General features: G+C 65.1%; 49 protein-coding genes (2 of these 49 cut by a window edge). 24 read left to right on the top strand and 25 right to left on the bottom strand.

Features of this window, described 5'->3' with window-relative positions; genetic code table 11:
- Both J2R78_RS03710 and J2R78_RS03705 read right to left on the bottom strand, forming a co-directional pair.
- A protein-coding gene (locus J2R78_RS03710; RefSeq protein WP_168857886.1) for a selenium-binding protein SBP56-related protein crosses the window boundary here: on the bottom strand, nt 1–548 show its 5' end (the start). The gene continues 853 nt to the left of window position 1, outside the view; only the first 548 of its 1401 coding nucleotides appear in the window; the start codon lies at nt 546–548; its stop codon lies beyond the left edge, outside the window.
- A gap of 386 nt (nt 549–934) precedes the next feature.
- Nucleotides 935–2131 carry an amidohydrolase family protein gene (locus tag J2R78_RS03705; protein WP_253609734.1) on the bottom strand — a complete coding sequence of 399 codons (1197 nt, stop codon included), beginning with the start codon at nt 2129–2131 and terminating at the stop codon, nt 935–937.
- A 146-nt stretch (nt 2132–2277) separates the two neighbouring features.
- Between J2R78_RS03705 and J2R78_RS03700 the strand changes: the two genes are divergently transcribed.
- Nucleotides 2278–3051, top strand: a complete 774-nt coding sequence (locus J2R78_RS03700) for a ferredoxin--NADP reductase (protein ID WP_141341369.1) — start codon at nt 2278–2280, stop codon at nt 3049–3051.
- 120 nt (nt 3052–3171) lie between these two features.
- Here the strand turns inward: J2R78_RS03700 and soxA are convergent, their stop codons facing one another.
- From soxA to J2R78_RS03655, 9 genes are all read right to left on the bottom strand, one after another.
- Nucleotides 3172–3945 carry a sulfur oxidation c-type cytochrome SoxA gene (gene soxA / locus J2R78_RS03695; protein ID WP_253609733.1) on the bottom strand — a complete coding sequence of 258 codons (774 nt, stop codon included), beginning with the start codon at nt 3943–3945 and terminating at the stop codon, nt 3172–3174.
- Nucleotides 3942–4262, bottom strand: coding sequence for a thiosulfate oxidation carrier complex protein SoxZ (soxZ, locus tag J2R78_RS03690; RefSeq protein WP_076827071.1), 321 nt, complete (start codon nt 4260–4262; stop codon nt 3942–3944). Before soxZ ends, soxA begins: the two co-directional genes overlap by 4 nt.
- Nucleotides 4262–4726, bottom strand: a complete 465-nt coding sequence (locus J2R78_RS03685) for a SoxY-related AACIE arm protein (RefSeq protein WP_253609732.1) — start codon at nt 4724–4726, stop codon at nt 4262–4264. Before J2R78_RS03685 ends, soxZ begins: the two co-directional genes overlap by 1 nt.
- Nucleotides 4727–4739: 13 nt before the next feature.
- Nucleotides 4740–5168, bottom strand: coding sequence for a sulfur oxidation c-type cytochrome SoxX (soxX, locus tag J2R78_RS03680; RefSeq protein ID WP_253610073.1), 429 nt, complete (start codon nt 5166–5168; stop codon nt 4740–4742).
- A 13-nt stretch (nt 5169–5181) separates the two neighbouring features.
- A complete protein-coding gene (locus tag J2R78_RS03675) occupies nt 5182–6453 on the bottom strand; it encodes an NAD(P)/FAD-dependent oxidoreductase (protein ID WP_253609731.1) in 1272 nt (423 codons plus the stop codon).
- A 57-nt stretch (nt 6454–6510) separates the two neighbouring features.
- On the bottom strand, nt 6511–8697 hold the full coding sequence (locus J2R78_RS03670; RefSeq protein ID WP_253609730.1) for a xanthine dehydrogenase family protein molybdopterin-binding subunit: 2187 nt from the start codon (nt 8695–8697) through the stop codon (nt 6511–6513).
- 10 nt (nt 8698–8707) lie between these two features.
- The gene (locus J2R78_RS03665) at nt 8708–9157 is read right to left on the bottom strand and encodes a (2Fe-2S)-binding protein (RefSeq protein WP_016846497.1); all 450 of its coding nucleotides are present in this window, start codon (nt 9155–9157) and stop codon (nt 8708–8710) included.
- A 153-nt stretch (nt 9158–9310) separates the two neighbouring features.
- Entirely contained in the window at nt 9311–10708 is a 1398-nt protein-coding gene (locus tag J2R78_RS03660) for an MFS transporter (protein WP_253609729.1), read from the bottom strand.
- A gap of 100 nt (nt 10709–10808) precedes the next feature.
- The gene (locus tag J2R78_RS03655) at nt 10809–11369 is read right to left on the bottom strand and encodes a TetR family transcriptional regulator (RefSeq protein WP_253609728.1); all 561 of its coding nucleotides are present in this window, start codon (nt 11367–11369) and stop codon (nt 10809–10811) included.
- A gap of 140 nt (nt 11370–11509) precedes the next feature.
- Here J2R78_RS03655 and J2R78_RS03650 point away from each other — a divergent pair, with 140 nt between their 5' ends.
- From J2R78_RS03650 to J2R78_RS03635, 4 genes are all read left to right on the top strand, one after another.
- Complete coding sequence (locus J2R78_RS03650; RefSeq protein ID WP_253609727.1) at nt 11510–11872, top strand: darcynin family protein; 363 nt, start codon at nt 11510–11512, stop codon at nt 11870–11872.
- 611 nt (nt 11873–12483) lie between these two features.
- Entirely contained in the window at nt 12484–14226 is a 1743-nt protein-coding gene (locus J2R78_RS03645) for an iron ABC transporter permease (RefSeq protein WP_253609726.1), read from the top strand.
- A gap of 23 nt (nt 14227–14249) precedes the next feature.
- Nucleotides 14250–15275 (top strand): ABC transporter substrate-binding protein, encoded by a 1026-nt coding sequence (locus J2R78_RS03640; protein ID WP_229162364.1) that lies wholly within the window; start codon nt 14250–14252, stop codon nt 15273–15275.
- 15 nt (nt 15276–15290) lie between these two features.
- Nucleotides 15291–16394 carry an ABC transporter ATP-binding protein gene (locus J2R78_RS03635; RefSeq protein WP_253587484.1) on the top strand — a complete coding sequence of 368 codons (1104 nt, stop codon included), beginning with the start codon at nt 15291–15293 and terminating at the stop codon, nt 16392–16394.
- 209 nt (nt 16395–16603) lie between these two features.
- Here the strand turns inward: J2R78_RS03635 and J2R78_RS03630 are convergent, their stop codons facing one another.
- Nucleotides 16604–17392, bottom strand: a complete 789-nt coding sequence (locus J2R78_RS03630; RefSeq protein WP_253609725.1) for an IclR family transcriptional regulator — start codon at nt 17390–17392, stop codon at nt 16604–16606.
- A gap of 123 nt (nt 17393–17515) precedes the next feature.
- Here J2R78_RS03630 and J2R78_RS03625 point away from each other — a divergent pair, with 123 nt between their 5' ends.
- Nucleotides 17516–19330 (top strand): NAD(P)/FAD-dependent oxidoreductase, encoded by a 1815-nt coding sequence (locus tag J2R78_RS03625; RefSeq protein ID WP_253609724.1) that lies wholly within the window; start codon nt 17516–17518, stop codon nt 19328–19330.
- Between the two features lie 49 nt (nt 19331–19379).
- Nucleotides 19380–21323, top strand: coding sequence for an alkyl/aryl-sulfatase (locus J2R78_RS03620; RefSeq protein WP_253609723.1), 1944 nt, complete (start codon nt 19380–19382; stop codon nt 21321–21323).
- Between the two features lie 250 nt (nt 21324–21573).
- On the opposite strand, the gene J2R78_RS03615 is transcribed toward J2R78_RS03620, so the two are convergent.
- The 6 genes from J2R78_RS03615 to J2R78_RS03590 all read right to left on the bottom strand — a co-directional run bounded on the left by J2R78_RS03615 (nt 21574) and on the right by J2R78_RS03590 (nt 27527).
- Complete coding sequence (locus tag J2R78_RS03615; RefSeq protein WP_253609722.1) at nt 21574–22278, bottom strand: ABC transporter ATP-binding protein; 705 nt, start codon at nt 22276–22278, stop codon at nt 21574–21576.
- The gene (locus J2R78_RS03610) at nt 22271–23020 is read right to left on the bottom strand and encodes an ABC transporter ATP-binding protein (protein ID WP_253609721.1); all 750 of its coding nucleotides are present in this window, start codon (nt 23018–23020) and stop codon (nt 22271–22273) included. Before J2R78_RS03610 ends, J2R78_RS03615 begins: the two co-directional genes overlap by 8 nt.
- Nucleotides 23021–23030: 10 nt before the next feature.
- The gene (locus J2R78_RS03605) at nt 23031–24017 is read right to left on the bottom strand and encodes a branched-chain amino acid ABC transporter permease (protein ID WP_057017537.1); all 987 of its coding nucleotides are present in this window, start codon (nt 24015–24017) and stop codon (nt 23031–23033) included.
- Complete coding sequence (locus J2R78_RS03600) at nt 24017–24886, bottom strand: branched-chain amino acid ABC transporter permease (protein WP_028334343.1); 870 nt, start codon at nt 24884–24886, stop codon at nt 24017–24019. The genes J2R78_RS03605 and J2R78_RS03600 overlap by 1 nt, the downstream gene beginning before the upstream one ends.
- A gap of 16 nt (nt 24887–24902) precedes the next feature.
- On the bottom strand, nt 24903–26156 hold the full coding sequence (locus J2R78_RS03595) for an ABC transporter substrate-binding protein (protein WP_253609720.1): 1254 nt from the start codon (nt 26154–26156) through the stop codon (nt 24903–24905).
- Between the two features lie 303 nt (nt 26157–26459).
- Entirely contained in the window at nt 26460–27527 is a 1068-nt protein-coding gene (locus tag J2R78_RS03590; RefSeq protein WP_057017535.1) for a glycosyltransferase family 4 protein, read from the bottom strand.
- Between the two features lie 313 nt (nt 27528–27840).
- Here J2R78_RS03590 and J2R78_RS03585 point away from each other — a divergent pair, with 313 nt between their 5' ends.
- From J2R78_RS03585 to J2R78_RS03565, 5 genes are all read left to right on the top strand, one after another.
- Nucleotides 27841–29604, top strand: coding sequence for an ABC transporter ATP-binding protein (locus J2R78_RS03585; RefSeq protein WP_076827043.1), 1764 nt, complete (start codon nt 27841–27843; stop codon nt 29602–29604).
- Nucleotides 29605–29688: 84 nt separating this feature from the next.
- A complete protein-coding gene (locus J2R78_RS03580) occupies nt 29689–31890 on the top strand; it encodes an amylo-alpha-1,6-glucosidase (protein WP_253609719.1) in 2202 nt (733 codons plus the stop codon).
- Between the two features lie 47 nt (nt 31891–31937).
- Complete coding sequence (locus J2R78_RS03575) at nt 31938–32537, top strand: PRC-barrel domain-containing protein (RefSeq protein ID WP_253609718.1); 600 nt, start codon at nt 31938–31940, stop codon at nt 32535–32537.
- A gap of 88 nt (nt 32538–32625) precedes the next feature.
- Nucleotides 32626–33864 (top strand): MFS transporter, encoded by a 1239-nt coding sequence (locus tag J2R78_RS03570; RefSeq protein WP_253609717.1) that lies wholly within the window; start codon nt 32626–32628, stop codon nt 33862–33864.
- Nucleotides 33865–34128: 264 nt separating this feature from the next.
- Nucleotides 34129–35760 carry a L,D-transpeptidase gene (locus J2R78_RS03565; protein WP_253609716.1) on the top strand — a complete coding sequence of 544 codons (1632 nt, stop codon included), beginning with the start codon at nt 34129–34131 and terminating at the stop codon, nt 35758–35760.
- 111 nt (nt 35761–35871) lie between these two features.
- Here the strand turns inward: J2R78_RS03565 and J2R78_RS03560 are convergent, their stop codons facing one another.
- Nucleotides 35872–36930 (bottom strand): class I SAM-dependent methyltransferase, encoded by a 1059-nt coding sequence (locus tag J2R78_RS03560; RefSeq protein WP_176936872.1) that lies wholly within the window; start codon nt 36928–36930, stop codon nt 35872–35874.
- 180 nt (nt 36931–37110) lie between these two features.
- Entirely contained in the window at nt 37111–38538 is a 1428-nt protein-coding gene (glgA, locus tag J2R78_RS03555; RefSeq protein ID WP_253609715.1) for a glycogen synthase GlgA, read from the bottom strand.
- Nucleotides 38539–38691: 153 nt separating this feature from the next.
- Between glgA and J2R78_RS03550 the strand changes: the two genes are divergently transcribed.
- The 8 genes from J2R78_RS03550 to J2R78_RS03515 all read left to right on the top strand — a co-directional run bounded on the left by J2R78_RS03550 (nt 38692) and on the right by J2R78_RS03515 (nt 47694).
- Nucleotides 38692–39924 carry a CaiB/BaiF CoA-transferase family protein gene (locus J2R78_RS03550; protein WP_253609714.1) on the top strand — a complete coding sequence of 411 codons (1233 nt, stop codon included), beginning with the start codon at nt 38692–38694 and terminating at the stop codon, nt 39922–39924.
- Nucleotides 39925–40041: 117 nt separating this feature from the next.
- On the top strand, nt 40042–41583 hold the full coding sequence (locus J2R78_RS03545) for an ABC transporter substrate-binding protein (protein WP_253609713.1): 1542 nt from the start codon (nt 40042–40044) through the stop codon (nt 41581–41583).
- Between the two features lie 6 nt (nt 41584–41589).
- Nucleotides 41590–42540 carry an ABC transporter permease gene (locus J2R78_RS03540; RefSeq protein WP_253609712.1) on the top strand — a complete coding sequence of 317 codons (951 nt, stop codon included), beginning with the start codon at nt 41590–41592 and terminating at the stop codon, nt 42538–42540.
- A complete protein-coding gene (locus tag J2R78_RS03535) occupies nt 42527–43399 on the top strand; it encodes an ABC transporter permease (protein ID WP_253609711.1) in 873 nt (290 codons plus the stop codon). Before J2R78_RS03540 ends, J2R78_RS03535 begins: the two co-directional genes overlap by 14 nt.
- On the top strand, nt 43396–44382 hold the full coding sequence (locus J2R78_RS03530; RefSeq protein ID WP_253609710.1) for an ABC transporter ATP-binding protein: 987 nt from the start codon (nt 43396–43398) through the stop codon (nt 44380–44382). Before J2R78_RS03535 ends, J2R78_RS03530 begins: the two co-directional genes overlap by 4 nt.
- Nucleotides 44379–45347 carry an ABC transporter ATP-binding protein gene (locus tag J2R78_RS03525; RefSeq protein ID WP_253609709.1) on the top strand — a complete coding sequence of 323 codons (969 nt, stop codon included), beginning with the start codon at nt 44379–44381 and terminating at the stop codon, nt 45345–45347. Before J2R78_RS03530 ends, J2R78_RS03525 begins: the two co-directional genes overlap by 4 nt.
- Before the next feature lie 84 nt (nt 45348–45431).
- Nucleotides 45432–46502, top strand: coding sequence for an alcohol dehydrogenase (locus tag J2R78_RS03520; protein WP_028334327.1), 1071 nt, complete (start codon nt 45432–45434; stop codon nt 46500–46502).
- Nucleotides 46503–46611: 109 nt separating this feature from the next.
- Complete coding sequence (locus J2R78_RS03515) at nt 46612–47694, top strand: isocitrate/isopropylmalate dehydrogenase family protein (RefSeq protein WP_253609708.1); 1083 nt, start codon at nt 46612–46614, stop codon at nt 47692–47694.
- Nucleotides 47695–47733: 39 nt separating this feature from the next.
- On the opposite strand, the gene J2R78_RS03510 is transcribed toward J2R78_RS03515, so the two are convergent.
- The gene (locus J2R78_RS03510; RefSeq protein WP_253609707.1) at nt 47734–48066 is read right to left on the bottom strand and encodes a hypothetical protein; all 333 of its coding nucleotides are present in this window, start codon (nt 48064–48066) and stop codon (nt 47734–47736) included.
- A 522-nt stretch (nt 48067–48588) separates the two neighbouring features.
- Nucleotides 48589–48984, bottom strand: coding sequence for a helix-turn-helix domain-containing protein (locus J2R78_RS03505; protein ID WP_016844123.1), 396 nt, complete (start codon nt 48982–48984; stop codon nt 48589–48591).
- Nucleotides 48985–49549: 565 nt separating this feature from the next.
- Between J2R78_RS03505 and J2R78_RS03500 the strand changes: the two genes are divergently transcribed.
- A complete protein-coding gene (locus J2R78_RS03500) occupies nt 49550–49864 on the top strand; it encodes a hypothetical protein (protein ID WP_253609706.1) in 315 nt (104 codons plus the stop codon).
- Between the two features lie 51 nt (nt 49865–49915).
- On the opposite strand, the gene J2R78_RS03495 is transcribed toward J2R78_RS03500, so the two are convergent.
- From J2R78_RS03495 to J2R78_RS03485, 3 genes are all read right to left on the bottom strand, one after another.
- On the bottom strand, nt 49916–51235 hold the full coding sequence (locus J2R78_RS03495) for a dicarboxylate/amino acid:cation symporter (RefSeq protein WP_253609705.1): 1320 nt from the start codon (nt 51233–51235) through the stop codon (nt 49916–49918).
- Nucleotides 51236–51322: 87 nt separating this feature from the next.
- Nucleotides 51323–52780 carry a sensor histidine kinase gene (locus tag J2R78_RS03490; RefSeq protein ID WP_253610072.1) on the bottom strand — a complete coding sequence of 486 codons (1458 nt, stop codon included), beginning with the start codon at nt 52778–52780 and terminating at the stop codon, nt 51323–51325.
- 234 nt (nt 52781–53014) lie between these two features.
- Nucleotides 53015–54289: a serine hydrolase gene (locus J2R78_RS03485; protein WP_253609704.1), complete on the bottom strand. Its 1275-nt coding sequence runs from the start codon at nt 54287–54289 to the stop codon at nt 53015–53017.
- A 169-nt stretch (nt 54290–54458) separates the two neighbouring features.
- Between J2R78_RS03485 and J2R78_RS03480 the strand changes: the two genes are divergently transcribed.
- The 3 genes from J2R78_RS03480 to ntrB form a co-directional block, all read left to right on the top strand.
- Nucleotides 54459–55373 (top strand): intradiol ring-cleavage dioxygenase, encoded by a 915-nt coding sequence (locus J2R78_RS03480; RefSeq protein ID WP_253609703.1) that lies wholly within the window; start codon nt 54459–54461, stop codon nt 55371–55373.
- A 343-nt stretch (nt 55374–55716) separates the two neighbouring features.
- Nucleotides 55717–57027 (top strand): CmpA/NrtA family ABC transporter substrate-binding protein, encoded by a 1311-nt coding sequence (locus tag J2R78_RS03475; protein WP_253609702.1) that lies wholly within the window; start codon nt 55717–55719, stop codon nt 57025–57027.
- A 61-nt stretch (nt 57028–57088) separates the two neighbouring features.
- Nucleotides 57089–57360: the start of a nitrate ABC transporter permease gene (gene ntrB / locus J2R78_RS03470; protein ID WP_076827017.1), read on the top strand. The gene runs 631 nt beyond the window's last position; 272 of the gene's 903 nt are visible here — the first part of the coding sequence; it begins with the start codon at nt 57089–57091; its stop codon lies off the right edge, out of view.

Below are 57360 nucleotides of genomic sequence, written 5' to 3'. Positions count from 1 at the left end.
CGATCGATCTCCCACCGGCCGAGCACCTCGAATGTCTCGCAGTCCATGATGAAGATGCCGGGCGGTCCGTCGGTGCCGTCCTTGCCGCTCCCGCCGAGCGTGCTGACATAGATGCCCTCCGGCCCGCAGTGGATGGTGTGCGGCCGCGAGTAGCCGGTCTTCTTGAAGATTTCCTCGGGCTCGATGATCTTGTGGATCTTCGCTTGCGTCGGGTCCGGCTTGGTGTCGACGATATAGATCCGGGAGGATCGCATGCCGGGGATGATGAGGTAGCGACGCTCGAGGAAGGCGTGTCCGGCCAGCGGGGACAGCGCCGACGAGCAGGCGTTCCAGCCGAAATGGTGGAACTCGTCGCCCTTGTTGGGCATCGTCACCGTATGGACGATCTTGCTGTAGGTTGGGGAGCCGGGCTTGACGTCGATCACCGCGAGTGCGTCCGGCTTCGAGAAATCCGGACTGAGCAGCACGGTGTAGGCAAAGCTCTCGGCCGGCGCTTCCATCGCGAGCTTCGGCGAGGCGTGGAACGTAGGATCTGGCCTCATCGTCATCGGCTGCCTCCTGATTGTGTGATGTGGATCGACACGGCACGGCGGCATGCAGCAGCAAGAACTTAAATCCGGATCGAAAAATGCCTCTTGCGAGTGCTGCCGGCTAAGGTTCGCTTGCGGGCAGACTACACCTCAACGGTGACAGCTGAAAACAAGGTTCGGTGACGGCGCCGGCGCGGCAAAGCCGCGCGCCGCCGGGCGCGCGATCTGGCAGCCTGCTCAAGGGGTTGAGCAACCGATCCAGCACATCAGCCTGAGAGCAAGTGAATGTTTGGCTCACGAGTGGCACCAAACGCTCAGTGTCGTCCCGGCCTTCGCCGGGGCGACACCGGATATGTTGCACCGCTGTTCACCCCGTCACCGCCGCGCAACGGCCTTGGTGCACGTCACTTCGCCACCACCTCCGGCACCTTGCCCGCGGGCGGCGTGTTGCGGCTGCGCTGGGTGCGGACGATGCCGTCGATGATGGTCATGCCGATGCCCGGGAGATCGCCGAGCTGAACGCTCTCCAGGATGTTCTTGCCCGGTGAATGCTGCGCCTTGTCCATCAACACGAAATCGGCCGAGCGGCCGACCTCGATCAGGCCGCAATCGAGCTCGCGCATCCGCGCGGTGTTGCCGGTCGCCAGGCAGAACGCCAGCTCGGCCGGGAGCTCGCCGAGCGAGGACAAGAGCGAGACCATCCGCAAGATGCCGAGCGGCTGCACGCCGGAGCCGGCGGGCGCGTCGGTGCCGAGGATGACGCGGTGCAAATCGCCCATCTCGCGCGCGGTGCGCAGCGTGAACAGCGCCGAGCGCTCATTGCCGTTATGCACCAGCTCGAGCCCGCGCTTGCAGCCCTCGCAGATGCAGCGGATCTGGTCGTCGGGCAGGGCGGTGTGGCCGCCATTGATATGACCGACCACGTCGGTGTCGGCCTCCAGCACCACGTCCTTGTCGATCAGGCCGGAGCCCGGGATCGACGGGCCGCCGGTGTGGATCGTGCTCTGAATGCCGTACTTGCGCGCCCAGCCGACCATCTTGCGCGCGGTCGGTCCATCCTTGACGCCGCCGAGCCCGACCTCTCCGAGCAGCTTGACGCCGGCGGCGGCCATTTCCTTGAAGTCGTCCTCCACCATCTCGCATTCGATCACGGGCGCGCCGGCATGCACCTTCACGCCGCCCGGTCGCAGCGTCCAGAACGCGCGCTGTGCGAAGATCGCCATCGCCTTCAACCCGACGACGTCGCGCGGACGCCCGGGCATGTGCACCTCGCCGGCGGAGATCATGGTGGTGACGCCGCCATGCAGGTAGCTGTCGATCCAGTTGATCTGGTTCTGCCGCGGCGTCCAGTCGCCGGCGACGGGGTGGACGTGGCTGTCGATCAGGCCGGGCGCGACCGTCGTGCCATTGGCATCGACGATGGTGGTGGCGCCTTCGGTGTCGACGTCCTTGAGGCGGCCGATCGCAGTGATCTTGCCGTTCTCGGCGACGATGGTGTCGGCATCCAGGATCGGCTTTTCCAGGGCCCCCGACAGCAACAGCCCGATATTGCGGATCACCAGCTTGCTCAGACCGGTCGCCTGGGGTGCATCGTGCGCCATGGTTTTTCCTTTAGGTTCAACGCCTTCGCCGGCCATTGTGCCCGTGGCTTGACGGCCGGATCAAGCTGGATTATTCATTTGTATACGAACGATCGTGTACAAATGATTTTGCCGCCGATCCGGCCCGCGCGTCAAGGAAACTGACGATGAGCAATTTCAACCAGGAAAGCGTCCTCAGCGTTCACCACTGGACCGACACGCTGTTCTCCTTCAAGACCACGCGCAACCCGTCGTTCCGCTTCCGCAACGGCGAGTTCACCATGATCGGGCTCAAGGTCGGCGAGAAGCCGCTGCTGCGGGCCTACAGCGTCGCCAGCGCGAATTACGAGGACACGCTGGAGTTCTTCTCGATCAAGGTTCCGGACGGCCCGCTGACCTCGCGCCTCCAGCACCTCAAGGAAGGCGACGAGATCATCGTCAGCCGCAAGGCGACCGGCACGCTGGTCATCGACAACCTCGAGGATGGTCGCAACCTCTATCTGGTCGGCACCGGCACCGGCCTCGCGCCGTTCCTCAGCGTGATCAAGGATCCCGAGACCTATGACCGGTTCGAGAAGGTCGTGCTGCTGCACGGCTGCCGCCGCGTCAAGGAGCTCGCCTATGGCGAGATGATCACCGAGAAGCTGCCGCAGGACGAACTGATCGGCGAATTGGTGCGCGACCAGCTGATCTACTACCCGACCGTGACGCGCGATCCGTTCCATAACCGCGGCCGCATCACCGACCTCATCACCTCGGGCAAGCTGTTCACCGACATCGGCCTGCCGGCGCTCGATGCCGCGCATGACCGCGTCATGATCTGCGGCTCGCCGGCGCTGGTCGCCGACACCCGCACGTTGCTGAACGGCCGCGGCTTCGTCGAGGGCAATCACGGCGAGCCCGCGCAGTTCGTGGTCGAGAAGGCGTTCGCCGAGCGCTGAAGCCCGCACATTTCGCCGTCATTGCGAGCGAAGCGAAGCAATCCATTGCTACCCAGCGCGCGGAGGGATGGATTGCTTCGTCGCTCCGCTCCTCGCAATGACGCGGATGGAGCTGTGTAGTCAAGGCCTGACCGCCGGCGTCTCGACCGGCATGCCGCGCGCTCGCGTCATCAGATAGAGCTCGAGCTCGACCAGCTCGGGCGAGCCGTAATCATAGGCCTGCGCGCGGATGCCGGTGATGCAGGCGCGCAGCCGTCGCTGCAGCGATCCGAGCGCCTGCCATTCCAGCCGGTACAGCGGATAGCCGGTCGGCTGCCCTTGCGTGATCGCGCTGCCCGCGAGCTTCTTGTCCCAATTATCATCGTGGCAATTGGTGCAGCCGAGATTGAGCTGACCCTGCCGCTGCATGAACAGCGCATGGCCCTGTTCGACGAACGGCGCGAGCTCCGGATCGTCGCCGGCCGTAATCGGCATGCCGCGCGATTGCCGTGCGACATAGGCGGTCAGCGCCAGCAGCTCGCGGCTTTCGTAGGCGAAAGGCGAGGCCTGCTGGTGATTGCTCTGGCAGAGGTTGATCCGTCCCTCGAGGTCGACCGGCTTTTGCAGCGCCTTGTCGAAGGCCGGATAGTGCGCCGCCACGCCCTTCATGCTGACGCGGGCGTCGTTGTGGCAGTCGGCGCAGGCCTTGTTTGCCGTGCCGGCCTTGCGCGTCCACAAGGCCTCGCCGTCGAGCACGGACAGCATGCCGGGATTGGCGGTGTCCTCGTCCTGCATCGCCTTAGTGTCGGCGCTCATGAAGCTGTAGCCGGAGCGGCGTTCCGATCGCGGAATCTCGGTCGCGAGCGCGGCGCCCGCCATCGCCGTCAGCAGCGCGATGCAGACCGCAATCCTCATTCGACCGTGATCGAAGCCTGCGCGGTCTCCGAAAACCCTTTGTCGCCGATCCATTCGAATTCGAACTTGCCGCTCTCGGTCACCGTGGTGAAGAAGGTGATGAACGGATTGGCCGCGATCGCAGGATAAAGATCGGCGCGGAACACTTCCTTGCCGTTGAAGCGGCAAGTGAAGCTCGTGATGATGTCGCGCGGCACCACGCTGCCCGAGGCCGTGTGGCGGTAGCCGGTCTCCATGATGTGCGACATCAGCGTCTTGATCTCGATGACGCTGCCGCGCTTGGCCTTGGCCGGGACATTGATCAGGGCCGACGGCATCAGATCGCCTCCTCGGTGCAGGCAGCGAGCGTCACCACGACGTCGGCGGTTGCAGACCAGAACGTGTCGTCGGACAGCCGCGCGATGGCGGTGACCTTCTGGCTGTCGGCGAGGCGGATGCGGGTCGACACCTGGGCGCGCCCGGCGCGCGGCCCGAGATGGAAATTGCCGATGTTCGGCTGCGGGTTCTTCTCGTTGAAGACGTGGATGCTCTTCACATACTCGTCCGCCGTCATCGGGCTGGTGACGCTGACCGTCATCGGCACCGTGTTGCCGTTCTCGACCAGCGGCGGAATGTCGAGCTTGACCTTGCCGGTGTGCACATCGGCCTCGCCGACGACATTGCGGATCGCGGCCGACAGCATCGCCGGCGTCGCGTCCAGGGGGCGCACGATCACCAGCGCGGCGGCGCCGCCAGTCAGGCTCAGAAACGTCCGGCGTGTGGTGTGGTCCGAATTCGCCATCGATTGATTGGTCCTAGTTCCGCAGTGTCGTCAAGTAAGCCACGAGATCCTCGATCTGCTCCGCCGACAGGATCGGCTTGCCGCGCCAAGAGGTGCCGACCCGCACGAGCCCTTCGACCCGATAGTAGGACGGCATGATCGTCGCCGCGTTGAGATGCGACGCATCGACCAGGCGGAGCCGCAACTGTCCTTCCGACCAGCGGCTGCCGCTTCCGGCAAGGTTCGGCGCGAGGTCGCCCTGGAACGCCTGCTGGGGAAATGGGCCGCTGTGACAGAGGATGCAAGTGGAGGAACGCTCGACGATCAGCGCGCGGCCGCGCGCCACATCGCCCCTGGTTCCCGTCAGCGAGGCCGGAATCGCATCGCCCACGACGGTGTAGGATCGCAGCTCCTCGGCGCCGACGGGCCAGCAGGCCGCGAACAGTCCCGCGGCGAGAAGCATTGTGAGGGCGAGCCTAGCCAAAGGCATCTCCCGTGATCCTCTTGAACCAGTCGAGCGCCTGATTTGCCTCGCGCTGGCGCACCTCGTGCGGCGCATCGACCGGGCTCGTGGTGATCTCCGCCTCGGCGTACTGATCTTCCTTCGGCTGATAGATGCCGTTCAGCGAGAAGGCGTAGCCCGGCGCGACCGTGTTGTAGCAGGCACCATCCAGCCGCGGCGTCTCCGGCGCCTTGCCGGCAAGCGCGCTCACGATCGCGGCCGCGCAGGCGCGGCCTTGCGCTGCCGCCGCGGAGGCGGATTTCGGGATGCCGCCGGCGATCGCGGCATCACCGATGACGTGGATGTTGGGCACGAGCCTTGAAGCAAAGGTGACGGGATCGATCGGGCACCAGCCGGTGTGGTCGGCTGCTCCGGCGATGTCAGCGATGCGGCCGGCCCTTTGCGGCGGGATCACATTGGCGACGGCGGCGGTGTAATTGCCGAAGTCGGTGACGATCTCATTCGTCGCCGGATCGACCGACGTCACCCGTCCGCCCTGCGACAGCGCGATCCGTTCGATCATGCCGGGATAGAGCTCCGTCCAGGCCTTCTCGAACAGCTTCTGCTGCGAGTAATTGTCCTTGGCGTCGAGCACCAGGATCTTCGACTTCGGCTTGTTCGTCTTCAGATAATGCGCGATCAGGCTGGCGCGCTCGTAAGGGGCGGGCGGACAGCGCAGCGGCGCAGCCGGCACCGCGATCACGACGAGGCCGCCATCGTCCATGGCTTCAAGCTGCTTGCGCAGCAGCATGGTTTGCTCGCCGGCCTTCCAGGCGTGCGGCATCTTCTCGGCCGCTGCCTCGTCATAGCCGGAGAGGGCGTCGAAGCGCATGTCGATGCCGGGGGCCAGCACCAGCCGGTCATAGGACAGCGTTGTCCCATCAGCGAGCGCGATGCTGCGCGCCTGCGCGTCGACCTTCGTCGCCGCCTGTCCGGCAATCGTGATGCCGTCGGCCGCAACCTTGTCATAGGTGAATTGCTGCGCGGCAAGCTCGCGCAGACCTGCAATCACCTCGTTGCTGAACGGGCAGGCGGTGAAAGTCCTGTTCGGCTCGATCAGCGTAACCTGAAGCTTGGTGTCGAGCCGCCGCAGCGCCCGCGCGCAGGCCGCGCCGCCGAAGCCGCCGCCGATCACCGCGATGCGCGGCGCCGCCTGCGCCAACGCCGGACGCGCCAAGGCGGCCGCTGCGACGGCAGCGGCGCCGCGGATCACATCCCTGCGCGTCTGATGACGCGTGACGGCCATGCACGAGAATCCGAAAAAAGGAGGCGGCGGCCGGTCGGGCCGCCCCTTCCGGTTTGATCAGGCGAAGCTGATGTTCTGGTTGCGCAGCGGGAAGCTGCGGATGCGCTTTCCCGTCGCGGCGAAATAGGCGTTCAGCACCGCCGGCGCCGCAACGCCGATGGTCGGCTCGCCGACGCCGCCCCAGAATCCGCCGCTCGGCACCATCACCGATTCCACCTTCGGCATCTCGTTGATGCGCATCGAGTTGTAGGTGTCGAAATTGGTCTGCTCGATGCGGCCGTCCTTCACGGTGCAGCCGCCGTAGAACAGCGCGCTGAGGCCGTAGACGAAGGAGCCCGCGATCTGCCGCTCGACCTGCGCCGGGTTGACGACATAGCCGGGATCGGTGGAGGCGACGATGCGATGCACCTTGACCTTGCTGCCGTCGGTCACCGAGATCTCGGCGGCGCCGGCAACATAGCTGCCATAGCCCATTACCTGCGCGATGCCGCGATAGACGCCCTGCGGCGCCGGCGTGCCCCAGCCGATCTTCTCGGCCACGGCGTTGAGCACGGCGAGATGCTTGGGGTGCTTGCCCATCAGCTTGCGGCGGAATTCGAGCGGGTCCTGCCCGACCGCCAGCGCCAGCTCGTCCATGAAGCATTCCATGTAGATCGCGTTGTGATTGACGTTGACGCCGCGCCAGAAGCCCGGTGGAACGTGCGGGTTGCGCATCGAATGCTCGACCAGCAGGTTAGGCACCGAATAGCCGATCGCGGCCTCGCCGGTTTGCGCGACGCCCTGGAACGCGGCGGGGTCCATGCCGTTCTGCAGCGCTTCCGGGCGCACCGAGAACAGGATGGATTGACCCGACAGCCGGTAGTGCAGCGCGACCAGGTTGTTGTCGGCATCGAACGCACCGGTCAGCCTGCACTGCGTGATCGGGTGATACTTGCCGTGCTGCATGTCCTCTTCGCGCGACCACAGCAGCTTGATCGGCGTGCCCGGCATCTGCTTGGCGATCGCCACCGCCTGCCGCACATAGTCGGTCATGCCGCGCCGGCCGAAGCCGCCGCCGAGCATCAGCTTGTGCACGTCGACCTTCTCCGCCGGCAGGCCGGAGGCCTCGAGCGCCGCGGCGAAGGCCGCCTCGCCATTCTGCGTGCCGCACCACACCTCGCATTTGTCAGGCGTATAGAGCACGGTGGCGTTCATCGGCTCCATCGTGGCGTGGTTCTGGTAGGGATAGCTGTAGACCGCCTCGACCTTCTTGGCAGCGCTGGCGATCGCCGCCTTGGCGTCGCCGTTCTGGTTGCCGACATAGGCCGGCTGCGCATTGTCGAGGCCTTCGGCGAGCCATGTCGCGATCGTCTCGCTGGAGACCTTGGCGTTGGGGCCTTCGTCCCAGACGATCGGCAGCGCATCCAGCGCGGTCTTGGCGTGCCACCAGGTGTCGGCGACGACGGCAACCGCGCTGTCGCCGACCTGCACCACCTTCTTGACGCCTTTCATGCCGGCGACCTTGGCCTCGTCAAAGCTCTTCACCTTGCCGCCGAACACCGGGCAATCCTTGATCGCGGCGTTCAACATGCCCGGCAGCTTGACGTCGATGCCGTAGACCATCTTGCCGGTGGTCTTGTCGACGGTGTCGAGCCGCTTCAGGCCCTTGCCGGCGATAGTCCAGTCCTTCGGGTCCTTCAGCTTGACGTCGGCCGGCGGCTCGAGCTTGGCGGCGGCTTCCGCGACCTTGCCGTAGGTCGTCGTCTTGCCCGAGGGCGTGTGGGTGATGACTCCGTTAGAGACCTTGCACTCCGAGGCCGGCACCTTCCACTCGTTGGCTGCGGCCTGGATCAGCATCACGCGCGCGGTGGCGCCGCCCTTGCGGACATAGTCCTGCGAGGTGCGGATGCCGCGGCTGCCACCGGTCGAGAAGTCGCCCCAGGCGCGCTTGCGGGCGACGCTCTGGCCGGGCGTCGGATATTCAGTCGTGACCTTCGACCAGTCGCATTCCAGTTCTTCGGCGACGAGCTGGGCGAGGCCGGTGAGCGTGCCCTGGCCCATTTCGGAGCGGGCGATGCGGATCACCACGGTGTCGTCGGGCCGGATCACGACCCAGGCGTTGACTTCAGGCGCGCCGTCGGCCGCGCGCACCACGGCGGGGCCGCCGAACGGCAGGTCGAGGCCGAGCGCGAGGCCGGCGCCGGCGGTTGCGGTGCCGATCACAAAGGCGCGGCGATTCAGTTTTGGCATGACGTGCTGGTTCATCGCTGCGTCCTTATGCGTTCGCGGCAGCATGGATCGCCTCGCGCACCTGCTGGAAGGTGCCGCAGCGGCAGATATTGGTGATGGCGTCGTTGATGTCGTCGTCGGTCGGCTTCGGATTGTCCTTCAAGAGCGCCGCGACGGCCATGATCATGCCGCTCTGGCAATAGCCGCATTGCGGCACGTCGCTGGCGATCCAGGCGAGCTGCACCTTGTGCATCACGCCGCCCGCCGCGAGACCCTCGATCGTGGTGATTTCCTTGCCGGCCGCTTCGCTCACCGTGACGCCGCAGGAGCGCATCGCGACGCCGTCGATATGCACGGTGCAGGCGCCGCATTGGGCGATGCCGCAGCCGTATTTGGTCCCTGTGAGTCCGACGTTCTCTCTGATTGCCCACAACAGTGGCGTATCGTCCTCGACGTCTACAGTGATTGTCTTGCCGTTAATTTTGAGGTTTGCCATCGCGATCCCCTGAATGGTCCGATCCTCCGACCGGACTGCAGTGCGATGTTGGCCTTGAAACTGGAACGGTTCAAATCAAGAAAATGCGCTCGCAGCGCGAAAGAAAGTTGATGCTGTGGTGTTTGGCCGCGGACTGTGCGCGCCGCATACCTGTCATGACTTTTGCGGTGAAGCGACCGCCAAACGCAGGAAGCTCATGACGCTGCCGAGCGCGGCAAATCCGGCACCCAGCGCCAGCGCCACGGTGGCGCCCTCGCGGTCGGCCAGCGCAAAGCAGAGCGCGGCGAGGGCGGCGCCGGTGGTCTGCCCGGTCAGCCGCGCGGTCGCGACGATGCCGCTGGCGCTGCCGCTGCGATGCGACGGCGCGCTCGACATGATCGCCTTCATGTTGGGAGTCTGGAAGAAGCCGAAGCCGATGCCGCAGATCATCGTGCGCCAGACGATGTTGGCGACGTTGGGCTCGGCCGGCAGGGTCGCGAGCAGCACCATGCCAAGTCCGAGCAGCAGCATGCCGATGCCGCCGAGAATGCCGGCCGGATAGCGGTCCGACAGCCGGCCGCCGATCGGCGCCATGAAGGCGACCACCAGCGGCCAGGGCGTCATGAAGAAGCCGGTCTCGACCTGCGAGCGGTGCAATATGTCCTCGAAGTAGAACGGCAGCGACACGAAGGCGAGGCCCTGCACAGCGAACGAGCAGACGGCGGTCGCGGCGGACAGCGCGAAGATCGGCCGCCGGAACAGGTCGATCGGCAGCATCGGCGCCGGATGGTCGGCATGCCGCCGGGTCAGGATCCATCCGAACAGGACGGCGCCGACAAGCTCGGCGATGACAAGCGCCGGCGCGGCCTTGTGCGCGGCGCTGCCGATGCCGATGATGAAGAGGCCGAGACAGGCGCAGGCCAGCGCCGCGCCGGCGAAATCGAAGGCGTGGGTGGCGCGCGGCGTCGTCGGCAGCGTCTTCATGCCGATCAGCAACGCGACGACGCCAAAGGGAATGTTAACGGCGAACAGCCAGGGCCATGGGCCGAGCGCGAGGATTCCGGAGGCGATGGTCGGCCCCAGCGTGAAGGCGGTCGCGACCACGAGCGCATTGTGGCCGAAGCCGCGGCCGTGCATCCGGCTCGGATAGACGAAGCGCACCAGCGCTGTGTTGACGCTCATCAGGCCGCTGGCGCCGAGCCCCTGCAAGGTGCGCGCAACCAGCAGACTCGGCAGCGACCACGCCAGGGCACAGCCGAGTGACGCCAATGTGAACAGCAGAAGGCCGCCGAGATAGATTCGCTGGTGGCCGACGATCTCGCCGAGCGCGCCGAGCGGCAGCAGCGTCGCGACCAGCGCGATCTGATAGACGTTGACGACCCAGACCACTTCCGCAGGGCTGACATGCAGATCGCTCGCGATCGCCGGCAGCGCGATATTGGCGATCGCGGTATCGAGCGAGGCCATCGCCAGCGCCGTGAAGATCGCCGCCACCGCCCAGCGGCGGGTCTCCCAAGGCAAACCATCGGTGATCGGTGCCGCAGCCGCGGTGGTCGGGGTCTTCTCGAGCATGCCTGAAAATGTCTCCGGGGCCGCCATGTACTACGCCGGCATCCCGTTCCCCAGCCGCGCCATTGCATGATGCGTATGCGAAGCGGCCTTGCCGGAAGCGTCAGAAGTCCCGCCGCGGACCGAACAGATATCCTTCGATGGCGCGCAGCACCCGGCGGCTGGCCGCAGCCTGCGAGAGGTCGTTTTGAAGCGCATGGTCGACCATGGCGCGGCTGATCACGATCAAGTCCTCGATGGCGTCATCATCGACTGGCCTTGCGATCTCACGACGATGCCGGGCCAGCAGGGCAGCGACCAGTTCCTTCAATTCGCCGGCCGCTGACGTGCCCGATGACGCCGCGCGCAGGCGATCCTCCTCAGCCTCCAGAATGCGATTGAGCCGGGCCCGCTCGGCATGCGCCTCGAGCTGGGCCCGAACGATCAGGTTGAGCGATACCGTCAGGCTCTTGCCCTCGGATGCCGCGACCGCATCCCGCACTTTCGCCAGCAGCGCGTCCTCGAACCTCGTGATCAAAGCCAGCGTCAGCGCGTCCTTGTTCGGGAAGTACTGGTACACCGAGCCGACGCTGATCCCGCCGCGCTCGGCGACCGCATTGGTGTTGTAGCCCTCGAGCCCACGCGCCTCCAGAACGCGAGCCGCCGCTTCCAGAATCACCGCCACGGTTTCCCGCGAACGCTGCTGAAGCGGCTGTTTGCGGGACTTTGTGCGCCGCTTCGCCGGCATGGCGGGCATCTCCCAAAACGCGAGTTGTGGAATATGAGCAATTACTCACATTATGGCCGTGAAAGGAGAACCGATCAATGGTGACACTGCAAACGACCTCGTCCCCCGTGCTTCCCGAGCACGAGGACGATCCGCATAGGTTTCATATCTTCGTCATGGTCAAGACCACGCGGCACTGGCTCGATCTGAAGACCGACCAGCGCCTCGCCTTCCTGCACGAGGAAGTCATTCCCTTGCTCCGGCGCCGTCCGGAGCTGAAGGTGCGCTGGTTCGAGCCGGAGGCCTTCTCGACCAGGGCGACCGACGTCATGATCTGCGAGACCGATGACCTCTCGGCCTGGGCGTGGTTCTGCGACCACCTGCGCGAGACGAGGTTCTGGGACCACTATTTCGAAGTGCTCGACATCATGCCGGCGCTCGAAGGCAATTACCTTGCCTAGGATGCCGACGCCGGCCCGGATCGTTCCGGGCCGGCGTCCCGGCAGCCTGTGGCGACGCAACTGCGTCCCATCCACATCTGTCATCGCCCGGCTCGATGTTCAGCCCGGACAGATCACTGACGGGTGTTCGGAGACATAGCTGACACATCAACATTGGCTGGATTGGTCCGATTCGGGAGGCCGTCCATGCCTTGGAGTGAGGTGTCAGTGATGGATCACCCGCTTTCGCTTGCGCGGGTGATGACACCGAGTGGCTGTTTTGACATCTCGAATTCCGCCCCACCCGCATCGTCGTCCCGGCGCAGGCCGGGACCCATAACCACCGATGCTGCTTGTCGGGCGTGCTGGAACGACGAGTCCCGTTCAAGACATCCGCCGCGGAGTATGGGTCCCGGCCTTCGCCGGGACGACGGCGGTGGATGCAGCGTGCGAACGCGATAAATCGATTTCGTGTTCCCATGGTGCGTCACAGAAACGCGCCGAAGCGACTTTCGGATAGCTTGCGTCACAGTCGCGATCGACTACCTTGGTATACAAGCAGGCCCGACGTCAGATCGGGCCGCAAGAGGGAACGCGCATTGCACGGACAGGCCGACCGGCGCAGCGAAGCCATGCGAAGCGCCAGCGAGGGAACTCGCCGCCGCGCGTTCACCGGCCTCTGGGTCGCGGCATTGCTGGCGATCCTGACCTTCCTGGTCATCTATCCTGTCTTCATGCTGCTGCTCGGCGCGCTCACCGACACCAATCCGGTGGTCGACGGCATCCGTCTCAGCCTGAGCCATTTGTCGATCGCCAATTTCCTCGCCGTGCTGGCCAATCCGAACGTCGCCGAAGCGCTGCTCAACACGCTGATTGCCTGCGGCGGCGGCACGGTGATCGCGGTCGCGATCGGGCTCCTGTTCTCCTGGATCGTGGTCCGCACCAACACGCCGTTCAAGGGCTTCATCGCCGCGGCGAGCATCCTGCCGCTGTTCGCGCCGCCGCTGGTCGCGGGGGTGGCCTGGGCGATTCTCGGTTCGCCGAAGACCGGCTTGATCAACACGATGTTCAAGTGGATGGGCTCCGACCTGCGCGTCGATCTCTATTCGATGTGGGGCCTGGTGTTCGTGTTCGGCATCTACTACGCGCCCTATGTCTACGTGTTCACCTCGTCGGCGCTGCGCAACATGGACCCGAGCCTGGAGGAGGCCGCGGAAATCTCCGGCGCGAGCCCGGTCGCGACCCTGTTCACGGTGACGTTCCCGCTGATCATGCCGGCGATCGTCTCGGGCATGCTGCTGTCCTTCATCGTGATGCTCGGCATCTACGGCATCCCCGCCGTGCTCGGCGCGCCGACCAACCTGAACGTGCTCACCACTTACATCTTCAAGCTCACCAACTGGTCGCCGCCGCTCTACAACACCGCGGCTGCGGTCGCGATCATCCTGATGGTGGTCACGGGGCTCCTGGTCTATCTGCAGCAGAAATTGCTGAGCGGACGCAGCTATACCACCGTCGCGGGCAAGGCGTTCCGGCCGCGCAGCCTCGATCTCGGCCCATGGCGCTGGCTCACCTTCGCGATCGGGATCGCCTACCTCCTCATCGTCGTGGTGCTGCCGTCGCTGGCGCTGATCGTCGCGGCGTTCCGCAAGTTCATGTTCATCCGCGACGTCGCGAGCCTGTTCGACATGCGGCAATATTCGCTGACGCATTTCGAGAGCATCTTCGACAATCCGTTGACGATGCGCTCGATCTATAATGCGGTCGAGGTCGGCGTCATCACGGCCGTTGTCGGCGGCGCGCTCGCCTTTGCGATCGGCTACACCATCCATCGCACCCGCGTCAGCGGACGCGGCGCCATCGACCTGATCTCGACCCTGCCGGTCGCGATCCCCGGGCTGGTGGTCGGCGTCGCCTATCTCTGGGCCTGGATCGGCGTGCCGGGCGGGCTCTACGGCACGATCTGGATTCTCGCGCTCGCCTTCATTGCGCGCTTCATGCCGGACACCGTGAAGGCGCTGTCGACCTCGTTCCTGCAGATCCACCGCGAGCTCGAGGAGGCGGCCTGGGTCTGCGGCAAGGGCATGCTCGGCACCATCAGGACGATCGTGTTGCCGCTGGCGCGGCCGGGCGTGCTGGCGTCGATGACGCTGCTGTTCGTGCTGGCGATCCGCGAGCTCGGCTCGTCGCTGTTCCTCTACACCAGCAACACCATGGTGATGTCGGTGCTTCTGCTCGACTACTATGAGGGCGGCAATATCGGCAAGACCGCGGCCTTCAGCCTGGTGCAGACCGTGCTGCTCGGTGTCCTGATCGGCGGCGCAAACTGGCTGTCGCGCGGATCGGCGCAGGGCAACGTGGCGCGGACCGGATAACAACGAATAAGGGGAGGATTGCGATGGATAGACGAACCTTCACCACACTGGCCTTGGCAAGCGTGGCGACGCTTGCATTGGCGCCTGCGGCACAGGCGCAGGAGTTCGGCTCGGCGGAGTTGATCGCGGCGGCCAAGTCCGAAGGCAAGCTCGTCTACTACACCGCGAACTTCGCCGAGATCGAGCAGCAGGTCATCAAGGCCTTCAATAAGCGCTTTCCCGAGATCAAGGTCGAGATGGTCCGGGCGCCCGGCGGCCAGCTGATCACCCGCGTGAAGACTGAGGCCGCGGCCGGCAAGCTGATCGCCGACGTCGTCGACCATTCCGACCGCGCGCTGATGCAGCCGCTGGAAGACCTGTTCCAGGATTACGCGCCGCCGAACGCGGCCGATTACGATCCGCACGCGCTGATCTCGCCGAAATACTGGCCGCGCGCGACGATCGCCTGGTCGATCGCCTACAACACCGAGCTGGTGAAGGACCCGCCGAAATCCTGGATGGACCTGACCAAGCCGCAGTATGACAAATTGATCGGGCAGGTGTTCGCGCAGTCCGGCGGCACCACCTGGACGCGGATCATGTTCGAGCGCCAGGTGCTCGGCGAAGACTATTGGGCCAAGCAGGCGGCGACCCATCCGGTGCTGTATCCCTCCGGCGCGCCGACGGCCGATGCGCTGGTGCGCGGCGAGATCGCGATCGCGCCGCTGCTCTACAACGTGATCTACCAGAAGAAGAAGGACGGCGCGCCGATCGAGATCTTCTTTCCGCCTGAAGGCGCTCCGGTCAATCCCTACGCGACCGGCATTCCGAAGACGGCAGCCCATCCCAATGCAGCAAAGCTGTTCTTGAACTGGTGTCTGTCCAAGGAAGGGCAGACCTTCATGATCAAGGAGCTCGGCAATCTCACATCCCTGAAGGCGCCGCCGGCATATCCGGAGGGGTTCGATCCAAAGGTGGTCAAGCTCTGGTATCCGAAGTTCGACGAGTATGTGAAGCTGCATGCGGCGTGGGTCGCGGACTGGGACAAGACGTTTGGCTACCGGCAATAGGCTGATGGTGCAGCGATGACGGCGACGCTCGAAGTCACCGATCTCAGGAAGCAGTTCTCGATCGGCCGCCCGGCCATCGACGGCGTCAGCTTTGGCGTGCCGGCCGGCGAGATCGTGGTGCTGCTGGGGCCGTCCGGCTGCGGCAAGACCACGACGCTGCGCTGCGTCGCCGGGCTCGAGCATCCGACCGGCGGCGAGATCAGCATTTCCGGGCGGGTGGTCTCCTCGCCGGCAAGCGGCATCCTCGTGCCGCCGCGTTCGCGCGATCTCGGCATGGTGTTCCAGTCCTATGCGGTGTGGCCTCATATGACGGTGCGGCAGAACGTGATCTATCCGCTGAAGCACCGCAAGATCGGGCGCACCGATGCTGCTCGCATGGTCGAGGAGGCGCTGGCGCTGGTCGGACTGTCCGACTATGCCGACCGGCCGGTGGTGGCGCTGTCGGGCGGCCAGATGCAGCGCGTCGCGCTGGCGCGCAGCATGGTGTACCGGCCGCAACTGTTGCTGCTCGACGAGCCGCTGTCGAACCTCGATGCCAAACTGCGCCTGCGGCTGCGCGACGACCTTCGCGTCATCCTCAAGCAGACCGGGATGACCGCGCTCTACGTCACCCATGACCAGGCCGAGGCGGTCGTGCTCGGCGACCGGATCGGCGTGATGCGCGACGGCAAGCTATTGCAGATGGACACGCCCGACGTGATCTACAACCGTCCGGCCGATCTGTTCGTCGCCAATTTCACCGGCGCAACCAACGAGCTCGCGGGCACGCTCGTCACATGCAATGGCCGCTATGGGGTGGTCGATTTCGGTGACGGCCGGCAAGGGGAGGTCGCGCTGTGCCAGGCGCTCAAGCCCGACGAGAAAGTGCGGATCGCGCTGCGGCCCGAGAACATCGCGATCGGCCGGCCCGACGGCGCCAACACGTTCTCGGCAAAGGTGCTCGACCGCAGATATCAGGGCACCCAGACCGCCTACGGCATCGAGCTGTTCGGCAAGCGGCTGGAAGCGATCGAACTCGGCACCGCCGCGCGCCATCAGGTCGGCGTCGAGGCACAGGTCGCGTTGCCGCGCGAATGCCTGTGGGCCTATCGCGACAGCGGGCCGGCATCGCATGAGTAGAGCGTGGTATTGTCGCGTCGAGTGGCGAAGGGGCTGGGCTCCCTCGCCCCGCTCTTCGCGGGGAGAGGGTGGGATGAGGGGCTGCTTCCGCGAATACAGTGATAGTTGCGTTTGCGGAGGCTCCCCCTCACCCGGAACCCATCTAACGATGCGTTCCGACCTCTCCCCGCACGCGGGGCGAGGTGAAGCGGCGGCCGCCGGTTCTCGGGCTAGCCTTCCTCCACCAGAGCGCGGATGCTGCGGGCTAGTCCGAGGATGCGCGGGCCGCATTCGCGCTCGATCTGCTCGGCGCTGAAGCGGAAGGAGGGGACGCCGCAATTGACCGACAGGCATTCGCCGGTCGGCGTGCGATAGAGCGGGGCGGCGACGCCGAAGATCTCGCGCCGCCATTCGCCGAGCGAGACGGCAAAGCCGCGCTCGCGGCACAATTCGATGTCGGGCAACGTGCGCTTCTGCACGTAGTCGAACTCGTCGGGGCGCTCGGCCTTGACGCGCGCGACATAGGCGCCGAGCTCTTGCTCGGTGAACAGCGACAGCAGGGCGCGCCCCACCGCGGTCGGCGCCAGCGTGCTGACAAAGCCGACGTCGGGCACGTGCGGCGCCGTATCCGTCGTGCGCAGCGTCTCGACATAGATGAAGTCGATGCCGAACGGCATCGCGATCGACACCGTGCCGCCGGCATAGGTCGCGAAGTCGCGCATCAGCGGACGCGCCAGCTGACGCACCTTCAGCGCGGACAACACAGGATAGGCGGCGGCGAGCGCGCCCAGCCCAAGCACGAAGCGGCCCTTGGCGTCGCGCCTGAGATAGCCGAGCTGCTCGAGCGTGTAGGTCAGCCGCGACACCGTCGGCCGCGACAGGCCGGTATGCAACGCAAGTTCGGCGTTCGACAGCGAGCCCGGATGACGGCGAAACGCCGCCAGCACGTCGAGGCCATGCGCCAGGGTGGTCGCAAAGGACGGATCCGCCTGAACCTCGGCAGGGGAAGATGCTGTCATACGGAATATTGGTCTCAGATGGCCAGATTTGTCAATATATCGGAATGAATTTGCAAATCGTGTCGATATCGGTTTATCTGCGGGGAATAAGGACAAGGAACCGCTGGAGCGAGGCGCCTCCCGATGACCGAGCAAGCCCGAGACGCAAAGCGCGCCGCGATCGACAAGGAGAGGCTGCGCCTGAAGTATCAGGAGGAGCGCAACAAGCGGCTGCGTCCCGACGGCAATGACCAGTATCTCCAGATCAAGGGCCAGCTCGCGCATTATCTCGACGATCCCTACACGCCGGTCGTTGAGCGCGCGCCGAAGACCGATCACGTCACCTTCGTCTTTATCGGCGGCGGTTTCGCCGGGCTCGCCACCGCGGCGCGGCTGACCGAGGCCGGCATCAAGGACGTCCGCATTGTCGAGAAGGGCGGCGATTTCGGCGGCACGTGGTACTGGAACCGGTATCCCGGCGCGCAATGCGATACGGCCTCGATGGTCTACATGCCGCTGCTCGAAGAGACCGGCCACATGCCGTCCGAGAAATACGCGCATGCGCCGGAGATCCTCGCGCACTGCCAGCGGATCGGGAGGCAATTCAATCTCTACGACAATGCGCTGTTCCACACCGAGGTGACGAGCCTCGATTGGGACACGGCGCAATCGCGCTGGATCATCCGCACCACGCGGGGCGACGCGTTCACCGCGCAATATGTCGGCATCGGCACCGGCCCGCTGCACGTGCCGAAGCTGCCCGGCATTCCCGGCATCGAGCGCTTCAAGGGCCACTCGTTCCACACCAGCCGCTGGGATTACGACTACACCGGCGGTAACCCTGCGGGCGCGCTGATGGAGAGGCTTGCCGACAAGCGCGTCGGCATCATCGGCACCGGCGCGACCTCGGTGCAATGCATTCCCCACCTCGCGCGCGCCTGCAAGGAGCTCTACGTATTCCAGCGCACGCCATCGTCGGTCGACGTGCGCGGCAATGGGCCGATCGATCCCGACTGGTTTGCCGAGATCGCGACGCCGGGCTGGCAACAGCGCTGGCTGGAGAATTTCACCGCCAACCAGGCCGGCGGATCGGCCGAGGAAGATCTGGTGCAGGACGGCTGGACCGACCTGTCGAAGCGGATCCGCGCCAAGATCATGCTGCTGCCGCGCGAGCAGCGAAGCGTGGAGAACATGCGGGCCGCATTCGAGGATTCCGACTTCGAGAAGATGGAGGAAATCCGCAACCGAGTCGACTCCATCGTCCGCGATGCCCACACTGCCAGGAATCTCAAGGCCTGGTACGGCCAGCTCTGCAAGCGGCCATGCTTCCACGACGCCTATCTGCAGGCGTTCAATACGCCGGGCACCCATCTGGTCGATACCGACGGCAAGGGCGTCGAGGAGATCACCGAGAACGGGATCGTCGTTGCGGGCAAGGAATACGCGCTCGACTGCATCATCTATGCGTCCGGCTTTGAGGTCGGTACCGAGTACAAGCGGCGCGCGGGCTTCGATCTGACCGGCCGCGACGGCGTCAAGCTGTCGGAGCACTGGGCCGAGGGCATGCGTACCAAGCACGGCATCCACGTGCACGGCTTCCCCAACGCGTTCTTCGTGCAGCCGACCCAGGGCGCCAATCTGATCTCCAACGTGCCGCACAACCTGACGGAAGCGGCGCGGACCATCGCGCTGATGGTCGGCCACGCGCAGGACAACGGCTTCAAGGAAATCGAGGTCAGCAAGGAAGCCGAGGATCGCTGGGTCGAGCTGCTGCTGACTGGCGTCGGGCGGATGATCGGCGGACCGGATTGCACGCCCGGTTACTACAACAATGAGGGGCGCGAGCCGGGTCCCGCTGCAAAGCTCAATGTCGGCCATCCGTCGGGCGCGCTGGCCTACTTCAAATATATCGACGGCTGGCGCCGCAGCGGCCAGTTCGAGGGCGTGCAATTCCGCTGAGGGGAGCGCGATCGAAACTGATGTTCGCCAAACGAGGAGTGCTTAAGTAATGACCCAGCCAACCGCAGGTGAAGCGTCGCATGAAGGTCCGAAGGCAGCATCCGCGCCGGTCATCGCGCAGCACGCGGCGACGCTGAAGGCGCTGCCGTTTGCCGACACCAGGGATTTCGACGACGCCGCGCGGGGCTTTCTCGGCACCATCGAGAACGCACGCGTCACCTCGGCCCAGGGCAGGGTGGTCTGGAGTCTCGAGCCTTACGGATTCCTGTCAGAGGAGAAAGCGCCCGCGACCGTCGATCCGAGCCTGTGGCGGCAGTCGCGGCTCAACATGCATCACGGCCTGTTCGAGGTGGTGCCGGGTGTCTACCAGGTGCGCGGCCTCGACATCGCCAACATGACGCTCATCGAGGGTGACACGGGCGTCATCGTGGTCGACACGCTGACCTCGATCGAGGGCGCGCGCGCCGCGATGGAGCTGTACTTCCAGCATCGCGGCAAGCGGCCGGTTGCCGCCGTGATCTTCACGCATACACACACCGACCACTGGGGCGGCGCGCGCGGCGTGCTCGACGACGCCATGCTGGCGGCGGACGTACCGATCATCGCGCCGAACTTTTTCATGGAGCACGCGGTCTCCGAGAACATCATCGCTGGGCCGGCGATGCTGCGCCGTGCGCAATACCAGTTCGGGCCGTTCCTCGCCAAGGGCGTGCGCGGGCATGTCGATTGCGGTCTCGGCAAGACCATGGCGGCAGGCGGCGTGGCGCTGCTGCGGCCGACCGATTTGATCATCGCCACCGGCGACAAGCGCGTGATCGACGGCGTCGGGTTCGAATTCCAGATGGCGCCGAACAGCGAAGCGCCGGCGGAGATGCATTTCTTCATCTCGCGCTACAAGCTGTTGAACCTCGCCGAAAATTGCACCCACAACTTCCACAATCTGCTGCCGTTCCGCGGCGCCGATGTACGCGATGCGCTGGCCTGGTCGAAATATCTCGGCGAGGCGCTGCAAATGTGGGGCGGTATGGCCGAAGCGATGTGCGGCCAGCACCACTGGCCGGTGTGGGGGCGGGAGCGGATCGACGCCATGATCCGCGAGCAGCGCGACCTCTACAAATACGCCCATGATCAGACCATCCGGCTGATGAACCACGGCCTCAACGCGGCCGAGATCGCCGAGACGATCCGCCTGCCGCAGAGTCTGGAGGGCGCCTGGCACGGCCGCGGCTACTACGGCCACATCAGGCACAATGTGAAGGCGATCTACCAGAAATATCTCGGCTGGTACGACGCCAATCCGGTCAACCTCGATCCGCTACCGCCGGTCGAGGCCGGCAAGAAATATGTCGAGTATATGGGCGGCGCCGACGCGATCCTGAAACGCGCCGCGGCGGATTTTGCCAACGGCGAATTCCGCTTCGTGGCGCAGGCCGTCAGCCATCTCGTGTTCGCCGAGCCTGATAATCAGGCCGCGCGTTCGCTCCTCGCCGACACGTTCGAGCAGCTCGGCTATGCCGCGGAAAGCTCGACCTGGCGCAACGCCTATCTGTTCGGCGCGCAGGAACTGCGGCAGGGCATGCCGAAGGTACCGCCGAGGTCGCCGATGCCGCGCGAGACGCTGGCTGCGCTGCGCACCGAGCAGCTCTGGGACGTGCTCGGCATCCGCCTCAACGGCCCCAAGGCCGAGGGCAAGCGCATCGTGCTGAACTGGAGCTTCACCGATACCGGCGAGACCTTCGTGCTCAATCTCGAGAATTCAGCCCTGACCTACGTTAGGGGTGCGCAGGCGGCCGATGCGCAGGCGAGCTTCACGCTGGCGCGCAGCGTGCTGGACGAGGTCATCGCCAAGCGGACCACGTTTCCGGACGCCGTCGGTGCCGGAAGGATCAAGGCATCAGGCGAGCCACAGCGGCTCGGTGAATTGATGGCACTGATGGACGAATTCCCGCGGATGTTCGAGATCGTCGAGCCGAAGCGGGCGGCGGTGACGTAGAGCCGCACATACAGAACAACGACCGTCACCCTGAGGAGCCGCGCAGCGGCGTCTCGAAGGGCGACAGCCCGGCTGGTGGCCGTGCATCCTTCGAGGCTCGCTGCGCTCGCACCTCAGGATGACGGGATGACTGCAAGCGGGCAAGGCGTCATTGCGAGGAGCGGAGCGACGAAGCAATCCACCTCTCCACAAGCGGAGGTATGGATTGCTTCGCTTCGCTCGCAATGACAGGGAATTGCCGCCCGCTATCTCAAATCCCGAGATACGCCGCCTGTACCTGCTTGTTGCCCGCGAGCTCGGCGCTGGTGCCCTGCATGATCACGTTGCCGCTTTCCAGCACATAGGCGCGCTGCACCAGCGACAGCGCGCGGCTGACATTCTGCTCGACCAAGAGGATCGCGGTGCCCATTTTGTGGATCTCGCCGATCTTCTCGAAGGTCACGTCGGTCATGACGGGCGCGAGGCCGAGCGAGGGCTCGTCCAGCATCAGAAGGCGGGGCTTCAGCATCAGCCCGCGGCCGACCGCGACCATCTGCTGCTCGCCGCCGCTCATGGTGCCGGCGAGCTGTTTCCTGCGGTCGGCGAGCCGCGGGAAGATGCTGTAGACGAGCTCCATCGTGCGCGCGCGATCCGCCTTGGCCTTCGGCGTGTAGGCGCCGATCTCGAGATTCTCCTGCACCGTCATTTCCGGGAACACCTGGCGGCCTTCCGGCACATGCGCGATGCCGAGCTCGGGGATCCGGTAGGGCGGCAGCGTGGCGAGGTCGACGCCGTCGAACGTGACCTTGCCGCCGAACAGCTTGACGAGGCCGGAGACGGCGCGCAGCGTCGTGCTCTTGCCGGCACCGTTGGCACCTAACAGGCCGACGGCTTCGCCCTCGCCAATGGAGATGCTGACATCGGTGATGGCAGGGACCGAGCCGTAGCTGGCGCTGACGCGCGAGAGCTCAAGCATGGGCGTCTCCCTGCGCCGGCGGATGCACATAGGAGCCGAGATAGGCGCGGATCACTTCCGGATTCTCCACGATCTCCTTCGGCGCGCCCTCGGCGATCTTCTGGCCGTGGTCGAGCACCACGATGTGGCGAGCCACCGCCATGATCGCGCGCATCACATGCTCGACGATCACGATGGTGAGGCCGCTGGCGGAGAGCTTCTTCACCAGCGCCACCGCCTGGTCGATCTCGGCCGGGTTGAGTCCGGCCATCACCTCGTCGAGCAGCAGGATCTTTGGCTGCGTTGCCAGCGCGCGGGCCATTTCCAGCCGGCGCTGGTCGATGGTGGTGAGGTCCTTGGCCGGGGTCTGCTCTTTGGCGGAGAGGCCGACGAACTCGATCGCCTCGAGCGCCTTGTTGCGCGCGGCCGCGATATGCCGGTCGCGCAGGAACGCGCCGGTCATCACATTGGCGAGCACGGTCATCGCGCCGAACGGCTTTGCCACCTGGAAGGTGCGGGCAAGGCCCAGCGCGCAGACATCATGCGGCTTGAGCCCCACGATCTCATGACCGAAGGCGAGCACCGAGCCGGAATCCGGCCGATGAAATCCCGTGATCAAATGAAAGCTCGTGGTCTTGCCGGCGCCGTTCGGCCCGATCAGCGCGACCGTCTCGTTCTCCTGCACCGTGAAGCTGACGTCCTGCACGGCGCGCAGGCCGCCAAAGCGCTTGCTGAGACCCTTGATGACCAGTGCTTCTGCCATCGCGACGACCTCAGGCGCGCGCCGGCTTGCGCCGGGCGGTGCGGTGATAGATGTCGGTCGCGAACCCGATCAGTCCGGTCGGCCGCCACAGGATGACAGCCATTAGGATCAGGCTGTAGACCGTGAGCTGGATGCCGCCGACCGAGCTGCCGAGCCAGCTTTGCAGCAGCGCCGAGGTGGTCTCAAGCAGCACGGTGCCGATCACCGGTCCCCACAGCGTGCCGATGCCGCCGACGATCGACACCAGCGCCGCCTCGATCGAGACGTTGAAGCTGAACGCGGTCGCGGGATCGATGAAGTAGATGTATTGCGTGTAGAAGGTGCCGGCGAGCGCGGTCAGGAACGCGCTGATCATGTAGATGTCGCGCTTGACCTTCGGCGCGTTGACGCCGACCGCCTCGGCGGCGTCCTCATCCTCGCCGATCGCGACGAGATAGTAGCCGATCCAGGATTTCTCGATTCTGTGGGTGATCCACAGCCCGACCACGAGCAGGCCGAGCACGACGTAATAGTACGACGACTTTTCCTCGAACTGCATCATCAACGGCGCACTGCCGAGGTTCGGGATCGTGGTGCCTTCGGCGCCCCAGGCGAAGTCGCGGAACTTGAGGAAGATCAGCATCAGCACCTGGGCGGTCGCAATGGTGGCGATGGTGAAATAGGGGCCGCGCAGACGGAAGCAGAGCCAGCCGATCGGCAGGCTTGCGAGCATCGCGACCACGCCGCCCGCGATCATCCCGATCCAGGGCGAGATGCCGTAGTTCACCTGCATGATGGTGGAGGTGTAGGCGCCGAGCCCGAAATAGGCGGCGTGGCCGAGCGACAGCTGCTTGGCGTAGCCGCCCATCAGGTTCCAGGCGACGCCGATGAAGGAGAACAGCAGGATGCGGATGAAGATGTCGATCGCGAACGAGGAGGTGACGAGCTGGGGCAAGGCGAGCATGACGACGGCCCCGATCGCGAGCCACAGCCATTTCATGTTGCTGGACGTCTGCATCACCGGCCCCTCCTGGCGCCGAGCCCGCTCGGCCTGAAGGCAAGCGTCAGCAGCAGCAGCGCAAACACCACGATCAGGCCGGAATCGGCGCCGACGAACTGGATGCCGAGCGATTCCGCGACGCCCATCATCAGGCTTGCGATCAGCGCGCCCATCACATTGCCGAGCGTGCCCATCACCACGGCGACGAACGCCATCAGCACAAACACCTGGCCGACAAACGGATAGGCTGAATAGAACGGCATCAGCAGCGAGCCGGCGGCGCCCGCGAGCGCCAGCGCGGTGCCGAACGCGACCGCGAACACGCGGTTGGGATTGATCCCCATCAGCATCGCGACGTCGCGGTTCTGCGACGCGGCGCGCATGGCGCGGCCGAGATCGGTGGTGTGCAGGAATACCCACAGCAGCCCGCTCAGCGCCATCGCGACCGCGAAGGCGATCAGTTTCGCCACCGGGATGTACAGCCCGCCGATATGCCACGCCGCATCCGAATAGGACGTGTGGACGGTGCGGTAGTTGGCGCTGAACAACATCAGCGAGAGATTGAGCAGCAACAGCGACAGCGCGAAGGTCAGGAAGATCTGCGGCATGTCGTTCGGCCCCAGCACCCTGCGGATCAGGAAATGCTGGATCAGGACGCCGGCGAGGAACAGCACCGGCATCGAGACCACGAGCGAGACCAGCGGATCGATGCCGAACTGGGTGGCGAGGAAGAACGAGATATACATCCCGATCATCACGAACTCGCCCTGGGCGAAGTTGACGATCTTGACCACGCCGAAGATCAGCGTGACGCCGATGCTGACAAGCGCGTAGATGCCGCCGATGAGCAGGCCGTTGATCACGGCCTGGGCTAGTGTCTCCCACATGCGATGCGACCGCGGTTCAGGTCTTCATCAGCGGGGCGCGGGCGTCTTCTTTCGGGAAGACGCTGACGAGATCGGTGTTTTGCCACTGCACGCCGACCGGGCGGCCGTAAACGTTCTTGCCGTCCGGCCCGAACTTCACCTTGCCGCCCGGCGCCATCGCAGCGAAGCCCGAGGAAACATCGAGCGTCGAGAGCGCCTCGCGCACCTTCTTGGGATCGGCGGAGGCGGCGCGCTCCAGCGCGTCGGCCAGCATGAAGGTCTGCGCGACCAGGCCGCCGGCATATTCGAACGCGAACTCGCCGGTGCGCTTCTTGAATTCGACATTCACCTTCTGCGCGTCGTCGCTGACGTCGTGGTTCCAGTGCGCAACGCCCTGCAGGCCCTCGGCGGCATTGCCGACATTCTTGTAGAAGTCCGGCATCACGAAGCCGCCGGAGCCGCCGTTGATCGCAATGTTGAGCCCGACCTGCTTCACGGTGCGCACGATCAGGATGAGGTCGTTGAGATAGGACAGTGAGAACAGCGTGTTGGCGCCGGAGGCCTTGACCTTGTTGATCAGCGGGCTCGCGTCGGTGAAGCCGGCCGAGTAGGGCTCGAACATCACGATCTCGACGCCTTCGCCCGGCGCCAGCTCCTTCAGCCCGTTCGATGTCGAGGTGCCGAACGCGGTGTTCTCGAAAATGACGGCGACCTTGGCCTGCTTACTGACCAGCTTGGCCATCTGCAGCTGGGCCTTGGCAAACTGCGAGGCGCGTGCGAACGGCGTGAAGGTGTAGGTGCGCCCCTTGTTGAGCTGGTCGGAGCTCGATCCGGTGATGATCGGGACCTTCGCCCGTTCACAGACTTCGCTCGCGATCAAGGTCAGCGCGCTGGCATAGCAGCCATGGATCGCCGACAGCTTGTTGCCCGTGATCAGGCGGTCGGTTTCGGTGCGCGTCACCGTGGTGTCGCTCTGCACGTCCGAGACGATGAGGTTGAGCTTGGCGCCGCCGAGCGACTTGATGCCGCCGGCCTCGTTGACCATGTCGACCGCGAGCTTGGCCGCAGCCACGCAGCCGACGCCGATCTGCGCCATGCTGCCGGTGGTCGGATAGAGCGCGCCGATGTTGATCGGATCGGCCGCCCAGCCGCGCAGCGGAACGGCGCCGAACGCGCCTGCCGCCAGCACGCCGCCGGTCTTGGCGAGGAACTTGCGGCGGTTCAGCTTGTTTTGTGAGGCTTTGGTCGGTGCGGCATTATTAATGGCCGACGGCTTGCGGTCCCCTGTCATGGCGTTCCCCCCTGCGCGATCACGGCACGGTTGCTCCGTCCGCTCGCTTATTATTTTTTGCTCAAGCGCGGCGCATAAGAGCACGTAATTCGGCATTCGCAAAGGCGATATCAGCCGAACTGATGGGGAAACCTGTCATCGCTGGTGCGTCGCAGCAATCGTGCGACGCGGGCATGCGTAGTGTTTTGCTGCGTGAGAGTTGCCGCCGCGCACGACGGTATTATTGACAATCGAACGACCCGACGGACCGGCACGGATGGTGCCGGCCGGCCCGCCGGATCATTCGATCGGCCGCTGCAACTGCTACTCTGCGCTGGCCACCAGCTTGAAGCGCGGCTCGGCTTCCATCAGGCCGCGGAAGGCGGCGAGATAGTCGAGCGCCATGCGCCGCGCGGTGAAGCGGGTCTCGAACTGCTTGCGGATCGCGTCGCGATTGAGCGTTCCTAGGCGGCCGACGGAGGAGATCGCACTGATCTCGTCCTCGACGATGAAGCCGGTCAGGCCATCCTCGATGATCTCCGGCACCGAGCCGCGGTTATAGGCGATGACGGGCGTGCCGCAGGCCATCGCTTCGATCATCACGAGGCCGAACGGCTCCGGCCAGTCGATCGGAACCAGGAGCCCGATCGCGCCGCTGAGAAAATCCGGCTTCTCGCGGTCGCTGATTTCGCCGATGAACTCGACCAACGGGTTGCTGGTGATCAGCGGCTTGATCAACTCATCGTAATATTCCTGGTCGGCACGATCGACCTTAGCCGCGATCCTCAGCGGAATGCCGCAGCGGGTTGCGATCTTGATCGCGCGATCGACGCCTTTCTCCGGCGCGATGCGCCCGAGTACCGCGAGATAGGACGGCTTCGCCGGTTGCGGCGTCAGCAGATTCTCCGGTAGGCCGTGATGGATGGTGCGCACCCAATGCGCCTGCGGCACCGGCCGCCGCTGCGCGTTGGAGATCGAGATCACCGGAATCTTCGAGAAGGTGTTGAAGACCGGCTGATGTTCCGGCAGGTCGAGCCGTCCGTGCAAGGTGGTGACGAACGGCGTCGGCTGCCGCGCGAACAGCGACCACGGATAATAGTCGAGATGGCAGTGCAGGAAGTCGAACTCCTCGTCGTCGGCCTTCTGCCGCACGCGTTCCAGCATCACCATGTGGAGCGCATTGGGATCGCGGACCGAGCCGTCGAGCCGCAGTGCCTTCGGCCAGGTCGCATCGAGCTTCGCGGAGGTTTGAGAATCGCCACTGGCGAACAACGTCACGTCATGTCCAAGTGTTACAAGTTCTTCGGTCAGCCAGTGCACGACCCGTTCGGTGCCGCCGTAGAGCTTGGGGGGAACAGCCTCCGTCAGCGGGGCAACCTGCGCGATGCGCATCTCTCCGTCTCCTGTTTGTAATGTGGAATGAACTACCCTCAGCCCTCAGATGGCACCGACATGCCAAAGACGGGAACGTTCTCGCACGTGCGAGGTTCCTTAGATGTGGGAGATCTGCCGCTTCTTTCTTCCATCACACTGTGGTCTTGCTGATGCCATCACGCTCCAACACGGTTTTGCCTATGCCAGCGTTGCAAAATTGTTGCGCAGTGATGGCTGCATCAAGGAATCCCACCGCCGCCCTTCACGTCATCGTGCGCGAGAGCTTCGACTAGAATTTTCTCGTTCACCTTCAACAGCTTTGCAGGACGTCATGGACCATCTGTCAGGATACGCGCATCGTCCGTTTCCCTTTGTGTTGCGCTATCTGCGCCGGCGTCTGCCGTCGCATGTTGTGATTTTGTCAGCCGTTGTTGCGGCGGTTGCCTGCTCGGTAGGCACGCAATACGGCGTGAAGAATCTGGTCGATGCGCTGTCGGCAGGGCCGTCGGCCGCGAACGGCGTATGGCTGGCATTCGCTCTGCTCATGTCACTGATTGCAGCCGACAACTTCCTGTGGCGGATCGCGAGCTGGACCGCGAGCTACACCTTTGTCAGCGTCACCGGCGATCTTCGCCGCGACATGTTCCGCCATCTCACCGGCCACGCGCCGAGCTATTTCACGGACCGGCTGCCGGGCATGCTGACCAGCCGGATCACGGCGACCTCGAACGCGGTGTTCACCGTCGAGAATATGTTCGTATGGAACGTGTTGCCGCCCTGCATCGCGACCTTCGCGGCGATCGCCTTGGTTGGAACAGTCAGCGTGACAATGTCAGCAGTGCTGATCCTGATCGCCGGAACCATGGTGGTGGCCATGTTCCGCATCGCCGCCGCCGGCCGGCCGCTGCATGACGATTTCGCCAACAGGGCGGCCGCCGTGGACGGCGAAATGGTCGACGTCATCAACAACCTGCCGCTGGTACGCGCGTTCTGCGGCCTCGGCTATGAGCACGAACGCTTCGATGCGACCGTCAATCGGGAACTCGTCGCGCGTGGCCGTTCCCTGCGCTACCTCGAGAAGCTTCGTCTCATTCACGCCGGCGTGACCGTCATCCTGACCATCGCGATGCTGGCCTGGGCGCTCAGTCTCTGGCAGCAGGGCGCGGCGACCACCGGCGATGTCGTGCTGGTCTGCACGCTCGGCATCTCGATCCTCAGCGCCACCCGCGATCTCGCGGTCGCGCTGGTCGACGTCACCCAGCATGTCGCGCGGCTGACTGAGGCGCTGGCGACGCTGCTGCAGCCGCACGAGCTGAAGGACCATCCGGAGGCCGAGGCGCTGGTGAAGAGCGGCGCGGCAATCGCCTTCAACAATGTCTCGTTCCGCTATCCCGGCGGCCTGCAGGTGTTCGAGCGCTTCAGCCTGCGCATCCAGCCCGGCCAGCGGGTCGGCCTGGTCGGCCACTCCGGCGGAGGCAAGTCAACACTGTTTACCCTTCTGCAGCGCTTCTACGACGTCGAGCAGGGCAACATCACCGTCGACGGCCAGGACATCTCGCGCGTCACGCAGCAAAGCCTGCGCGCCGCAATCTCGGTGGTGCCGCAGGATATCTCGCTGTTCCACCGTTCGATCCTGGAGAACATCCGCTACGGCCGGCCGGACGCCACCGACGACGAGGTGCTGCGGGCGGCGATCGCGGCGCGCTGCGACTTCATCGAAACTTTGCCCGAGGGCATGAACACCATCGTCGGCGATCGCGGCGTCAAGGTCTCCGGCGGCCAGCGCCAGCGCATCGCGATCGCGCGCGCCTTCCTGAAGGATGCGCCGATCCTGCTGCTCGACGAGGCCACCGCGGCGCTCGATGCCGATTCCGAGGAGGCGATCCGCGAAGCGTTGTCGCGGCTGATGCGCGGGCGTACCGTGGTCGCGATCGCGCACCGCCTCGCGACGCTGCGCAGCTTCGACCGCGTGCTTGTGCTGCAGGGCGGCCGGATCGTCGAGGACGGTCCGCCCGATATCCTCGTGAAGGGAAGGGGCCCCTACCGCGACCTGGTCGCGCGCGAGATGGGCCGCCTTTCCACCAGCGCGGCCTGACCCCGCGTCGTCAAGTGCGTTTGTGCGTTCCGGTGCGTTCGTTCGAACCAGGATACGGGCCAAGCAAAGTCGCCAGAGGTTCAGATGGCAGCTGACGTCGTTACGCAGATCATCACCGCTCGCATCACGGAGCACGTCGCCGAATCGCCGTTCTACATTCCGATGACCGGGCCCGCGGCGCGGCCGCGGCGCTCGCTCAAGCATGACGACACCTTCATCGTGCTCGACAGCCATGGCGACATCGGCGCCTCGGCCGGCGGGCCGGACGGCCTGTTCAACGCCGACACCCGCTACCTGGCGCGGCTGGAAATGGTGCTGGAGGACGTGCAGCCGCTCCTGCTCGGCTCCAACATGCGCGACGACAATTCGGCGCTGACGGTCGACCTTACCAATTCCGACGTCTATCGCGACGACCGCCTCACGCTGCCGAAGGACACGCTGCACATCGTGCGCTCGATCTTCCTGTGGCGCGGCACGGCCTATCAGCGCATCGGCCTGCAGAATCACGGCGACCATGCCGCGAGCTTCGATCTCACGCTGCTGTTCGACAATGACTTTGCCGATCTGTTCGAGGTGCGCGGCGAGCGCCGGCCGCGGCGTGGCATCGGCTCGAGCAAGCTGCTCGGCCCGACCGACGTGGTGCTGGAATATTGCGGCCTCGACGAGCAGACGCGGATCACCGCGCTGCATTTCGATCCGCGGCCGACGCGGCTGTCGGTCAACGCGGCGACCTATCATTTCGATCTCGAGCCCGGGCAAGTCACGTCGCTGTTCGTCGCGGTCTCCTGCAACAAGCCGATCATGCAGAAGCCGGTGCCGTTCTTCCGCGGCCTGCTGGCGCATCGCCGCGAGATGCGGACGTCGTCGGCCGGCGCAGCCAGCATCGAGACCTCGAACAACATCTTCAACGAGGTGCTGTGCCAGGCGATGGCCGACCTCAACATGCTGATGACCGAGACGCCGCAGGGCCGTTACCCCTATGCCGGCATTCCCTGGTATTCGACGACGTTCGGCCGCGACGGGCTGATCACCGCGTTGCAGATGCTGTGGGTCGATCCGCGGATCGCCAAGGGCGTGCTGAAGCGGCTCGCGCTGTTCCAGGCCAAGGCGGTCGATCCGCTGGCCGATGCCGCGCCAGGCAAGATCCTGCACGAGATGCGCGGCGGCGAGATGGCCGCGCTTCGTGAGGTGCCGTTCGCGCATTATTATGGCAGCGTCGATTCGACTCCGCTGTTCGTGCTGCTCGCCGGGCTCTATCTGGAGCGCACCGGCGATTTGGAGACGCTGCGCGAGCTGTGGCCGGCGGTCGAGGCCGGCTTGCAATGGATCGACGGCCCGGGCGATCCCGACCGTGACGGCTTTGTCGAATATCAGCGCGCCACCGAGGAGGGGCTGCGCAATCAAGGCTGGAAGGATTCGTTCGACGCCATCTTCCACGCAGACGGTACGCTTGCCGAGGGCAATATCGCGCTGGCGGAAGTGCAGGGCTACGTGTTTGCCGGCAAGCAGCTTGCCGCGCGCGCGGCGCGCAAACTCGGCTTTGCCGACAAGGCTGCGAAGCTGGAAGCCGAGGCCGAGCGGCTGCGCGAGCGGTTCGAGGAAGCATTCTGGTGCGAGGAGATCGGCACCTATGCGGTCGCGCTCGACGGCGCCAAGCAGCCGTGCAAGGTGCGCACCTCGAATGCCGGCCAGACATTGTTTTCCGGCATGGTGCGGGAAGACCGCGCGCGACGGGTCGCCGCCGACCTGATGAGTCAGAAGTTCTTTTCGGGCTGGGGCATCCGCACCGTCGCCGCGGGCGAAGTGCGCTACAACCCGATGTCCTATCACGACGGCTCGATCTGGCCGCATGACAATGCGCTGATCGCGCTCGGATTTGCCCGCTACGGCCTCAAGCATTCGGTCGCGCATCTGTTCAAGGGCCTGTTCGACGCCGCGAGCTATATGGAACTGCGGCGACTGCCGGAGCTGTTCTGCGGCTTCCGCCGCGAGCGCCGGCGCGGCCCGGTGCTCTATCCCGTGGCCTGTGCACCGCAGGCCTGGGCGAGCGCGACGCCGTTCACGCTGCTAGAGGCTGCGCTTGGCCTCGAGTTCGACACCGCGCGCGGCGAGATTCGTTTGCGCGATCCGCGGCTGCCGGAGTTCCTCAACGACGTGGTGCTGCGCGACCTCAGGCTCGGCGCTTCCAGTGTCGATCTGAGGCTGCGCCGCCATGACGACGAGGTGTCGCTGGAAGTGTTGCGCACACGCGGCCAGATCCAGGTGTCGATCGTACTGACGCATTGAGCGTCGTCGCGCGGCATGCGTGCGCCGGAAATCGCGGGGAGAGTAAGATGCGTCCGAGGATTACGATGATGCTGGTCGCAGCGGCGCTGCTGACATGCGCGGGTGCCCGCGCCGCCGACGACGAAGCGCCGGCGCCTGCACCATCGCCGCCGGCCGTGCAGGCGCCGCCAGCAACGCCAGCAACTCCTGCGCCGCCGGCAGCCCAGGCGCCGCCAGCAGCCTCTGCGACGCCGAAGGAGCAGGCGAAGGAGCCCTCAAAGGAATCGTCCAAGGAACCGTCCAAGGAACCGTCGCCGCCGCCGTCGGTGACCGTGATCGGCGCGCGCGATGCGCACGGCATTCTCGGGCGCGACGTTCGCAGTTCCGCCAATGAGAACATGGGCCGTATCGTCGACGTCATTGTCGACCGCGACGGCAAGGTCCGCGCCGCAGTGATCGATTTCGGCGGCTTCCTCGGCGTCGGCAGCCGCAAGATCGTGGTCGATTGGAACGCGCTGCGTTTCGCCGGTGTTTCCAGCAAGAGCGACAGCATCACGCTGGACCTCAACAAGCAGCAGGTGAGCGCTGCGCCCGAGTACAAGGAAGATACGCCGCTGATCGTGCTGGGTGCGGCGGGGAGCCTGCATCCATGGGATTACGAACATTAGGGGGGTAGAGCTGGTCGCGCGTCCGAACTCTTCTTTAGAGACGGTTGGCGACGATCGTGGCGAGCGATCAGCCGGCAGCACCAACGTTGTGTCAATTGCTCCCGATCAGCCCACTCCGGAGGAACCGCGCGGGCCGTCGCGGGAAAGCCAGCGCGGGCTCGACTGGTTCATCTTCTTCCTGGCCGACGTGCAGACCGGCTTCGGCCCGTTCGTCGCGGTCTATCTGACGACGCAGAAATGGACCCAGGTCGAGATCGGCTTCGTGCTCTCGATCGGCGGCATTATCGGACTCTTGGGCCAGATGCCCGGCGGAGCGATCGTCGATGCGGCGCGCTCCGAGCGGGTCGTTGCGGGCTGTGCGGTGGCCGCGATCGGCGCCAGCGCGCTGGCCTACGCGCTCTGGCCGATCTTTCCCGTGGTGACGCTCGCCGCGACGCTGCACGCGCTCGCGAGCTGCGTGCTCGGTCCGGCGATCGCCGCGATCAGCCTCGGCCTGGTCGGGCCGCTTGCGATCGGCGAGCGGCTCGGCCGCAATGCGCGCTTCGCCTCGCTCGGCAGCGGCTCGGCCGCAGCACTGATGGGCGCCTGCGGCTATCTGCTGTCGAGCCGCTCGGTGTTCCTCGTCACCTTCATCCTGGCGATCCCGACGCTGTTGTCGCTGGCCCGGATCCGCGAGCGCGAGATCGACATCGCGCAGGCCCATGGCGAGGTGAAACGGGAAGTCCCCGACAAGCGCGCCACCAGCGTCGCCGGCCTGGTGCGGCAGCGGCCGCTCTTGATCTTCGCCGGCGCGATGATGCTGTTCCAGCTCGCCAATGCCGCGATGCTGCCCCTGATGGCGGGCGTGGTGACGACCCGGTCGAGCCAATGGGCGCCGGTTCTGATCGCGGCCTGCATCATTGTGCCGCAGGCGATCGTCGCGCTGTCCTCGCCGTCGGTCGGCCGCAAGGCCCAGGCCTGGGGGCGGCGGCCGCTGCTGTTGATCGCATTCGCCGCGCTGGCGATCCGCGGCCTGTTGTTCGCGACGGTGCGTGACCCCTATGTGCTGGTCATGGTGCAGATTTTCGACGGCATCACCGCGGCGATCTTCAGCGTAATGGTGCCGCTGATCGTGGCCGACATCGCCTTCGGCAGCGGCCATTTCAACCTGGCGCAGGGCATTGTCGGCACCGCAGTCGGCATTGGCGCGTCGCTCAGCACGGTGCTGGCCGGCTATGTCAGCGACAAGCTCGGCAGCAGCACCGCCTTCATGGGGCTGGCCGGGATCGCCGCATTCGGGCTGTTCGTGATCTGGCTGGTGATGCCGGAGACGCGGCGGACGGCATGATGGCAGGGCGCAACCGCGGCACCATTGGCTGCCACCGACCAGACCCGGGATGCGGCTACCGGCCGGTTTTGCTGCGCGGCACCCTTTCTCCTGCATGTGCCGTCATATATGAGTGAATACATAAGTGATTTGCTGCTGGAACGAGTCCGATGGTCCCCAGGAGCGAGTTCGCGCGTTGGACCGTGGCGGCGATTAATCAATCCAAAATCGCGGTCTGGTACGGGATTGACGGAGCGCGGGCAGGCATTTCGACCGAGGAGCGGCATGGTACATCGAACGACGACGGCGCAAACCACCGGAGCGATGCGGCGTTGGGGCCAACCCGCCTTTGTGACTTTCGCAGCGATGGTCACACTTGCGTCACTGACCGGCGGCGTCGCGGCGAAAGAGCAGCGTCCCGCGGCAGCCGTCGAGGCGACCGCGCCGCGCACCGCCGGCGAGCCGATCATGGCGATCGTGTCGATCAAGGCCCAGAAGGTGACGCTCTACGACGCCGAGGGCTGGATCTACCGGGCGCCGGTGTCGAGCGGTGTCAAGGGACGCGAGACGCCGGCCGGCGTCTTTGCGCTGATCGAGAAGGACAAGGACCACCACTCGACCCTCTATGACGATGCCTGGATGCCCAACATGCAGCGCATCACCTGGAACGGCATCGCGCTGCATGGCGGACCGCTGCCGGGATATGCGGCCTCCCACGGCTGCGTGCGGATGCCCTACGATTTTGCCGAGAAGCTGTTCGACAAGACCAGGATCGGCATGCGGGTGATCATCGCGCCGAACGATCCGGCCCCGATCGATTTCACCCATCCGGCGCTGTTCGTGCCGAACGCGCAAGCCATTGCGGCGGCGCCAGCGCGCGCCGAGAAGCTCGGCCGCGAGGCCGCGGATGCCGCAAAGGCAGCCGACGAGGCGAAGAAGGTTTCGATAGCCGCGACCAAGGAGGCCGCACTGTTCACGCCTGCGTCGCTGCGCAAATTGCAGCAGATCAAGACCCGTGCCGACGCTGCGGTTGCGTTGGCCGACAAGACGCTCGCTGCGGCCAAGACCGACCAGGCCAAGGCGCGCGCCGAGGATCTGAAGCAGAAGGCGGTGGCCAAGGCCGCCGAAGCGACCACGCAGTTCGAGGCCGCCCAGGGCGACGCCAAGCCGAAGCTCGACGCCGCAGCCGCCGCCAAGGACGCCGCCAAGGCGGCCGAGACCAAGAAGGCGGATACCCAGAAGGCGGCGACCGAGGCGAAGCTCGCGCTGGAGCCGGTGTCCGTCTACATCAGCCGCGCGACGCAGAAGCTTTACGTCCGGCGCAACACCCACAAGCCATGGGCTGATGGCGGCGAGGTGTTCGACTCGAGCATCGAGGTTCCCGTAACCATCCGCGATCCGGACAAACCGATCGGCACGCACATCTACACGGCGATGGCGCGCAACGACGCCGGCGGCCTGCGCTGGACCGAGGTGTCGATCGACGATGGCGACAACGCCAGGAATGCGCTCGATCGTGTCACCATCCCGCAGGATGTGCTGGATCGCATCGCGCCGACCGCCGTTGCGCGCTCTTCGATCATCATCTCGGACGAGCCATTGAGCGCCGAGACCAACTATCGCACCGAGTTCGTCGCGGTTCTGAGCAACCAGCCCCAGGGCGGTTTCATCACACGCAAGCCGACCCGGCCCATGATGACCGACGACATGGTTGCGAGCAGGGACGACGACGGTTTCGGCTTCTTCTCTCAGCGCAGCTGGAATCCCCAATCGGGCACCCAATACGGCACCCCGTATGGCAGTCCCCAATACAGCAATCCCCAGTACGGCAATCCCCAGATTTACGGCAATCCGCAAGCGGCCAATCCGCGCCGGCGCGGCGGCCAGTACTTCTGGCAATCGCAACAGGACTGGTAACGGAGCGTCGAGGACGCAGGCCGCAACGAGCGGCCGCGGCGTCAGATCGGCATTGCAGCGTTGGGCGGCGGCGTGATGCCGCCGCCCAATCGCATTGTGCGGTTGCCCATCTTACGGGCGGGCTTCCAGGATCAGGTTGAACGGCGTCTCCGCGGCGCGGCGGAACCGCGAGAAGCCGCCTTGGCGCGCCACCTCGCGCAGTCTTGCCTCTCCTGCCTGCGCGCCGAGCGCGAGCCCGACCTCCTGGTCCAGCGACGCCGGCGTGCAGATCATCGTCGAGGCGGCGTAGTAGACGCGCCCGATCGGATTGAGGTTGTCCTCCAGCCGGTCGTTGGCGAACGGCTCGATCAGCATGCAGGTGCCGTCGTCGGCGAGGGTGGAGCGGGTGTGCTTAAGGGCGCCGACCGGATCGCCCATGTCGTGCAGGCAGTCGAAGAAGCACACCAGGTCATAGCCCTTGGCCGGGAATGTCTTGGCGGAATGCGTTTCGAAATGAACGCGGTCCGACAATCCCGCCTCCCGCGCGGACTTCCGCGCCGCCTCGATCGAGCCGTCGTGATAGTCGAAGCCGTAGAAGGTTGATTTCGGAAACGCCTCCGCCATCAATCGCGTCGAGACGCCGTGCCCGCAGCCGACGTCGGCGACGACGGCGCCTTTCTTCAGCTTGTCGACGACGCCCTCGAGCGCCGGCAGCCATTCCTGCACCAGATAGTGCTTGTAGCTGGTGCGGAAGAAGCGGGCGGTGCCGCAGAACAGGCACTCGCTGCGCCTGTTCCAGCCGACGCCTTTGCCGGTCTTGAAGGCGTCGGTAATTTTTGGCTCATCGAGAAAGGTCGCGCCGACCAGGCTTCCGACGGCGCCGAGGAAGACCGGGCTGTCCTCGTCGGCCAGCGCGAGCGCCTGCTCGGGCAGCATCGAGAATTTTCCGGATGCCTTGTCGTACTCGATGTAGCCGGAGGCCGCCTGCGCCGACAGCCACTCCTGGATGTAGCGCTCGGCCGTTCCCGTTGCCTTGGCCAGGGCCGCGGCATTCATCGGCCCGCCCTGCGCGAGGGCCCTGTACAGCCCGAGCTTGTCGCCCAGCAGCATCAACGAGGCATTCATCGCCGCGCCGACATCGCCGATCATCTTTCCCATGAATGAATTGAGGCGCTCTTCGTTGACGTCCATGATGTTCCTCCATCGCAATCGCGTTTGGCCAAAAGTCATCATTCGCAATTTCACGCATGCGTCGTCGTCCAGCCGTGTGGCGACGTGATTGCCTGAAAGGTTCGGTGCAATGACCCGATTGTTACCGGGCCGGTGGGATCCCACAACCGCCGGGCTTCACAAGCCCGCGAGGCGAGCCGCCTACGCCATCACGCGCGGCATGATCAGCCTTTTGTACAGCGCACCATAGCAGGCGGCCGACAGGTCCCAGCTGTAGGACTTGGCCATCGCGCTGGAGCGCATGGCGTTGAGCCGGTCCTTGGCGCGGTAGGCGTCGAAGGCGCGCCTGACGCCGCCGAGGAAGGATTCCGCCGACGGCTGCGCGAACAGGAAGCCGGTCTCGCCGTCGGCGATGGTTTCCGCAAGCCCGCCGGTCTGGTGGCCGATCGGCAGCGAGCCGAAGCGCTGCGCATACATCTGGCTGAGGCCGCAGGGCTCGAAGCGCGACGGCATCAGGGTGAAATCGCTGCCGGCGAAGATCCGGCGCGCCTGCCCATCGTTGAAGCCGATGATCACGCCGATCGCATCGGGTCGGCGGCGATGCGCGGCCACCAGCGCATCCTCGATGGCCGGCTCGCCGCTGCCGGTGACGACGATCTGTCCGCCGTCCCTGACGATCTCGTCGGCGGCCGACAGCACGAGGTCGACGCCTTTCTGATGCACGAGGCGGGCGACGAGGCCAAAGATCGGCCCGCGCGAGACCGCAAGGCCGAACTGACGGCGGACATAGTCGGCGTTGGCCTGCTTGCCCTTCCAGTCGCCGGAGCCGAACGGCTGTGCGAGCTGCGCGCAGTGGCGCGGGTCCCAGCTTTCGTCGATGCCGTTCAGGATGCCGGTCAGCTGGTCGGCATCGGAGCGCACCCGGAGCAGGCCTTCCAGGCCGCAGCCGAGCTCTGCGGTCGTGATCTCCCTGGCATAGGTCGCGCTGACCGTGGTCAGATGCGAGGCGTAGACGAGGCCGCCCTTGAGGAAGGAGAGCTTGTCGTAGAACTCCAGCCCGTCGATGTGGAATGAGCTTTCCGGTGCGCCGATCCGTCGCAGCGAGTCCTTCGGAAACAGGCCCTGATAGGCGAGATTGTGGATGGTCAGGATCGAGGGGATCCGCGCGCCGCGCCAGGCGAGGTAGGCCGGTGTGAGCGCGGCCTGCCAGTCGTTGGCGTGTACAAGGTCCGCTGCCCAATTCTTGTCCAGCATCCCGGCTGCAAGTTCGGCAGCGGCGGAGGCAAAGCGGCCGAAGCGGATGTCGTTGTCGGGCCAGTCGCGGCCGGACTCATCGCCATAGGGATTGCCCGGCCTCTCGTAGAGTTGTGGGCACAGCAGCACGTAGACCGGAAGTCCGTCCCTGGTCGACGCACGCCCGAGCGTGCAGGCCGGCATCTCGGCGAGCGCTCGGCATTGCCCTACGATTTCAATATGCGTGAACTGTTCGACCACACCCCGGTAGCCGGGAAGCATGATCCTGACGTCGCTCCACGGGCGGAGCGCCCGCGGAAGGGCAGCGGAAACGGCGGCGAGCCCGCCCACGCGGACGAAATCGTCCATCTCCGTCGTGACGAATAAGACCTTCAACAAGCGCCCTCGTTCCAGCCCGTGAGAGGGCTATGCAAGATCGGGTCCAATCTGCCTTTGAGTAAAATGCAAGACGGCCCGCGCTCCCGGTCTGGACGAGACGCTTTCCTGCCAGGGCGGCTCACTTTAGGGTCACGCGACGCCGAACAACCGATGACGAAGGTGGAGGAAGCCTTGCCGACGACCATAGCCGCTGACGATGAGGGGAATTTGACACGGAGCTTCGACGGCCTTCGCGTACTCGATTTTTCGACCACGATCGCCGGACCTCACTGCACGCGGATGCTCGCCGACATGGGCGCCGAGGTGATCAAGATCGAGCCCGCCGAGGGCGAGACGATGCGGACGCGGCCGCCGGTGCGCAACAATTGCTCGACGGCGTTCGGCCAGCTCAATATAGGCAAGAACAGCCTGGTGCTCGACCTGAAGTCGCCGGCCGGCGTCGAAGCCGTGCGCCGGCTGATCGCCACCGCCGACGTGCTGGTGGAGAATTTCCGTCCCGGCGTGATGCGGCGGCTGAAGCTCGACTATGCCTCTATCCGCGACATCAATCCGAAGCTGATCTTTTGCTCGATCTCCGGCTACGGCCAGACCGGCCCGTCGGCGGAATTGCCGGCCTATGCGCCGGTGATCCATGCCGCCTCGGGCTACGAGATGGCTCATCTCGCCTATCAGCCGGGCCGCAGCCGGCCGGACTATTGCGGCATTTATCACGCCGACGTGCTGACCGGCGTTTACGCATTCGGTGCGATCTCGGCGGCGCTCTACCAGCGCGCCGCCAGCGGCAAGGGCCAGCATATCGACGTCTCGATGCTGGAATCGATGCTGAGCCTGACCCTGAACGAGTTGCAATGGTCGCAATTCGAGGTGAAGCAAACCCAGCGCCCGATGTTCGGCCCGATCGAGACCACCGACGGCTACGTGATGGTGGCGATCGCCAGCGAGAAGACGTTCCAGAACCTGATGCAGGTGATCGGTCGTCCCGATTGGGTGTCCGATCCGCGCTTCGCCAAATATTCCGATCGGCGGGAGAACTGGGCGGGCCTGATGGAGGGCGTGGAGGCGTGGTCGAGCTCGGTCAGCACGCAGGCCTGCCTTGCCGCACTCAATGAATATGGCGTGCCGTCATCGGCCTATCGCACCGTGCGCGAGGCGCTCGCCGATCCGCAAATCGCCCATCGCGGCGCGCTGGCCGACGTTGCGGACGGCGGCGGCAGCTTCAAGGTGCTCAATCTGCCGTTCCGCATGTCCGGCGCTGCGGTCGGTGCGCGCAAGCGGATGTCGACGCTCGGCGAGCACACGCTGTCCTATCTGAAGGAGATCGGGCTCTCCGAGGATCAGATCGCAGGCTTCGCGGCGCAACCGGCAAAGACGGCGCGTCATTAAGCCTGCGGCTTTTCATCCGCATTACGGTCTTGTCGCGCGCGGCGATTCCGGACAATCTGCCGCCCAACAGACGACGATCCGGAACACCGGACGTCGCCCACCTGGGAGGGAGCATTGATGAAGCTGGTCGGGCGCGCGCACGCCGTTGCGCGCATATTTCTTGTGGCGGGATTCAGTGCCGCGGCATTCGCTGCATCGGCCAATGCGCAGAAGCTGGGCGGCACGCTCAACGTTGGCCAGGAACTCGACATTCCCGGCTTCGACCCGCTCAAGGTCGGCGTCTACGACACCTCAGCCAATACCGCGGCGGCCGCAATCTTCGACACGCTGACCACACTCGACGACAAGGGCGAGGTGAAGCCGAAGCTCGCGCTGTCATGGGAGCATTCGGAAGACTTCAAGACCTGGACCATCAAGCTGCGGCCAGGCGTCAAATTCCATGACGGCACGCCATTCAACGCGAAGGCTGTGAAGGAGAATTTCGACCGCCAGAAGGATCCCGCCAACAAATGCCGTTGCGCCTTCTACATCACGAACATCATCAGCGTGAACCCGGTCGACGACCTGACGGTGGTCTATAATTTCAGCGACCCGGCCGTGAACTTCCCGGCGACGCAGACCATTCAAAGCTCCAACAACGTCATGCAGTCGCCGACCGCATGGAAGACCAAGGGCGACGACTACAACCGCAACCCGGTCGGCACCGGTCCCTACATCCTGAAGTCCTGGACCGCCGGCGACCGCATGGTGCTCGAGAAGAACCCGGACTACTGGAACAAGGGCAAGCCGTATCTCGACCGCATCGTCCTGAAGCCCTTGCCGGATGCACAGTCGCGCTTTGCCTCGCTGCAATCGGGCGAGGCCGACATCATCTGGGACGACGAAGCCGATGCCGACAACATCATCAGGGCGCGCAAGGACACGAGCCTGACCGTGCATACCTATGAAGGCTCGGGGGCTGCAGTCGCTGCCTTCAACACCAAGGTCCCGCCGTTCGACGACGTGCGCGTGCGTCAGGCGCTGGTGATGGCGCTCGACCGCACGAAGATGTCGCAGGCGATTACCAATGGCCTGGCGCGACCGGCCAGCAATCCCTACGGCGACGGGTCCTGGGTGAAGTGCAAGGATGACGGCGCGCTGCCCTACGATGTCGAAAAGGCCAAGGCGTTGATCAAGGATTACGGCAAGCCGGTCGAATTCAAGATGCTGGTCACGGCGACGCCGCGCGGCCGCACCGGCGGCCAGGTGCTGCAGCAATTCTGGAAGCGCATCGGCGCCAACATGGAGATCGAGCAGGTCGATCAGGCAACCATTCCGCCGCGCGCCTTCATGCGCCAGTTCCAGCTCACGCCGTGGCGCATCGTCGATCTCGCCGATCCCGATCCGCAGATGTACGCCAATTTCCACACCGGCAGCCCGGTGGCGCTCGCGAACTACTCCAATCCAGAGCTGGACCGGTTGCTGGAGCATGCGCGGACCACGGCCGACGTCTCCCAGCGCACCGAGGACTATTGCGCGATCAGCCGCCTGATCAACAAGGAAGCAATCTGGTTCTGGACTTTCCAGAACACCTACTACGCAATCTCGAGCGCGAAGGTGAAGGGCGTGCCGAAGATGTTCAACGGGGTGCTCGACGTCTCCGACGCCTGGAAGGAATAGCCTTTCATGCTGTTCTTCGTCGCGCGCAGGCTCCTGTACCTGGTACCGGTGCTGATCGCGGTCTCGGTCCTGACTTTCGTGATCGCCTCGCTGTTGCCCGGCGATGTGGCCTATGTGATCCTCGGCGACCAGGCGACGCCGGAGAACGTCGCGGCCCTGCGTCACGACATGGGGCTCGATCAGCCGATCTGGCTGCGCTATCTCGGCTGGCTGTGGCACATCCTGCAGGGTGATTTCGGACGGTCCTTCCGCACCGGGCAGACCGTGTTGCAGGCCGTCAGCGAACGCATCCCGGTCTCGTTCGAGCTGATGATCCTGGCCGAGCTGATCGGGCTTGCGATCGGCGTGCCGCTCGCGATCGCCTGCGCGGCAAGGGCCGGCAGCGCGTTCGACCGCTTCATGACCGGCTCGGCCTTCGGCATGCTGTCGGTGCCGACCTTCCTGTCCGCGATCCTGCTGATCTATCTGTTTGCGGTCGAGCTGCGCCTGCTGCCGGCGACCGGCTATGTGCCGTTCACCGAGGACCCGGTCGCCAATCTGCGCTTCATGGTGCTGCCGGCGCTGACGCTCGGGCTTGCGGAATGGCCGGGCATCATGCGCGTGCTGCGCTCCGACATGATCGCGGCGCTGCAGGAGGACTACATCGCGCTCGCCAAGGCGAAGGGCCTCAAGCCGTCGCGCATCCTGTTCGTGCACGCGCTGAAGCCGTCGTCGCTGACGCTCGTCACCATCACCGGCATCAATATCGGCCGCCTGATCGGTGGCGCCGTCATCGTCGAGTCGATCTTCGCCTTGCCGGGGATCGGCCGCCTCCTGGTCGGCGCGATCTATACCCGCGATCTGATCATCCTGCAGGGCGTGGTGCTGCTGGTTGCCGCGGGCTTCGTGATCATGAACTTCGTCGTCGACATGCTCTACGCCCTTCTCGACCCAAGGATCCGCCATGGCCACGCTTGAGCTCAGCCTCGAGGAAGAGGCCGGTGCGACGCCGGTCCGGCGCCGCCGCGGGCTCGGCATGCTGTTCTGGATCGCGATCGGCTGGATGGCGCTGGTGTTCGCGGTCGCGATCTTTGCCGACCTGCTGCCGCTGCCGAGCCCGACCGACATGGACATGCTGGAGCGGCGGGCGCCGATCTCCGCCGAGCATTGGCTCGGCACCGACGGTCTCGGCCGTGACGAGCTGTCGCGGCTGATCTATGGCGCGCGCATCTCGCTGATCGTCGGTCTCTGCGCACCGATGATCGGTGTCACGATCGGCGGCGCGCTCGGCATGCTCGCGGGCTATTTCCGCGGCCGTTTCGAATCCTTCGTGGTCGGCAGCATGGACGTGCTGCTGGCGTTCCCGCCGCTGATCCTGGCGCTTGCGGTCACCGCCTATCTCGGCCAGTCGATCTTCAATCTGACCTGCATCCTCGGTGTGCTCGGCATTCCCGCCTTCATGCGGGTGGCGCGGGCGGCGACCTTGTCGCTGGCGCGGCGCGAATTCGTCATCGCGGCGCAGGCGCTCGGCGCCACGCATGCGCGCATCCTGCTGCGCGAGCTGCTGCCCAATGTGATGCTGCCGCTGCTCGCCTTCTTTCTGCTTGGCGTCGCCGTCACCATCGTGGTCGAGGGCTCGCTGTCGTTCCTCGGCCTCGGCGTGCCGCCGCCGATCTCGAGCTGGGGCAGCATGATCGGGGAGGGGCGTGAGAGCCTCGAGGTGGCGCCGCGGCTCGCCTTCATTCCGGCGATCGCGATGTTCCTGACCGTGCTCTCGTTCAACCTGATCGGCGATACGATGCGTGCGCTGACCGATCCCAGGCAGGGGGCGCTATGAGCCGGACGCTGCTCTCGGTCGAGAATGCGGTGGTCGACCTGCCGACGCCGCGCGGCAATCTGCGGGCGGTGGATCATGTCGATCTCGCCGTCGGCGCCGGCAGGACGCTCGGCATCGTCGGCGAGTCCGGGTGCGGCAAGACCATGCTGTCGCGCGCGATCCTGCAGCTGTTGCCCAAGAAGGCGAAACTGTCCGGCCGCGTGATGTTCGACGGGCAGGACCTGACGAAACTCCCGGCCGAGAAATTGCGCAAGCTGCGCGGCCGCTCGCTGGCGATCGTGTTCCAGGACCCGATGACCTCGCTCAATCCGGTGCTGACCATCGGCACCCAGCTGATCGAGACCATTGTGGAACATCTCGAGCTCGATCTTGCCGAGGCCCGGCAGCGCAGCATCGAACTGTTGGCGGCGGTCGGCATTCCCGCGCCCGAGCAGCGCCTCGCGCAATATCCGCACCAGCTCTCCGGTGGCATGCGCCAGCGCGTCGCGATTGCGGTGGCACTGTCCTGCGAGCCACAGCTCCTGATCGCGGACGAGCCGACCACCGCGCTCGACGTCACGATCCAGGCGCAGATCCTCGATCTGTTGGCGCGCGAGCAGCAGCGCCGTCACATGGCGATGATCATCATCACGCATGACCTCGGCGTGGTCGCCGGCCGCACCGACGAGGTCGCGGTGATGTATGCCGGGCGCGTCGTCGAACGCGCGCCGACGCCGGCATTGTTCAAGCAGATGCGGATGCCCTACACCGAGGCGCTGCTCGCCGCGTTGCCGAAGCTCGACGTCGCGCCGCATACGCCGCTGCCGGCGATTTCGGGGCGGCCGCCCGATCCGACCCGGCCGCTCAAGGGCTGCTCGTTTTCGCCGCGCTGCCGCTATTCCGCGGAGCGCTGCGGCGCGGAGAAGCCGCAGCTCAGCCGGGCCGAAACCCCGGAGCATCTCTACGCCTGCTTCCATCCGATCACCGCGGGGATCCGCGCATGATGCTGCAGGCAGCACCCGATCCGCTGATGAAGGTGGAAAACCTCGTCGTCGAATATTCGGTGGGAGGCAAGACCATCCATGCCGTCTCCGATGTCAGCCTCGAGATCGCGCGCGGCGAGACGCTGGGGCTGGTCGGCGAATCCGGCTGCGGCAAGTCCACCCTCGGCCGCGCGGTGCTGCAGCTGCGCCAGGCCGTCTCCGGCAAGGTGCTGTTCGATGGGCACGATCTGACCACGCTGAAGGGCGAGCCACTGCGCAAGATGCGCCGGCGCGTGCAGCTGATCTTCCAGGACCCGATTGCCTCGCTCAATCCGCGGCGGCGGATTGGCGACATCGTCGCCGAGCCGCTGGTGATCGCGGGCGTCAAGGATCCCGAGGAACGCCGGCGGCGCGTCAGTGACGTGCTGTCGGCGGTCGGCCTCGATCCGGCGCTGGTGAGCGGACGCCTGCCGCATGAATTCTCCGGCGGACAATGCCAGCGCATCTGCATCGCCCGCTCGCTGGTGCTCAATCCGGAATTCGTGATCTGCGACGAGCCGGTGTCCGCGCTCGATGTCTCGATCCGCGCCCAGATCCTCAATCTGCTGGAGGAGATGAAGGCGCGCTACGGCCTGACCCTGCTGTTCATCGCCCACGACCTCGCCGTGGTGAAGGCGGTCTCAGATCGCGTCGCGGTGATGTATCTCGGCCGGCTCTGCGAGGTCGGCCCGTCGGAGCAGTTGTTTGCACGGCCGGCGCATCCCTATACCGCGCTGCTGATCGAGGCGATCCCGGTGCCGGATCCGGATGTCCGTCCGACCCAAAGCGTGCCGGTCGGCGAGCCGCCGTCGCCGATTGCGCCGCCCTCCGGCTGCCGTTTCCGCACCCGCTGCCCCCGGGCCGACACGCGCTGCGCCAGCGAAGTGCCGGAACTGCGTGTGGTTGCGCCCGGCCAGTTCGCGGCTTGCCATCATCCCCTGATCTAAATATCCGGAGGCCGACACCGCGTTTGTCCCGGACGGGCAGGCGTGGCAAGGTCCGCCGCAAGAACAAGCTACGGGAGAACAGCGATGAAGAGTTTCCAGGTCGTCGATTTCAACGCCCCCTTGAAGGAGGTCGATCAGCCGACGCCGCAGCCGTCCGGCACGCAGGTGCTGATCAAGGTCAAGGCCGCCGGCGTCTGCCACAGCGATCTGCACATCTGGGAGGGCGGCTATGATCTCGGCCACGGCCGCAAGCCGCTGTCGCTGAAGGATCGCGGCGTCTCGCTGCCGCGCACGATGGGCCATGAGACGGTCGGCGAGATCGTGGCCTTCGGGCCCGACGTCAAGGACGCCGACAAGGGCGGCCTCAAGGTCGGCGATGTCGCGCTGGCCTATCCCTGGCTCGGCTGCGGCAAGTGCCCGACCTGCCTCGGCGGCGACGAGAACATGTGCGCAATCAAGCCGAATGCGCTCGGTGTCTATTGCGACGGCGGCTACGCCGACCACATGACGGTGCCGCATCCGAAGTATCTGCTCAACCTCAAGGGGCTCGATCCCGTCACGGCCGCGCCCTATGCCTGCTCCGGTGTCACGACCTACAGCGCGCTGAAGAAGGTCGAGAAGGATCTCGACACACCGATCGTGATCTTCGGCGCCGGCGGTCTCGGGCTGATGGCGCTCTCGCTGCTGAAGGCGATGGGCGGCAAGGGAGCGATCGTGGTCGATATCGACGCCAGGAAGCGCGAGGCGGCCGAGGCCGCGGGTGCGCTCGCGACCGTCGACGGCAAGGCGCCCGACGCGCTGGAACAGCTTGTCAAGAAGGCCGGCCAGCCGATCCGTGCCGCGATCGATCTGGTCGGCAACGCCCAGACCTCGCAACTCGGCTTCGACTGCCTGACCAAGGGCGGCAAGCTCGTGATCGTCGGCCTGTTCGGCGGCGGCGCGCCCTGGGCGCTGCCGCTGATCCCGATCAAGGCGGTCACCATCCAGGGCAGCTATGTCGGCAATCTGCGCGAGACCCAGGAGCTGCTCGACCTCGTGCGGACCAAGAAGATTCCGGCGATCCCGGTCACGCCGATGCCGCTGGCAAAGGCGAACGAAGCGCTGACAAATCTGCAGAAGGGCCAGCTGGTCGGCCGCGCGGTGCTGACGCCGTAGTCTCCCTTCCGCCATTCCGGGGCACGCGAAGCGTGAACCCGGAATCTCGAGATTCCGGGTTCGATGCTTCGCATCGCCCCGGAATGACTGTTGAGCTCCGGAGATTCTCATGTCCGCCAACAACGCACTTCACATCGCCGTCCTCGGTGGCGACGGCATCGGCCCCGAAGTGATGGCGCCGGCGCTCGACGTGCTGCGCAAGATCGAGGCGTCGGCCGGTCTCAAATTTCGCTTCACCGAGGCGCCGGCCGGCGCGGGCCATTACAAGGAAACCGGCAAGTCGATGCCGGAGAGCACGATCCGGCTGTGCGAGGAGGCCGACGCGATCCTGCTCGGAGCCTGCGGCCTGCCGTCGGTGCGCTACCCCGACAACACCGAGATCGCGCCGCAGATCGAGTTGCGCATGATCTTCGATCTCTATGCCGGCGTGCGGCCCGCGCGGTTGATCCCCGGTGTATCGAGCACGATCGTCGGCGCCGACCAGAAGGGCATCGACCTCGTCGTGATCAGGGAATCGACCGAGGGCCTGTTCGCCTCGATGGGCAAGGGCGTCGTCACCGACAGCGAGGCGCGCGAGACGATGGTGATCACGCGCCACACCTCTGAGCGGCTGTTCGAGTTCTCGTTCCGGCTCGCCGAACGCCGCAAGGCGCGCGGCAAGGTCAATGGCGGGCTGACCTGCGTCGACAAGGCGAACGTGTTCAAGGCGTTCGCATTCTTCCGGAACATCTTCGATGAGACTGCGAAGTGTCATCCCGACGTCAGGGCCGACCACCTCTACATCGATGCGGCCGCGGCTGCGCTGGTGAAGCGTCCGTGGGACTTCGACGTCATGGTGACCGAGAACATGTTCGGCGACATCCTGTCCGATCTCACCGCCGGTCTGATCGGCGGCATGGGCATGGCGCCGTCAGCCGACATCGGCGACCGCTACGCGGTGTTTCAGCCGTGTCATGGCACGGCGCCCGACATCATGGGGCAGGGCAAGGCCAATCCGACCGCGATGATCCTGTCGGCCGCGATGATGCTGGACTGGCTCGCCGACAAGCATGGACTCGAAAGCGCCGCCGAGGCCGGCGAGCGGATCGAGCGCGCGGTCGACAAGGTCTACGCCGACGGCATCAAGCCGTTTGAGTTCGGCGGCAGCAACGGCACGACCGATGTCGCGAAGGCGGTGCTGGCAGCGCTCTAGCGCGGAAGGGTGAGGGGGCCGAAGCCCCCTCGCTGATGATTAGCGATGGTGTCCGCCGTGGTGTCCGCCGCCGTGATGGCCACCCTGATGTCCGCCGTGATGAGGGCGGTGCCCGTAATGATGCGGGCGATGGTGGAATTGCGGACGATGATGCCATCCGTGATGGCGCGGTCCGTAGTAGCCGTATGCGCCCGGTCGCCAATAGCAGCGGCCCCAGCGATCGCAGACCTGACGCACCTTGTCGACATTGGACGTTTCGCCCGCGATGTGACCGGCTTGCGGAAGCCCGTTGGGCATCGCGGATGCCGCGCCGGACATCAACGCTGCGCTTCCAAGCGCGGCGAGTCCAATAACGGCAAGCTTGATATTCATCGAGATCTCCTTGGTTGAAGCCTGAGAACGTCCATGCGGGCCACTTCGTTGCTGCGACAAAAAAGACAGGCTCGTGCACTTGGTTCTGGCGGCGCCGGTTCAACTGAGGAAATGCGGGAGTTATGAGGTCGCCTGATGTGCGGGCGACAATTGGCCGCGCGACAGAATAGCGACGCATTGCGCGCGCATGCGCTGCGCGAGATGGGCAGTCGAAGCGCGAGCTGAAAAGAGCGACGCGCATGCGCGGCTACCTGCGCGAAGATCATGCTCACGTGGAGCGGTGAGATCATGGCGCGATGCTCGTCGCCGCTTCATGACCGTGCATCCGGCGGGTATTGAAGCTATCCGCCTGGATCACAAAATCTTGAAAGACAGAAGCGCCTCAAGAAAAAGCGCCGCCATCGGCGATGGCAGCGCTTCGACGTCTTCCTGGCCCGACCGGCGTGTGCAGCCGCAGCGGCCGGTGACCGGCCGTTGCGGTGTGGTGGGATCGCGTTCGCGGTGACGCGACCCGATCTGCGCTCAGTCTTCGTTGGCGGCGATCGATTCCATCAGCGACACCAGCTGACGTTGCACCGTCTGATCCTTGATCTTGCTGTAGGCGCGCAGCAACCGGAGGCTGAACGCGCTGTCGAGGAACAGCAGGCTCTCGACTTCGCGGGCCTTATTGTCGCCGTCGTAGAAGAAGGTGACCGGCACATCCAGCGCCGTCGCGATCTGCTGAAGGCGGGCAGCGCCGACACGGTTGACGCCCTTCTCGTACTTTTGAACCTGCTGGAAGCTGACGCCAAGCTTGTCGCCGAGTTCGGCCTGCGAGATCTTTTGCTCGACACGGCGCAGGCGAATCCGCTTGCCCAACTCAATGTCCGGCTTGCCGGCACTGCGCTGCTTCATCTTCTTTGCTGCTGATCTGTTCATTCTTGTGACCCGTCCTTCAAATCGAGAATCCCTGGCCCGGCTGGGTCAGGGACACGTTCATGATGTACCGCGTTAAGCTCGAGTGGATCGCCAGTTCGTCGGAACCACGAAATCCAGGAAGATCGCGGGATGGTATCCAACCGCAAAAGCGCATTGGAAACACCCTAGTACCAACTCGGTCGACTACCTGAAGTCGACCGCGCCAAGGTGTCTGTCGACACCCCGCCCTCTACATTTGGCAAAATATTGACCAAACCACAACTAGCGCGAGTTTGATCGACACAGATTTTGCGCACATGCATAATAGGCGTCAATGCACAGCGCCCGTAGTTCTACGGGCCACTATATTGTACGGGCGTCGTTGCACGGATGCAACCCCAGCTAGTGCAGCCTGAGGTCGAGAGGTGGCTGGCGGGTGCTTGACTGAATCATCCGATTTGCAAGAGTTTGACGTAAGTCCAAGTCAGGCTTTCGGAATGTTGCTGGACAATTGCCCAAAAGTTCTCAATCATCTGGAACAAATGTGTGCCTACGACAAGCCGGCGAACTCTGGCGGGAGGGGCCAATGAAGCGAAAGAGGGGAATGCCTCGACTCTACCTCGCGGCTTCGGGAGTTGAAGATATGCCGGTCGCAAACACGGAAGAACGGTTGCTGGCGCTGCTTGCAACGCTGGAGGAATGTCAGGCGTTCCTGACCGACCGGGCGAACACGGAGACGGCACGGCTGTTGTCCCTCGCCATCCTCGAGCTTCGGATGGAGCTCCACAAGGTGACGGATTCCGAGCTGAAGGCCCTCTGTGACATGATCGCTTCGGATGAGCCCGTGCTGGAACAATCGACGGGCCGGCAACTTCCGCCGTATTTGAGGCTGATCAAGTAAGTCAGCGCCCCGCGCCACGCGCGGGACGCCGCTCGGCTTGGGACGCGCGGCTCAGCCCGCAGTCACGTCAACCGCCTCGGCGCCTTCGAGCACGCGACGGGCCTTGTCGCGGTCGAGGTCACCTTCCCATGCCGCGACCACGACGGTGGCCACGCAGTTGCCGATCAAATTGCCGACTGCGCGCGCCATGCCGATGAACCAGTCGATCGAGAGCACCAGCACGAGGCCAATCGCCGGGATGCTCGGCACGGCGTTGAGCGTCGCCGCCAGGATGACGATCGCCGAGCCGGGCACGCCATGCGCACCCTTCGAGGTGATCAGCGACACGCCGAGCACCAGCATCAGGTCGCCGAACGACAGCGGCGTGTTGGTCGCCTGCGCGATGAACACGACCGCGAGCGTCAGGTAGATCGAGAAGGCATCGAGGTTGAAGGAATAGCCGGTCGGGATCACGAGGCCGACCACCGAATCCTTGACGCCGAAACGCTCCAGCTTGCGCATCACCTGCGGCAGCACCGCGTCGGACGATGCCGTGGCGACCACGATCATCAGCTCCTCGCGCAGGTAGCCGAGGAACTTGAGGATGTTGATGCCGGCGAGCGCCATCACGGCGCCAAGCACGCCGAGCACGAAGATCGCGACCGACACGTAGAACAGCGCGACCAGCGACAGCAGCTGCTTCAGCGAACCGACGCCGTATTTGCCGACCGTATAGGCGACGGCGCCGAGCACGCCGATCGGAGCGAAGCGCACGATCAGGCCCATGGCGCGGAACAGCACGGTCGAGACCGCGTCGATGAAGGAGGAGATTTTCTCGCCCTTCTCGCCGCCGACCAGTGCCAGGCTGACGCCGAAGATGATGGCGAAGAACAACACCTGCAGCACGTCGTTGCGCGACAGTGCGTCGAACGAGGTGGTCGGGATGATGTTGAGCAGGAAGCTGCCGATGCCTTCGCCCTTCAGCTTCTGCGCGTTGCTGGCATAGTTGCCGAGGGCCTTGGCATCCAGCGTCGAGGTATCGATGTTCATGCCGTGGCCGGGGCCGAACAGATAGGCGAGCAGCAGTCCGACCACGAGCGCGACCGTCGTCATCGTCTCGAAATAGACCAGTGCCTTGACGCCGACCCGGCCGACCTTCTTGAGGTCGCCGGCACCCGCGATGCCGTGCACGACGACGCAGAACACGATCGGCGCCACGATCATCGAGATCAGCTTCAGGAAGGCATCGCTGAATATCTTCAACCCGATCGCGAAATCGGGCGCGGCCATGCCGATGAGGATGCCGAGCAGCAGCGCGACAAGCACCTGCACGAACAGCGATGTGTAAAGCGGCTTGCGCGCAACTGTCGCTTCCGCTGCGATGGTCGACATGACTTCCCCCTGTTTCTGGCCGGCCGAACCCGCCAATCTTAGCAACTTGCGTGCCAAGATGTCGCAGGATCGGCCACTCCTGCCGGGTCAGCCGTCGATTTCGAGGGTGCTGGTCACGGTGTAGACGACGCCGTGGGGCAGGAAATCCACGGTGGCCTCGCCGCCGAGCTGGTCGCGGGCACTGCGCTCGATCAGCCGGGAGCCGAAGCCGCGCTGGACCGGCGCGGTGACCTGTGGGCCGCCGGTTTCGGTCCAGATCATCCGTAGCTTCGGTCCGGGGCTCTCGTTGAGGATTTCCCAATCCAGCGTCACCGTGCCGGTGTCGTTGGACAGTGCGCCATATTTGGCGGCGTTGGTCGCCATCTCGTGCAGGATCATCGACAGCACCAAGGCAAGCCGGGGCGACAGCGGCACGCGGGGGCCGAACATCCTGACCCGCGCGGACGTGTTCAAGAGGTAGGGCCGCAGCACGCGGCTGACGACGTCCTGGAAGTCGGAGCCCTGCCATTTGTCGGTGGAGAGCAGATTGTGCGCCTCGGCCAGCGCGCCGAGCCGCCCCTCGAACTTGTCGCGCTCGGCGCGGCTTGCGCTGCGGAAGGTCTGCGTGGCGATCGATTGCAGGATCGCCAGTGTGTTCTTGACGCGGTGGTTGAGCTCTTCGATCAGCAGGTCGTGCAGCATCTCGCCGCGCGCGATCGTGGTTGCCATCCGCACCGCAAAGCCGAGCCCGACCAGCAGCAGGACGCCGCCGATCACGCTGGTGATCGCCAGCGAGCGCCACAGGGGCGCCACCAGCGAGTTCTCCGCGATCCCCGCGGCGACGGTCCAGCCGGTGACGCGCGACCGGGTGAAACCGGTGATCAGCGCCACGCCCTCCAGCGAGACGGTCGGCAGCGTCGCCTCGCCGCGGCGGAACATCTCGGCAAACAACGATGGCGAGGCGCGCTGGCCGATGGTCGCCTGCGGATTTGGCACCCGCGCGAGGTTGACGCCGTCGCTGTCGAAGATCGAGATGGTCCAGTCCTGGTTGAGGCGTTGCTTCTCGATGATGGCCTGGAACACCTCGATCGGCGGGCTGAAGGAGATGTCGTAGAGCACCTCGCCGTCGCGCATCACCGGTACCTCGACGGTGATGATCAGCCGCTGCTTCACCGCGCCGAAGAACAGGTTGGAGTATTGCGGCTGCCGCGTCGCGAACACCTTCTCGAGGATCTCGAGATTGTTGCGCGGCGGCAGGCTCGCAGTGTCCGGCGTCAGCGAGGAGAATACCTGGCGACCGGCGCGGTCCGCCACCAGCACCACGCCATCCTTGCCGTACTGGTCGATGAAGCCGATCGCGACGCGGCGGAAATTGTCGAAGTCGCTGTTGCGCAGCGAGTTGGTCAGGGCCAGCACTTGCAGCCCGCCGGTCATGCGCTGCATTTCCGCATCGAGCAGCAGGCGGATGCTGCGCGCCGTCTCCAGCACGCGCTGCGTGGCGGCCTGGCGATCCCGCTGATAATTGTGGAAGGCGATCCCGACCGCGAAAATGATCAGCGGCAACATCGTTCCCGCGACCAGAAGCGCGAGACGGACTGGCAATGTCAGTTTCGGCACGAAGTCCCCGGGTCGGTGCCCATTCGCTGCGAGCTTAGGGGAGGCGGGAAAAATTCGCCAAAGGAAATAGTTTTATATCAGAAAGGTTCCGCGGCGCCCAAAGCATGATCCGGAAAAGTGTGAAGCGGTTTTCCGAAAGGATCATGCTCGAACGAGGAGTGTGCGCCGCGGAATGACGCCATGTCAGAGATTGCTCTCGGTGATCGCGGCGTAGACCATGGTGCGCAGCTCGCGCCGCAACGGATAGGCGCTCGACGGCAGCACCTGGGTCATGAAAATCGTGATCAGCTCCTCGGCCGGGTCGATGAAGAACGACGTCGTCGCGGCGCCGCCCCAGTTGAATTCGCCCGGGCTGCCGGCGATCAGCGTCTGCGCCGGGTGCATGGTGACGGCGAAGCCGAGGCCGAAGCCGATGCCGTTATAGGCGGCTTCGGCGAACATCGAGCGCGACATCGCCGGCAGATCTACGCCGCCGGGCAGATGGTTCGAGGTCATCAGCTTCAGCGTCTTCGGGCCGAGCAGCCTGACGCCGCCGAGCTCGCCGCCATTGAGCAGCGCCCGGCAGAAGGTCAGGTAGTCGGCCGCGGTCGAGCACAGTCCGCCGCCGCCCGAGATCAGCGAAGGCGGCGCCAGGAACGAGCTGGTGGTCGGATCGTCCTGCAGCGTCAGCGTGCCCTTGCGCTCGGCGGCGAGCGGGTTGAAGCCGCCCTGCGGATCGGCGGAATAGCAGGCGGCAAACCGATGCGCCTTGTCGGCCGGTACGAAGAAATCCGTGTCGTTCATGCCGAGCGGCTTGAAGATACGCTCCTTCAGGAATTGCTCGAACGGCACACCTGAGATCTTGCCGACGAGATAGCCGAGCACGTCGGTCGAGACCGAGTAGTTCCAGGCTTCGCCCGGCGAAAATTCCAGCGGGATCTTCGCCAGATCCTCGATCATGCCGTCGAGCGTGCCGGCCTTGATGACCTCGCCGATCTTCTTCTCGCGATAGGCCGCGTCGACATTGGAGCGCTGCTGGAAGCCGTAAGTGAGGCCCGAAGTGTGGCGCAAGAGGTCGACGATCTGCATCGGCCGCGTCGGTGGGCGGGTCAGGAAGGCGGGCGCGGTGCCGGCGACGAATACGCCGAGGTTCTTCCATTCCGGAATATATTTCGCGACCGGCTCATCGAGCGCGACCTTGCCTTCCTCGACCAGCATCATGAAGGCGACTGATGTGATCGGCTTGGTCATCGAATAGATGCGGAAGATGGTGTCGTCCTTGACCGGCGCCTTGCGCTCGAGATCGGCAAAGCCCTGGACCTTGGAATGCACGATCTTGCCGCGGCGATAGATCAGGACCTGCGTGCCAGGAAAACGGCCGGCATCGATGTAGCGGCTCTTCAGATGCGCTTCGAGGCGGTTGAGGGCAGTGGTCGACATTCCCGCGGATTCGGGCGAGGCAGGCGTGGGGGCTAGCATCAGGCGTTTCTCCGGCTTGCAAGGCAGCCTTGATAGCCGAAAAGTGTCTGCTGCACCAATCCGCTGCCGCTTACCGGCATTGAGCTGGTGGTGTACCGTCGCCCCTGCAATCGCGCCCCCGAAGGGGCCCAAAGTATCTGCCAAGGTATCCGTCAAGGGAAACGCCGAGATGACCCAGTTCAACGAAACCGAGCTCACCGCCGCCGTCATCCGCAGCTTCGACCAGACACCCGATCCGCGGGCCAAGTTCCTGCTGCAGGAATTGGTGAAGTCGCTGCACGATTATGTGCGCAGGACCGATCTCACCTTCGAGGAATGGGACCAGGCGATCGGCTTCCTGACCCGTACCGGGCAGAAGTGCACCGACATCCGCCAGGAGTTCATCCTGCTGTCCGACGTGCTCGGCGTGTCGATGCTGGTCGATGCGGTCAACCATCGCGATCGCGACGGCGCGACCGAGACCACCGTGCTCGGCCCGTTCTATGTCGGCGAGCACAAGGTGACGCCGCACGGCACCGACATCTCGGCAAGCCTGCCGGGCGAGCGCATGTTCGTGCAGAGCCGCGTCACCGACCTTGACGGCAAGCCGCTGGCCAATGTGCCGGTCGATATCTGGCACGCGGACGATGACGGATTCTATGACTCGCAGAAGCCGAGCTATGCCACCGAAGGTCCGTCGTCGCGGGCGCGCTTCATCACCGATGCCGACGGCCGCTTCTTCTTCCGCACCATCGTGCCGTGCAGCTATCCGATCCCGACCGACGGCCCGGTCGGGCAGATGATCACGCAGACCAACCGTCACCCGATGCGGCCGGCGCATGTGCACTTCCTGGTCAACGCCAAGGGCTACGAGCCTCTGATCACGCATGTCTTCGTCGAGGGCGACAAGTACATCGATTCCGACGTCGTGTTCGGCGTGAAGGATGAATTGATCGCCAAGGTCGAGCGCCGCACCGATCCTGTCATGCCCGATGGCCAGCGATCGGATGGGCCGTGGAGCCTGATGACCTACGAATTCCGTGTGAAGCCCGGCGGCGGAATGGCGCCCGCGCCGCTCGGCACCAAGGTCACCGAGGACGCCTGATCGGTTTCTGAACGTTTCTGCTCAACTCTTGTGCGCCGCACAAAGATTGGGCGAATCGCAAGTTTTGGCAGCGCGCGGAAAACTCGCGCGCGCTGCGACATGTTGCGCAAGGCTTTGCAGCGAAATCCATTTTCGCGCTGCGGTAGGTTGGCACAAGGCTTGAATAATCATTAGCCGACGCCATTGAAGCCGTCCCTCGAGGCTACCCCATCGGATTTCTGACGCCGCCAGACCGGGGCCTTCCCGGTGCACGCCTTTTTGCGCCCTGCGCGCGTCGCCATCCGAAGGGCGGCGCTCGACGCACTGACGCAACACCGCAACGCAACGACGCAAAGGACGACCGATGACCAAGCCCACCGACAAGCCGCCAAGCCGCGGCCTCAGCCGCCGTCAGCTACTCAAGGCAAGCAGCGGCGCCGCCGCGCTGCTCGCCGCGGCCAAGCTCAACTTTCCCGCAGGTGCATTCGCGCAGGGCGCCGGTCCGGAAGTGAAGGCTGCCAAGCTCGGCTTCATTGCGCTGACCGATGCCTCGCCGTTGTTCGTCGCCAAGGAGAAGGGCATCTTCGCCAAATACGGCATGCCCGATGTCGAGGTGCAGAAACAGGCCTCGTGGGGCACCACGCGCGACAACCTCGTGCTCGGCTCCGAGGGCAACGGCATCGACGGCGCGCATATCCTGACCCCGATGCCGTATCTGATCTCGGCCGGCAAGGTAACGCAGAACAATCAGCCGACGCCGATGTACATCATGGCGCGGCTCAATTTGAACGGCCAGTGCATCTCGGTCGCCAAGGAATATGCCGATCTCAAGGTCGGCATCGACACCGCGCCGTTCAAGGCGGCGCTGGAGAAGAAGAAGGCCTCCGGCAAGGCGGTGAAGGCCGCGATGACTTTCCCGGGCGGCACGCATGATCTGTGGATCCGCTACTGGCTCGCCGCTGGCGGCATCGATCCCGACAAGGACATCGAGACCATCGTGGTGCCGCCGCCGCAGATGGTGGCCAACATGAAGGTCGGCACGATGGACTGCTTCTGCGTCTGCGAGCCGTGGAATCTGCAACTGATACATCAGGAGATCGGCTATACCGCGATCACGACCGGCGAGCTCTGGGACAAGCATCCGGAGAAATCGTTCGGCCTGCGCGCCGCCTGGGTCGACAAGAATCCGAAGGCCGCGAAGGCGCTGCTGATGGCTGTCATGGAAGCCCAGCAGTGGTGCGAGAAGGCGGAGAACCGCGAGGAGACCGCGGCGATCTGCGCTAAGCGGCAGTGGATCAACTGCCCGGTCGAGGACATCACCGACCGCATGAAGGGCAAGTTCGACTACGGCACCGGCCGCGTGGTCGAGAATTCGCCGCAGCAGATGCGGTTCTGGAGCGACAACGCTTCCTATCCCTATCAGAGCCACGACCTCTGGTTCCTCACGGAAGACATCCGTTGGGGCAAGTACGAGGCAGGCTTCGACACCAAGGCGCTGATCGCCAAGGTGAACCGCGAGGATCTCTGGAAGGAGGCCGCCAAGGAGCTTGGCGTGTCCGACATTCCGGCCTCGACCTCGCGCGGCAAGGAGACCTTCTTCGACGGCAAGGTGTTCGATCCCGCCGATCCCGCGGCCTATCTGAAGTCGTTGTCCATCAAGCGTGTTGACGTCTGATTTGAGCGAGCCGCGCGAGCAGTGCGGCTCTCCTTTTTTTGACCATGGAGATTTTCGTTCAATGTCGATGCCTGCCATGAAGACCGAAGTGTCGGCGGTCGCGATCCCGCCGGCCGCTGCCGCGGCGCCGGTCGTGACCATGACGCCGAAGCGCGCGCCGCGCGCCGAGACCTACGCCAGGATGGCGAAGGAGACCGCGGCGCGCGTGGTGCCGCCGCTGATCGTGGTCGCGCTGCTGCTGGTGGTGTGGGAGCTGATCTGCCGGCGCGCCGGCTCCAGCCTGCCGCCGCCGTCGAAAGTGTTCAAAGATACCAAGGAGCTGATCCTCGATCC

This window comes from Bradyrhizobium sp. USDA 4538 (genome assembly GCF_024171045.1).
GTDB classification, from domain to species: Bacteria; Pseudomonadota; Alphaproteobacteria; order Rhizobiales; family Xanthobacteraceae; genus Bradyrhizobium; species Bradyrhizobium australafricanum.
This window is presented reverse-complemented; position numbering and strand designations above follow the sequence as displayed.

What these genes read in the sequence shown, in the direction of transcription:
- J2R78_RS03705 (WP_253609734.1), bottom strand. Translation starts at nt 2,131, where the DNA reads ATGGCGCACGATGCACCCCAGGCGACCGGTCTGAGCAAGCTGGTGATC.
- J2R78_RS03700 (WP_141341369.1), top strand. Translation starts at nt 2,278, where the DNA reads ATGAGCAATTTCAACCAGGAAAGCGTCCTCAGCGTTCACCACTGGACC.
- soxA (WP_253609733.1), bottom strand. Translation starts at nt 3,945, where the DNA reads ATGAGGATTGCGGTCTGCATCGCGCTGCTGACGGCGATGGCGGGCGCC.
- soxZ (WP_076827071.1), bottom strand. Translation starts at nt 4,262, where the DNA reads ATGCCGTCGGCCCTGATCAATGTCCCGGCCAAGGCCAAGCGCGGCAGC.
- J2R78_RS03685 (WP_253609732.1), bottom strand. Translation starts at nt 4,726, where the DNA reads ATGGCGAATTCGGACCACACCACACGCCGGACGTTTCTGAGCCTGACT.
- soxX (WP_253610073.1), bottom strand. Translation starts at nt 5,168, where the DNA reads ATGCTTCTCGCCGCGGGACTGTTCGCGGCCTGCTGGCCCGTCGGCGCC.
- J2R78_RS03675 (WP_253609731.1), bottom strand. Translation starts at nt 6,453, where the DNA reads ATGGCCGTCACGCGTCATCAGACGCGCAGGGATGTGATCCGCGGCGCC.
- J2R78_RS03670 (WP_253609730.1), bottom strand. Translation starts at nt 8,697, where the DNA reads ATGAACCAGCACGTCATGCCAAAACTGAATCGCCGCGCCTTTGTGATC.
- J2R78_RS03665 (WP_016846497.1), bottom strand. Translation starts at nt 9,157, where the DNA reads ATGGCAAACCTCAAAATTAACGGCAAGACAATCACTGTAGACGTCGAG.
- J2R78_RS03660 (WP_253609729.1), bottom strand. Translation starts at nt 10,708, where the DNA reads ATGCTCGAGAAGACCCCGACCACCGCGGCTGCGGCACCGATCACCGAT.
- J2R78_RS03650 (WP_253609727.1), top strand. Translation starts at nt 11,510, where the DNA reads ATGGTGACACTGCAAACGACCTCGTCCCCCGTGCTTCCCGAGCACGAG.
- J2R78_RS03645 (WP_253609726.1), top strand. Translation starts at nt 12,484, where the DNA reads ATGCGAAGCGCCAGCGAGGGAACTCGCCGCCGCGCGTTCACCGGCCTC.
- J2R78_RS03640 (WP_229162364.1), top strand. Translation starts at nt 14,250, where the DNA reads ATGGATAGACGAACCTTCACCACACTGGCCTTGGCAAGCGTGGCGACG.
- J2R78_RS03635 (WP_253587484.1), top strand. Translation starts at nt 15,291, where the DNA reads ATGACGGCGACGCTCGAAGTCACCGATCTCAGGAAGCAGTTCTCGATC.
- J2R78_RS03630 (WP_253609725.1), bottom strand. Translation starts at nt 17,392, where the DNA reads ATGACAGCATCTTCCCCTGCCGAGGTTCAGGCGGATCCGTCCTTTGCG.
- J2R78_RS03625 (WP_253609724.1), top strand. Translation starts at nt 17,516, where the DNA reads ATGACCGAGCAAGCCCGAGACGCAAAGCGCGCCGCGATCGACAAGGAG.
- J2R78_RS03620 (WP_253609723.1), top strand. Translation starts at nt 19,380, where the DNA reads ATGACCCAGCCAACCGCAGGTGAAGCGTCGCATGAAGGTCCGAAGGCA.
- J2R78_RS03615 (WP_253609722.1), bottom strand. Translation starts at nt 22,278, where the DNA reads ATGCTTGAGCTCTCGCGCGTCAGCGCCAGCTACGGCTCGGTCCCTGCC.
- J2R78_RS03610 (WP_253609721.1), bottom strand. Translation starts at nt 23,020, where the DNA reads ATGGCAGAAGCACTGGTCATCAAGGGTCTCAGCAAGCGCTTTGGCGGC.
- J2R78_RS03605 (WP_057017537.1), bottom strand. Translation starts at nt 24,017, where the DNA reads ATGCAGACGTCCAGCAACATGAAATGGCTGTGGCTCGCGATCGGGGCC.
- J2R78_RS03600 (WP_028334343.1), bottom strand. Translation starts at nt 24,886, where the DNA reads ATGTGGGAGACACTAGCCCAGGCCGTGATCAACGGCCTGCTCATCGGC.
- J2R78_RS03595 (WP_253609720.1), bottom strand. Translation starts at nt 26,156, where the DNA reads ATGACAGGGGACCGCAAGCCGTCGGCCATTAATAATGCCGCACCGACC.
- J2R78_RS03590 (WP_057017535.1), bottom strand. Translation starts at nt 27,527, where the DNA reads ATGCGCATCGCGCAGGTTGCCCCGCTGACGGAGGCTGTTCCCCCCAAG.
- J2R78_RS03585 (WP_076827043.1), top strand. Translation starts at nt 27,841, where the DNA reads ATGGACCATCTGTCAGGATACGCGCATCGTCCGTTTCCCTTTGTGTTG.
- J2R78_RS03580 (WP_253609719.1), top strand. Translation starts at nt 29,689, where the DNA reads ATGGCAGCTGACGTCGTTACGCAGATCATCACCGCTCGCATCACGGAG.
- J2R78_RS03575 (WP_253609718.1), top strand. Translation starts at nt 31,938, where the DNA reads ATGCGTCCGAGGATTACGATGATGCTGGTCGCAGCGGCGCTGCTGACA.
- J2R78_RS03565 (WP_253609716.1), top strand. Translation starts at nt 34,129, where the DNA reads ATGGTACATCGAACGACGACGGCGCAAACCACCGGAGCGATGCGGCGT.
- J2R78_RS03560 (WP_176936872.1), bottom strand. Translation starts at nt 36,930, where the DNA reads ATGGACGTCAACGAAGAGCGCCTCAATTCATTCATGGGAAAGATGATC.
- J2R78_RS03550 (WP_253609714.1), top strand. Translation starts at nt 38,692, where the DNA reads ATGACGAAGGTGGAGGAAGCCTTGCCGACGACCATAGCCGCTGACGAT.
- J2R78_RS03545 (WP_253609713.1), top strand. Translation starts at nt 40,042, where the DNA reads ATGAAGCTGGTCGGGCGCGCGCACGCCGTTGCGCGCATATTTCTTGTG.
- J2R78_RS03540 (WP_253609712.1), top strand. Translation starts at nt 41,590, where the DNA reads ATGCTGTTCTTCGTCGCGCGCAGGCTCCTGTACCTGGTACCGGTGCTG.
- J2R78_RS03535 (WP_253609711.1), top strand. Translation starts at nt 42,527, where the DNA reads ATGGCCACGCTTGAGCTCAGCCTCGAGGAAGAGGCCGGTGCGACGCCG.
- J2R78_RS03530 (WP_253609710.1), top strand. Translation starts at nt 43,396, where the DNA reads ATGAGCCGGACGCTGCTCTCGGTCGAGAATGCGGTGGTCGACCTGCCG.
- J2R78_RS03525 (WP_253609709.1), top strand. Translation starts at nt 44,379, where the DNA reads ATGATGCTGCAGGCAGCACCCGATCCGCTGATGAAGGTGGAAAACCTC.
- J2R78_RS03520 (WP_028334327.1), top strand. Translation starts at nt 45,432, where the DNA reads ATGAAGAGTTTCCAGGTCGTCGATTTCAACGCCCCCTTGAAGGAGGTC.
- J2R78_RS03515 (WP_253609708.1), top strand. Translation starts at nt 46,612, where the DNA reads ATGTCCGCCAACAACGCACTTCACATCGCCGTCCTCGGTGGCGACGGC.
- J2R78_RS03510 (WP_253609707.1), bottom strand. Translation starts at nt 48,066, where the DNA reads ATGAATATCAAGCTTGCCGTTATTGGACTCGCCGCGCTTGGAAGCGCA.
- J2R78_RS03505 (WP_016844123.1), bottom strand. Translation starts at nt 48,984, where the DNA reads ATGAACAGATCAGCAGCAAAGAAGATGAAGCAGCGCAGTGCCGGCAAG.
- J2R78_RS03500 (WP_253609706.1), top strand. Translation starts at nt 49,550, where the DNA reads ATGAAGCGAAAGAGGGGAATGCCTCGACTCTACCTCGCGGCTTCGGGA.
- J2R78_RS03495 (WP_253609705.1), bottom strand. Translation starts at nt 51,235, where the DNA reads ATGTCGACCATCGCAGCGGAAGCGACAGTTGCGCGCAAGCCGCTTTAC.
- J2R78_RS03490 (WP_253610072.1), bottom strand. Translation starts at nt 52,780, where the DNA reads ATGTTGCCGCTGATCATTTTCGCGGTCGGGATCGCCTTCCACAATTAT.
- J2R78_RS03485 (WP_253609704.1), bottom strand. Translation starts at nt 54,289, where the DNA reads ATGCTAGCCCCCACGCCTGCCTCGCCCGAATCCGCGGGAATGTCGACC.
- J2R78_RS03480 (WP_253609703.1), top strand. Translation starts at nt 54,459, where the DNA reads ATGACCCAGTTCAACGAAACCGAGCTCACCGCCGCCGTCATCCGCAGC.
- J2R78_RS03475 (WP_253609702.1), top strand. Translation starts at nt 55,717, where the DNA reads ATGACCAAGCCCACCGACAAGCCGCCAAGCCGCGGCCTCAGCCGCCGT.